Genomic DNA, 57,671 nt, shown 5'->3' with positions numbered 1-57,671 from the left:
AAGTCCCAGGGGAAAATTGGAAAAAAGGGCTAACACTGATCCCTGATCCCTTTGCTTTCGTAAGTGTAATTCACTAAATGGATACCATAATTTAAAGTGCGCCCATTTTTAGTTACGGTTCTTGGAGAATAGAAATCATAAATCCATTGCCCATAAGCAAACGCCCTACCCCATGAGCTAAACCACCATAATTTATGGTTGCCTTCATTTTTATCTTTAACTTTAGTGCTGATTTCAAAACCTTGCGTATAAGCACTCATATAAGGAGCGCTAGATTGGTAACGCCCCCCTTTAGCCACAAAAATATCTTTATAGCGGTATTCCAAAAAAGCGTTATTCATCAAGTAATTACGGCGTATTTTATTGGCTTTAGCGTTCCCACACGCTATGGAGTCAATCATCTTGCCATCAGGTCCGAGTGTGCACTCATGAATACTAGTGCCATCAATTAAGGCTGTTCTGCCCCCCAAATAACCATCCCAATAACCGATATAGTTATAAATGACTGAACCGCCTTGATTGAACTTCGTGCTATCATAAGCGACCCCACCCACCGTGCCACCGACTTTCCCCTCTAAAGTATGCCCTTGATTTTTAAGCCCTTTGGATAAAAAATCCGCATAGATATTGCCCTGCCCCACAGCGGTCACAAAAGTCTCTGTAGGATAGATCCCCCTAACAATATCAATCTTATTGTTATTAAAACCAACTTTAGAAAACGACTCCGCTAGAACATCAATTTTATAACTAAACGCTTGCAAAGAAGCGCTTAAAACGAACACTCCACAAAAAACCCTCTTCTTTAAAGGCGTGCTATTTTTCATCTTTCATTCCTTTTCAATACTCAACAATATTTTTAAGACTATATGATTTTTAACTGATCCAAAAGACAAAGAACGCTTAAGTTATTTTTCACTTTTAATAATTCAATTATTCTAGAACGATAACAAAAATCTTTTAGTTTTACCATAAAAGTGAGAGAAATTAAATCAAAATTTAATCAAAGTGGGATTTTTGTGCCGTTTTATAACAAAACTCATTTTCTTAACACACAAGCTCTCTTGTATTTTATTTAAAAAATGCTTTTAACATTTTTTAAATAAATAAAATAACCTTAAAGAGCTTGCCTAAAGCAAGCGATAACTCCTTAAAGCGGTCTTCTTGGGTTAGGGGGTTTCTTAAGGGGTTAAGGGGGGCATTATCGCAAAATATCTACCTATCCCCTTAAGAGAATGAGTTTTACTATAAAATTAAATCTAAAACTATAAAAAATTTAGCATTCACACTTATGTAAAAATAGAGTCAAAATTGAAGTTTTTAGGTTTGTTGTTACTTAATCTACCAATAAAAACTCCAACACCGCCATGCGCATTGCCACGCCATTTTTGACTTGCTCTAAGACTTTAGATCGCCTATCTTCTAACATAGTGCTTTCTATATCAATATCCCTATGCACCGGACCTGGATGCAGGATAACCACTTCTTTATTTTTAGCGTGATCATATAAGCGTTTTTGAGTGATACAATAGGCGTTAGCATAATCTTTCAAGCTCGCAAAAATAGGCGTATTGTGGCGTTCGGTTTGGGTTCTCAAGCTCATTAAGATATCTGCAAACTCTATCGCTTCTCCAATGTGGTGCGTCGTTTTTATTAAAGGAGTGCTAGGGAGCATGGAGCTTGGAGCGCATAGCATTATCTCAAGCCCTAGTCTTTGGAGCAATTTGATATTGCTATTAGCCACTCTTGAATTTTTCACATCGCCTATGAAAGCGATTTTTTTCCCTTTCAAATTTTCTAAACTACCAAAATGTTGATAAAGAGTGAGTAAATCCAATAACGCTTGGGTAGGATGAGCGCTTGTACCACTCCCTGCATTGATTAAGGGGCATTGTGAAAATTCTACCAATTTAAAAGGTGCGCTTGAAAAGGCATGGCGCATAATAATAGCATCAGGTTGCATAGCATGGATATTTTTAAAAGTGTCTATTAAAGTTTCACCCTTTGAAGTGGAGCTTGTTTGCATGTTTAATTTCACCATTTTTGCCCCCAACCTCAAGCTTGCGATTTCAAAGCTAGACACCGTTCTAGTGGAATTTTCAAAAAATAAAGCCACGATGATTTTATTATGTATTTTTTCTTTTACCTCTAAAGAAACCGCGTTAAAATCGTTCGCATAAACGCTCGCTTTTTTTAATAAAAGCTTGATTTCATCCATGCTCAAATCGCTAGTTTGGAGCAAGTGTCGGCATTGTTTTGGCATAAAACCCCCTTTTGGTTATAATATGGCTTTTATTTTAGCTAAAAATGGCATGGGTTTTAGCAAGGAATGGGCTTGAAAAATCTCTCAATACTTCTAGTATTTTTATTTTTTTGTTTGGGGTGTGTGAGCAATTTTAATGAAAACACTTACACGCCGGATCTCATTTTAGAAAAAAAGATCCAAGCCAGTAGGAAAGGCGAAATCACTCAAAATAATGTCCCTATCATCACGGCTATCGCCACGCATTTAAACGATGTGGATAGCGGTGCTCATTATAACCATGAGTATTTTTTAGTGGAGATTTTTACACAAAATAACGACTGGATAGATGATGGCTATATCTCTTATGAGCTTTTTGGCACAAAACCTACAGGATCAGAACCTTTATGGGTGCGAGAAATCACAAGAGATGAATTTGATGGCATTTTAGAAACCACGAACAAGTGGAGCCGAGCCTTTTTACTCGCTTTTGACAAATTAGATTATTTAGCGGTGCAAGAAGCTAAATTGCAGCTTGACGCTTATAGTTTAGGCACGATTATTTTTAATTTCGCTTATCAAGTCCCCTTACCTCAATTTTAATGCGCCTAGATTACGCCTTATTTGATCAGCATTTAGTGAGTAGCAGAGAAAAAGCGAAAGTGCTGATTTTAAAAAACCAGGTTTTAGTTAATAAAATAGTGATCTCTAAACCCTCTTTTATGGTTAAAGAGAATGATAAAATTGAATTAGTTGCTACAAACTTATTCATTAGCAGGGCTGGGGAAAAATTAGGGGCTTTTTTAGAAAACTACTTGATAGATTTTAAAGAAAAGGTTGTTTTAGATGTGGGAGCGAGCAAGGGGGGTTTTAGCGAAATGGCTCTTTTAAAAGGGGCTAAAAAGGTGCTTTGCGTGGATGTGGGGAAAATGCAATTAGATGAGAATTTGAAAAAAGACAAACGCGTAGAATGTTATGAAGAATGCGATATTAGAGCATTTAAAACGACAGAAAAAATAGATTTAGTGCTTTGCGATGTGAGCTTTATTTCCTTATATTGTATTTTAGAAGCGATTTTGCCTTTAAGTCATGAATTTTTGGTGCTTTTCAAACCGCAATTTGAAGTGGGCAGGAAGATAAAACGCAATAAAAAGGGGGTGGTGGTGGATAAAGAAGCGATTTTAAACGCTTTAGAAAACTTTAAAAACCATTTAAAAACAAAGGATTTTCAAATCTTAAAGATCCAAGAAAGTTTAGTGAAAGGGAAAAATGGGAATGTTGAATTTTTTATCCATTTCAAGCGAGCCTAAAATTAAAAGCTTAGCGATCGGCAAATTTGATGGCTTGCATTTAGGCCATCAGGCTCTTTTTAAAGAATTAAAAGATCCTAAAGCGCTTTTAGTCATAGAAAAAGAACATTACACTAAAGGCTATTTAACCCCCCTAAAATACCGTGCTAAACTCGTGAATATGCCTTTATTTTTTGTGTATTTAGAAGAGATTTCACGCTTAAACGCCCTAGATTTTTTAGAGCTTTTAAAAAAGAAATTCCCCAATTTAGAACGCTTGGTGGTGGGCTATGATTTCAAATTTGGATACCAGCGGCAAAATAACGCTTTATTTTTAAAAGAGCATTTTAAAGAAAGTATTATTGTGCCTGAAGTGAAAGTCCAAAATATTAGCGTGCATTCTAAAACCATAAGATTAGCCCTAGATCATGGCGATTTGTCTTTAGCCAACAAGCTTTTAGGCAGACCTTATGAAGTGTGTGGGGAAGTCATTAAGGGGCAAGGTTTGGGACATAAAGAATTAGCACCCACTTTAAATTTAAAAACCAAAGATTTTATCCTCCCTAGCTTTGGGGTGTATGCAAGTTTAGTGAAAATAAAAGATCAAACCTATCAAAGAAGCGTGAGTTTTATAGGGAATCGTTTAAGCACGGATCAAAACTTCGCCATAGAATGCCATGTCCTTGATACGATCATAGAAAACCCACCCAAAGAACTCGCTTTGCGTTTGGTTGAAAAAATACGAGACAACATGCATTTTAATTCCTTAAAAGAGCTTAAAAATCAGATCCAGCAAGACATCTCAATAGCCAAAGAGATTTTGAGATAATTTGTGTTAAAATGGTTTTTAAAAACCTTAAAAATGGAAAAATTTGATGCAATTAGATAACGCTGATTTAGAACGATTAAAAAGCATGGCTAACACGCTTCGTTTTTTATGTGCGGACATGATAGATAAAGCCAATAGTGGGCATCCGGGCGTGTGCTTGGGGTTGGCTGATGTGATGGTGGTTTTAAGCTTGCATCTCAATCTCAACCCTACTAACCCTAAATGGCTCAATAGGGACAGGTTGGTTTTTAGCGGAGGGCATGCGAGCGCACTAGCTTATAGCTTGTTGCATTTGTGGGGCTTTGATTTGACTTTAGAAGATTTAAAGCATTTCAGGCAATTATACTCTAAAACCCCAGGACACCCCGAATTACACCACACCGAAGGCATTGAAATCACGACAGGTCCCTTGGGGCAAGGTTTTGCTAACGCTGTGGGCTTTAGCATGGCGAGTCAATACGCTCAAAACCTTTTGGATAAAGAAACGATCTCTCATAAAGTCTATTGTTTGTGTGGCGATGGGGATTTGCAAGAAGGCATTAGTTATGAGAGTGCTTCTTTAGCCGGACACTTTCGCCTTGATAATCTCATTGTGATTTATGACAGCAATCAAATCAGTATTGAAGGTGCTATTAATATTAGTTTTAGTGAACAGGTTAAAACACGCTTTTTAGCGCAAAATTGGGAAGTGCTAGAATGCGATGGACATAACTATCAAGCCATTAATGACGCTTTAGAAAAAGCCAAAAAATCCACCAAACCCACGCTTTTAATCGCTCACACGATTATTGGTAAGGGGGCTATTGGATTAGAAGGGAGTGAAAAAACGCATGGTTCGCCTTTGAATAAAGAAGTGTTAAAACAATCTAAAGAAAACGCCCGCATTAATCCTAATGAAAGCTTTGTGATTAGCCCAAAAAACAAAATGCATTTTGAAGAAGTGAAAGTTAGGGGTATCAGTTTAGAAGCCTTATGGGAAAAATCCTTAAACCCTAAAATAAAAGAAAAAATCCATGCGTTAAAGAATTTTGACTTTAATACCATCAATTACCCTACCTTTAAAAAAGGCGAATCTCTAGCCACTAGAGTGAGTAATGGCATGATTTTAAACGCTATCGCTAAAGAATGCGAAGGCTTTTTGGGGGGGAGTGCGGATTTAGCCCCATCTAATAATACGCATTTAAAACATTCTAGCGATTTCCCTTTAGGGCAAAACTTGCATTTTGGGATTAGAGAGCATGCCATGGGGGCTATCACTAACGCTTTAGCGGCGTATGGCTTGTTTTTGCCTTTTTGCGCGACCTTTTTTGTGTTTAGCGATTATTTAATGCCAAGCATGCGTTTGAGTGCTTTAATGCGATTAAAAGCCCTTTTCATTTTTACGCATGACAGCATTGGTGTGGGCGAAGACGGGGCGACACACCAACCCATAGAGCAATTGAGCCATTTGCGTGCTTTGCCTAATTTCTATGCTTTCAGGCCTAGCGACGCTTTTGAAAATACCGCTTGCATGCAAGTGGCGTTAAGCTTGAATGCCCCTAGTGCTTTTATTTTATCGCGCCAGAATTTGCCCATTCTAGATGAAGTCTCTAAAGAGCAAGTTTTAAAAGGGGCGTATGTTAAACACCACTCTAAAGATCCCATTATCACGCTAGTTGCAAGTGGGAGTGAGGTCTCTTTAGCTTTAGAGAGCGCTAAAGTTTTAGAGCGAGAAAATATCCCCACTCAAGTCATCAGTGTGCCATGCTTTGATTTGTTAATAGGGCAAGATGAAAGCTATCTTAAAGCACTCTTTAAGGGTAAAATCTTAGTCATTGAAGCGAGTCGTGCGATAGAGTGGTATCGTTTTGCGGATAAAATCATTTGCATGGATTCTTTTGGGAGTTCAGCAAAGGGCGATAAACTCTTTGAAAAATTTGGCTTTAGCGTTGAAAATATTACCGCTCAAGCGAAAAGGTTACTTAACGCATGAATTTAGAAAAACTTTTTTTAGAAAACCCCCCCCTATTTGTTTTTAGCTCCACTAGGCGTTTAAGAAATTTCTATTTAGAGCAAGGCGAAGGGTTTTTGCCTAGTGCGATGAGCATGGGGAGTTTTTTTGAACAGGCTTTTTATATCCCTAATAAAAAGAAAATCCCTAAAAGCGTGCGCGAAATTTTAATGATAGACACCATTAAAACTATCGCCAAAGAAAAAGGCTCGATCCTAGAAGGGCTTTTGCTTTTTGAAAACAGCTTTTTAGGGTATTTGGAAAGCACTTCTTTTTTATTTGATTTGTTTGATGAATTAAGTTCTGCTTGCATCAAACTCAATGAACTTTCTTCTAAAGACATTTACTTGGATTATGAAAAGCATTTAGAAATATTAGAAATGATTTATGATCGCTATATTAAAAAACTAGAAAAACTAGGCTTTTATGACAAGATCATGCAAGAAAAACCCACCATTTTAAAAGAATTTTTTAGCCATTTTTCCTCCATTGAATGGCATTTAGACGGCTTTATAAGTGTTTTTGAAAGGCAATGTTTACTAGAAGTCGCCGAGTTAGTGCCTATCACTTTACACCTGTCTTGCGATAAATACAACCAAAAATTCTCAGAATTTTTAAATCTAAAATTAGAGACAGATTGCGATTATTCCATTGATTTTAAAACCCAAAAGATCCTTTCTCAAACCCCTAATAATCAAAAAATAGAGCCAAAGCTTTATGTAAACTCTAGTTATTTAAAACAAAGTGCTTTAATTTTACAAACCATAGAAGAATATTTACAAAAAGATAACGATCCTAATAAAATGGCGATCATCACGCCTAATGCGGATTTTTTGCCCTTTTTAAAGCTTTTAGACAAAAACAATAATTTGAATTTCGCTATGGGCTTAGGGGCTAAAAATTGTTCCTATTATACAGAGCTTGTAAAAATCTTAGAAGATTTAGAAAACAATGATTTGAATTTGAGTGCTTCTGCTCTATTAGATTTAGAAAATCTTACGCTCTCGCTTTTAGAAGAACAAAACTCTAAAGATAAAGCATCATTAAAAGAAGTGCATTCTCAAATCATGCACCAGTATCATCTTTTAAAAGACACGCTTAAAAACTATAGTTTTAAGGATTTATTGTATTTGTATTTACAAGAATTTGAAGCTAACTTCCGATTGGATGATTCTAGTGGGGGTAAAATACGAGTCATGGACACTTTAGAGACAAGGGGCATGCAATTTGATAAAATTGTCATTGCAGATTTTAATGAATCTTGTGTGCCTAATCTCAAAGATTGCGATTTGTTTTTAAACTCTGCTTTAAGAAAATCGCTCAACCTCCCTACTTTATTGGATAAGAAAAATTTACAGAAACATTATTACTACCAGCTCTTTAAAAACTCTAAAGAAATGGTGCTTTCTTGCATAGAGAGCGAAACTTCAAAAGTCTCTAACATGCTTTTGGAATTGGATTTAAATCTAGAGCCTATCAAAGACGCTTACACGCTTTTTGCAACAAGCCCATTAAAAGACTATCAAGAAGAAGACATCAAAGCCACTATCCCTAAAGGTTTTTGCTTTAGCGCTAGCTCATTAAACACCTTTTTAGCTTGTAAGCGCCGTTTTTACTACCACTACATCAAGTGCTTTAAAGAAAGCTCTAAAGATGAAAGTAGTAGCACGGTGGGTAGCTTGCTCCATGAGTTATTGAAAGAAGCTTATGAAAAAAATAAATCCCCCAATCTTCTAAAAGAAAGGCTCATTCAGCTCTTAGAAACAAGAGAAAATACCACCCCTAAGGAGCGTTTAGACACTCTCGTAGCGATTGAAAAAATCCAAGCTTTTTATAGAAAAGAGCAACAACGCTTTAATGAAAAAATCACCATTCTTGATCTTGAAAGAAGCTTTGAAGAGCCTATTGAAGGCATTGTTTTTAAAGGGCGCATCGATCGCATTGATAAAACCGCTGACAATGAGACTATTCTACTAGATTACAAATTCAAAAGCGATTTGAAATTAGACAACATGAGCAAAAGAAAAAATTTAACCCCCACAGAAATCGCTAAAGAAAGCACAGATTATCAAATGGCTATCTATGTGTATGCCCTTAAAAATCTAGGCTATGAAGAACCTATAAAAGCCTTTTTTTATGATTTGAAAAAGGGCGAGTTAGTGGAAGAAGACGAGCTTATTTTACAGGCTAAAATGGACTATTTAGTGCACTCTCTTATCCCAGAACTCAAGGAAAAAATTGATTTTGAAAAAACTTCAGAGATTAAAAATTGTGAATATTGCTCCTTTAAAGATATGTGTAATCGTAATTTATGAAATCTAAAAAACTTTATTTAGCTTTAATCATAGGGGTTTTGTTAGTGTTTTTGACCCTATCTTCATGGTTAGGTAATAGCGGATTAGTGGGGTGTTTTGGGGTGTGGTTTGCCACGCTGAATAAAAAATATTTTGGGCATCTTTCATTCATTAATTTACCTTATTTAGCGTGGGTTTTATTCCTTTTATACAAGACTAAAAACCCTTTTACAGAAACCGTCTTAGAAAAAACTTTAGGGCATCTGCTTGGCATTTTATCTCTGCTTTTTTTACAATCTAGCCTTTTTGATCAAGGGGAGATCGGCAACAGCGTGCGTTTGTTTTTACGCCCTTTTATAGGGGATTTTGGGCTTTATGCTCTTATAATGCTTATGCTAGTTATCTCTTATTTGATTTTATTCAAACTACCCCCTAAAAGCGTTTTTTATCCTTATATGAATAAAACACAAAACCTTTTAAAAGATATTTATAAGCAATGCTTACAGGCTTTTAACCTTGATTTTACCCCCAAAAAAGAGGATTTTGAAAACGCCTCGCCAGACCTTCAAAAAAAAGAAACCCAAAACCCTAAAGAAAATCCCAAAGAAAGCCTTATGAATGAAACCTTAAACCACAAAACCCCCAACGAAGAATCTTTTTTAGCGATCCCCACCCCCTATAACACGACTTCAAACGCTCTAGAGCCGCAAGAAGGCTTGGTTCAAATCTCCCCACACCCCCCTACTCATTACACCATTTACCCTAAAAAAAACCGATTTGATGATTTGTCTAACCCCACTAACCCCCCTTTAAAAGAAACCAAACAAAAATTTCAAAAAAGAGAATCCGCACCCCAAAAAGAAACTTTTGCACCTACCACGCCTACCATACCCACACATGCACCCATAATAAAAAATGACAACCAAGCAGAAACCCCTAACCAAAAAACCTCCACTAACCCAACAGAAAAAGACAATCCACAAGAAAACCCCCCAAAAGAAAACATAGAAAAAAATAGAGAAGAAAACATAAAAGAAAAAGAGCCAGAAAATACTCCAAATTCTAACTTAACCCCCACAAGCGCTAAAAAACCCATTATGGTTAAAGAATTGAGCGAAAATAAAGAGATATTAGATGGATTAGATTATGGCGAAGTAGAAAAACCCAACAATTATGAGCTACCCACCACGCAATTATTGAATGCGGTTTGTTTGAAGGACACTTCTTTAGATGAAAACGAGGTTGATCAAAAAATCCAGGATCTATTGAGCAAGCTGCGCACCTTTAAAATTGATGGCGATATTATCCGCACTTATTCAGGCCCTATTGTAACCACCTTTGAATTCCGCCCAGCCCCTAATGTTAAGGTGAGCCGTATTTTAGGCTTGAGCGATGATTTAGCGATGACTTTATGCGCTGAATCCATTCGCATTCAAGCCCCTATTAAAGGTAAGGATGTCGTTGGTATTGAGATCCCTAATAGCCAAAGCCAAATTATTTATTTAAGAGAAATTTTAGAAAGCGAGTTGTTTCAAAAATCTAGCTCGCCCCTGACTCTAGCTTTAGGCAAAGACATTGTGGGTAACCCTTTCATCACGGATTTAAAAAAACTCCCCCACTTACTCATCGCTGGCACTACAGGAAGCGGTAAGAGCGTGGGCGTGAACGCGATGATTTTATCCTTACTTTATAAAAACCCCCCTGATCAACTCAAATTAGTGATGATAGATCCCAAAATGGTAGAATTTAGCATTTATGCTGACATACCTCATTTACTCACGCCCATTATCACTGACCCTAAAAAAGCTATAGGGGCTTTACAAAGCGTGACTAAAGAAATGGAGCGGCGATACTCTTTAATGAGTGAATACAAGGTTAAAACCATTGATTCTTATAACGAGCAAGCTAAAAATAATGGCATTGAAGCGTTCCCCTATTTGATTGTAGTGATTGATGAATTAGCGGATTTGATGATGACAGGGGGCAAAGAAGCGGAGTTTCCTATCGCTAGAATCGCTCAAATGGGGCGAGCGAGCGGCTTGCATCTCATTGTAGCGACCCAACGCCCAAGCGTGGATGTTGTAACCGGTTTGATTAAAACCAACTTGCCTTCAAGGGTGAGTTTTAGGGTAGGCACTAAAATTGATTCTAAAGTGATTTTAGACACCGATGGGGCACAAAGTTTGTTAGGAAGGGGTGATATGCTCTTTACCCCCCCAGGTGCAAATGGGTTAGTGCGCTTGCATGCCCCTTTCGCGACTGAAGATGAAATCAAAAAAATCGTGGATTTTATTAAAGCCCAAAAAGAAGTAGAATACGATAAAGATTTTCTTTTAGAAGAATCACGCATGCCTTTAGACACATCTAGTTATCAAGGCGATGACATACTAGAAAGGGCTAAAGCGGTGATTTTAGAAAAAAAGATCACTTCTACAAGTTTTTTACAACGCCAATTAAAAATCGGCTACAACCAAGCCGCAACCATTACTGATGAATTAGAAGCTCAAGGCTTTCTATCCCCAAGAAATGCCAAAGGCAACAGAGAGATTTTACAAAACTAACGCCATAAAGCCCCTAACTTTAGCTATAAGAATAGTTAGCAAAACGCCCTTAGGCGTTAAAATGTCAATATAAAAACAACCATACCCATTATATTCAAATGGCAATTGGTGCTGTGATTGAGTATTTAGAGAAAAGCGATTTTATTAAAAAGTCAATTTTGTGTGTTTTGAAAATGAAAATTTTGAAATTTATAGGAAAATATCAAAAGAGTGGGATCTACAAAAAGGAAAATTTTAATGAAAAGATTGACTTTAGCCATCTTTTTAACGCTGACGCTTTCGGTATTTGCAAAAGAAGTGAAATTGGTGTTTTTGGCAACATCAGACATTCACGGCCGGCTTTTTTCGTATGATTATGCCGTTGGGGAACAAAAACCCAATAACGGCCTTACGAGAATTACGACTTTAATCAAAAAGCAAAGAGCTGAAAATAAAAATGTGATTTTGATTGATATTGGGGATTTGTTACAGGGTAATAGTGCAGAGTTGTTTAATCATGAGCCAATTCACCCATTAGTTAGAGCCGAAAATGATTTGAAATTTGATGTTCGTGTGCTTGGCAATCACGAGTTTAATTTTAGCAAAAGTTTTTTGGAAAAGAATATTAAGGGGTTTAATGGCGATGTCGTGAATGCGAATATTATTAAAACTGCGGACAATAAGCCGTTTGTGAAGCCTTATGCGATTAAAAAAATTGATGGCGTGAGGGTAGCGATTGTGGGGTATTTAGTACCGCATGTTCCAACTTGGGAGGCATCTACGCCTGAACATTTTGCAGGATTAAAGTTTTTGAGCGCTGAAGAAGCATTAAAAAAGACTTTGAAAGAGTTAAACGGGAAGCATGACATTTTGATTGGTGCTTTTCATTTAGGACGAGAAGATGAAAAAGGTGGTGATGGGATACCTGATTTAGCGAAAAAATTCCCGCAATTTGACATTATTTTTGCAGGACACGAACATGCGGTTTATAACACAAAAATTGGAAAAGTGCATACAATTGAGCCTGGAGCATATGGGGTTTATCTTGCAAAAGGGGTTGTTGTATTTGACACAAAAACAAAGAAAAAAATGGTAACGACTGAAAATTTGCCCACAAAAGATGTGCCAGAAGATGAAGAGTTGGCGAAAAAATATGAATATGTGGATAAAAAATCAAAAGAATATGCACAAGAAGTTGTCGGAGAAGTGACAAAAACCTTTATTGAAAGACCTGACTTTATTACAGGAGAAGCGAAAATCACTACAATGCCAACCGCCACATTACAAGAAACACCTATTATAACATTGATTAACAAAGTGCAAAAATATTACGCAAAAGCAGATGTTTCAGCAGCAGCCTTATTCAATTTTGGTTCCAATTTGAAAAAAGGACCTTTCAAAAGGAAAGATGTTGCATTCATTTACAAATTCACCAACACGCTCATTGGAGTGAATATGATGGGTGAAAATCTATTAAAATACATGGAATGGTCATATAGATTTTACAATCAGTTGCAGCCAGGAGATTTGACAATCAGTTTTGACGAAAATATTCGTGGCTATAATTTTGATATGTTTTCTGGCGTGAAATACCAAGTTGATGTTACAAAACCCACTGGACAAAGGATTATCAATCCCACCATTAACGGGAAACCAATTGATCCAAAAGCAACATACAAATTAGCGATCAATAATTACCGATTCGGAACATTGTCGGCATTACAATTGATTACAGACGCTGATAGGTATTATGATTCTTATGATGAGTTGCAAGACGGTGGGCAAATACGAGATTTGATTATCAAGTTCATCACTGAAGAAAAAGGTGGGAAAGTAACACCTGAATTGGAGCATAACTGGGAAATCATAAACTACAATTTCAAGAATCCGTTGTTGAAAAAATTGGCAGAAAAATTAAAAGATGGGAGCATAAAAATCCCTACTTCAAAAGATGGGAGGACTTTGAATGTCAAATCCATTAAGGAAAGTGAAGTTGAATAAGGAAATGAGAGAGTTTTTAAGCTCTCTATTTTGTCATTAAAGAAAATTGGTTTTGTAAGTAGAATGGTATTGAAGCGAACTTTTAATGATTTTCTTAATGACATAAATACCATAATCCTTTTATCTATTCGTTAAATGTTGTTGGTAGTTTTGATAACATCCTAGTAAAATGGTCTAAAAATTTCACATTCTAAGGATAACTATGAATCCTCAACAAGCCACCAAAAAACCTTTAAAATCTCTTCTAGCCGCTAGTTCAGGTAATTTAGTAGAATGGTATGATTTTTATGCTTATGCGTTCCTTGCTCCTTATTTTGCTAAGGACTTTACCCATACTAATGACCCTACTTTAGCGCTAATCTCGGCTTTTTTGGTTTTCATGCTAGGGTTTTTCATGCGCCCTTTGGGGAGTTTGTTTTTTGGTAAATTGGGGGATAAAAAGGGGCGTAAAACCTCTATGGTGTATTCTATTATCCTTATGGCACTAGGCTCTTTTATGTTGGCATTGCTCCCCACTAAAGAAGTCGTAGGGGAATGGGCGTTCTTATTTTTATTATTAGCTAGGCTTTTACAAGGCTTTAGCGTGGGAGGTGAATATGGCGTGGTCGCCACTTACCTCTCTGAATTAGGTAAGAATGGCAAAAAAGGTTTTTATGGCTCTTTTCAATATGTAACTCTAGTTGGAGGGCAACTCTTAGCTATTTTTTCACTTTTTATTGTTGAAAACATTTATACGCATGAGCAAATCAGTGCATTTGCTTGGCGTTATTTATTCGCTTTAGGGGGTATATTAGCCTTACTCTCGCTCTTTTTAAGAAACATCATGGAAGAGACTATGGGTAGTGAAACAACTCCCCAAAAAGAAACCCAAAGGGGCAGTTTAAAGGAATTACTCAACCATAAAAAAGCCTTAATGATAGTCTTTGGGATCACTATGGGAGGGAGTTTGTGTTTTTATACTTTTACGGTGTATTTAAAAATCTTTTTAACCAATAGCTCGTCATTTAGCCCTAAAGAAAGCAGTTTTATCATGCTTTTAGCGCTCACTTATTTTATCTTTTTACAGCCTTTATGCGGAATGCTTGCAGATAGAATCAAACGCCAAAAAATGTTGATGATTTTTGCTATCACAGGGCTTATTGTAACTCCCCTTGTCTTTTATGGTATCAAACACGCCACTAGCGTGTATGAAGCCCTATTTTATGAAATGCTTGCATTGAGTACGATGAGCTTTTATACTTGTATTGCTGGGGTTATTAAGGCGGAATTATTCCCTGAACATGTGCGAGCGCTTGGCGTGGGTCTAGCTTATGCGATTGCGAATGCGCTTTTTGGGGGGAGTGCTAGTTATGTAGCGTTAGAATTCAAACAACATGGTTTTGAAGTAGGGTTTGTGGGCTATGTCATGTTTAGTCTCATTATATACATGATTATGGTAATGCTATTCCCTAAAAAAACCTATTTGGAATAAATTGGTTCTTATTTAATTTTTGCTATAATTTTTCCTTTTAAAAGGATTATTGCATGCAAAATGGGTATTATGCGGCCGCAGGAGCTATGGCTACACAATTTAACCGCTTGGATTTAGTCTCTAATAATTTAGCTAACCTAAATACCAATGGCTTTAAAAGAGACGATACAATTACAAGCGATTTTTTAAGACTTTACCAACAATACCAAGAGCAACTGCCCCTAAAAGATCAAACCAAAGCGAGTGCGAAATATTTAAACCGCAATCTCAATCGTGTGCCTATTTTGTCAGAAATCTATACCGATAAAAGCCTTGGTGCATTTGAAGAAACGCATAACCCCTTAGATTTTGCTCTAACAAGCCCTAATCTCTATTTTGCGATACAAACTAATGAGGGCATCGCCTACACTAGAGATGGGCATTTTAGTATTGATAAAGACGGCTTTTTGGTTACCCTTAATGGCTTTAAGGTGCTTTCACGCTCTGGCTTGAATGAGCAAGGAGGGATCATGCTCATGCCTAATACTGAAATTGAAGTTGATCAAAATGGTGGAATCACTTTTAGTGATAATGAAGCCCAAATTCAAGCAGGCGCGTTAGCTTTAGTGAGTTTTAGCGAGCCTAAAAACCTTAAAAAAATAGGGCAAAACCTTTATACTTATCAAGGCGAAGGCATCCATCAAGTCTCTGATTCTAATGCATTAAGGCAATACATGCTAGAGAAAAGCAATGTCAATGCGGTGCGTGAGATGAGCGCGTTGATTGAAATCAACCGCTTTTTGGACATGTATTCTAAAGTGCTAAAAACCCATCAAGACGACATGAACGCTGAAGCGATCAACAAACTCGCCACAAAAGCTTAAGTTTTTGATGTGGCGAGTTTAAAATTTATATGGGAGTGTATTTTGCAATCTTTCCACAAAATGCAACTCTCATCACTCGCATGTTTTTTGCTCCTTTTGAATAAAATAATTCTCATACAAACGCAATAGTGCAATAAAAAACGCCGTAATGGTAGGCCCTACAATAATCCCCCAAAAACCGAATTGTGAAATCCCAGCAATCATAGAAAAGAAAATCAGCATTTCATTGATTTTAAGGGTGGTTTTAAAGATTCTTTTTTTGACAACGACAATTAAAAATGGCTTAAGCACGCTATCAATCAGCCCACCAATCAATAAAATAGAATACAAAACAATAAAAATAGCCCCATTCACATGCCCATGGTAAAGCTCATAAATAGCGATAGGGATCCAAATCAAAGCCCCTCCAACAGCCGGCACTAAAGACGCTAACCCATACAAAATCCCTAAAAACCAACCGTCATGCCCAAACCATACAATCATCACCCCAAACGCTACACCCTCTAAAATAACCGTAATTAAAGAAGTTAAAAGCACGATGCGTAAAATCCCAGCCACTTCTTCAAAAATCTTTTTACTTTGATGGATTTGAAGAGGCAAGACCCCTAAAAAATAATGATAAAACCTCTCCCCATAATAAAAAAAGAAAAACAATAGCCCTAAAATCAACAAAGCGTCTGTAATGAGTTTCAAGCCGTATTTTCCCACATAGCTGCTTATTTTCAACAAATAACCTGTGATTGAAGTGGCGTTAAAATTTTCTAAAAACTTGCTAACCCCATCATGGATGGCAGGAAAATGCGATAAATTTTCGGTGATCATCTCTTTGAGCCATTTGATTAAGGCTGAAAGTTTTTCAAAATTGATTTCAAAAATGATATTAGAACTTTTATAAATAATAAAATACAACGGCACGATCAAAACGCTCGCTAAAACTAGAACGCATAAAAGCGAACTGAACACATTAAAAAAGTGCTTATCCAAAAAGACTTTTACTTGGAAAAGCCCCACGCACAAAAGCCCAGCAATCAGCACATCCATTAAAAAATCTTGATACAAATAGAGCATCCAATAAAAACCAATCAAAAAAAGAATCCAAAAGAAATACTGAGCTTTCATGAAAATTATCCCCATTAAACTAAACCAAAAGTTATAAAATGTTAGCTAAAAAACGCTCTTTTTAAGGATAAAATTTCTTATAATTTATAATTAAAATCAAAAAGGCTTGCAATCAATGGTATTTTACAAATATTCAGGGAGCGGAAATGATTTTTTAATCACGCAAAGCTTCAAAAAAAGGGATTTTTCCAATTTAGCCAGACAGGTGTGCCATAGGCATGAGGGTTTTGGTGCTGATGGGCTTGTGGTCGTCTTACCGAGTAAGGATTATGACTATGAATGGGATTTTTACAATTCAGACGGCTCTCAAGCTAGCATGTGTGGGAATGCGAGCCGTTGCGTGGGGCTGTTTGCTTACCAACACCATATAGCCCCTAAAAACCATGTTTTTTTAGCCGGACAAAGAAAAATTTCTATCTGCATAGAAGAGCCAAATATCATAGAGAGCAATCTCGGTAGCGGCGACATCTTAGAGATAATTTCCACTTCAGGGGGGAAAAAATCTTTTTCAAACGACAGCGTTTTGGCAAGTATCCCTACTTTCTACCTCATAGATACAGGGGTGCCGCATTTAGTGGGATTTGTCAAAAAAAAAGAGTCATTAAATTCTCTCAATATATTGGAATTAAGGGCTTTAAGGCATGCGTCTGACGCTAATGTTAATATCGCCTTTATAGAAAATAAAAAGACGATTTTTTTACAAACTTATGAAAGAGGGGTTGAAGATTTTACCCTAGCTTGCGGGACAGGCATGGCGGCAACTTTTTTTGCTGCAAACGCCTTTTATAACACGCCTAGAAATGCCACCCTTATTCCTAAAAGCAACGAGCATTTAGAGCTTTCTTTAAGGGATAATGAAATTTTTTATAAAGGTGCGGTGCGTTATATTGGCATGAGTGTTTTGTTATAAAAGCAAAGTTTATTGTGTTGGCATGAGTGTTTTAGGGCATGGGTGTTTTTGATCATTATTGTTTTATGATTGTGTTGCAATTAAACATAATGTGCTATCATTTACGAGCTGTTTTTAGCAATACAAAAAATATCTTAAAGGAATAAAACCATGCAATCGTTAAAATCATTACTTGAAACGATTACAAAACTCCAGAATCTAGGTGGCTATTTGATGCATATAGCTATTTTCATTATTTTTATTTGGATCGGAGGGCTTAAGTTTGTGCCCTATGAAGCCGAAGGGATCGCCCCTTTTGTAGCCAACTCCCCCTTCTTTTCTTTCATGTATCAATTTGAAAAGCCCGCATACAAGCAACACAAAATGTCCGAATCCCAGTCCATGCAAGAAGATTTGCAAGATAACCCTAAAATCATTGAAAACAAAGAATGGCATAAGGAAAACCACACTTATTTAGTGGCTGAAGCTTTAGGGATTACGATTATGATCTTAGGTATTTTGGTGCTTTTAGGGCTTTGGATGCCTTTAATGGGCGTGATTGGAGGCTTGCTTGTAGCTGGAATGACTATCACTACCCTATCTTTTTTATTCACAACGCCAGAAGTCTTTGTCAATCAGCATTTCCCATGGTTATCTGGGGCAGGAAGGTTAGTGGTTAAAGATTTGGCGTTATTTGCTGGAGGCTTGTTTGTGGCTGGATTTGATGCGAGACGCTACTTAGAGGGGAAAGGGTTTTGCTTGATGAATCGCTCATCAGTAGGCATTAAAACTAAATGCTCTAGTGGGTGTTGCTCTTAAAGGTCAATGCCTAAAGTAGGCTTTAAGCCTACTTTAAGAATCGCTTGAGTTGGTGCCTTTTTTGTAAATAATCGTCTTTAAAATATGGCGTTTTACAAAAGAATTCACGCTCTCTACCTCTTCATCAGCCAAACGCTTTAAAACATCATGTTCTTCTTTAGAGAGATAAAAAGTCACTGAAAAGTTGCGTTTCAACTCGTCTGTGGCGACACGCTTACGACCTGGTCTCATGTTTTTATTTTCTGATTCCATTGGTTTCCTTTTTCTAATGATATAGTGTTGTGGGAGTTATTCTAACATGAAATAAACAATATTTTATAATAATAAAAAAAGAATATGTTTTCACATGCGCTAAAATAACCCATTTTCTAAAAACATGCGCTAAAATAACCCATTCTCTAAAAAATAAACCTTTTGATTGAAAACGATATATGGTATGAGGTAACAAGTGGCAAACACCTTTTTAAAACATGCTTTTTTAGTCGGTTCGCTAGTGGCTAATTCTCACGCTTTTGATTGGAATATTTTTAAATACAATCTGGGTTTTAACATGTTTATCATGGATCATGAAGGTTCAACGCCCTATTGGATCAACACTAACACCAACCTTAAAAGCCGTTTGACCCCAGAGTTTGGGATCCAATTTCACACCAAAAAAATAGAGCAAAGCCTGATTGTGGGGGCGTATTTCTTTCAAAATTTCCATAATTACAATACCAATTTTCCCTACGCTTGGGGGCCTACGATGTATTACAAGGCTAGAGGGGATCGTTTCACCTTTTATGGCGGGATTTTCCCTAGAAAAAACCTTTTAGGAAGCTATGGTTTGAATGTTTTCGCCCCTTATTATTGGTTTATAGATCCGAACGCTAGAGGGTTTTTATTGCAATTTCAAAACCATTATTCACCCCTAAAACCCTATTATGGGCATGCGGAATTCATGCTGGATTGGTTTGGGGGGAATTGTTACAACACTTGCAAATTCGGGAGAAACCCTTATGGGAATGCAATGGACAGATTTCAAATGAACGGCTCTGTTGGTTATAACTTTTTTAAGGATTTCTTGATTTTGGGAGGGAATTTTGTCTTGTTTCATAATGAAGACAAATACCTTTTAAATGGCGCTGACGGCATGCATTTTAATGAAAAAAAAGCCATTGATAACAGTGCGATTTATTTGTTAGATCGCCTTTATTACAACGCTTACATAGGGACAAGCCTTTTAGACATCGCCCCTTTTATGGAAAAACTCAACGCCAGATTTGGCATGGTTTCTGAAGCGAGCCGATTGAGAAATAGAGAAAAAGATGTGCCCTTTATCAATAGCGTTGGGGGGCAATTTGATATAGAGCTCCAATACAAAGGCTTTGGTATCCACAATTTATTTTATTTTGCAAAAACCCCTGAAATGCCTTTTTACAACCAATACCAGTATGTGAGTATGTATTGCACGCCCTCTTATTGCCCCACGCCCATTTATCGTGGCGTGCCCTTTTTTCAAGCGAACATGTATAATCGTTTTGATTTGTATTATAATTGGAAAAACGACTTCGCGTCCGTTCGGGTCAACTTCGTGTTAAATTCTATGCATGAGGGTTTTAAAAGCCATTCGCCTTGGATGGAATCTTACCAAGTGTATATGACGGTTGCCTTTGATCCTTACAACCTTATCAATAAAATCGCTAGAAAAAAATAAAAATTCTTGACAATAAGTTAATCCCTTTTATATAATATCGTCTCATTTGTAGCCATTGCTTGAGCAATGATTTTAAGCTATAGAAAAGAGGTGATAACCGTATGCCAGGGATTAAGGTTAGAGAAGGCGATGCGTTTGATGAAGCTTACAGAAGATTCAAAAAGCAAACTGATCGTAATCTAGTGGTGACAGAATGCCGTGCAAGAAGATTCTTTGAGTCTAAAACTGAAAAGCACAAAAAGCAAAAAATCAGCGCTAAAAAGAAGATTTTAAAGCGTCTTTATATGTTAAGGCGTTATGAATCAAGACTATAAAAGGCTTTGAGAAAAATTTAATTAAGGACAATCATGCGTTTTACAGGGAAAAATGTTCTCATTACGGGAGCTTCTAAAGGCATTGGGGCCGAGATTGCAAGAACGCTCGCTTCTATGGGGTTAAAAGTTTGGATCAACTATCGCAGTAATGCAGAAGTGGCTGACGCTTTGAAAAATGAACTTGAAGAAAAAGGTCATAGGGTAGCTGTTATCAAATTTGATGCGGTTTCTGAAAACGATTTTGTTGAAGCGATACAAACCATTGTCCAAAGCGATGGAGGTTTGTCTTACTTGGTGAATAATGCTGGTGTGGTGTGCGATAAATTAGCGATCAAAATGAAAACAGAAGATTTTCACCATGTCATAGACAACAATCTCACTTCAGCTTTTATAGGTTGTAGGGAAGCTTTAAAGGTGATGAGCAAAAGCCGTTTTGGGAGCGTGGTCAATATCGCTTCTATCATTGGTGAGAGAGGCAATATGGGGCAGACAAACTATTCAGCGAGTAAGGGGGGGATGATTGCGATGAGCAAGTCCTTTGCTTATGAGGGAGCTTTAAGGAATATCCGTTTTAACTCTGTAACGCCCGGTTTTATAGAAACCGACATGAACGCTAATTTGAAAGACGAACTCAAAGCGGATTATGTTAAAAATATTCCTTTAAACAGGCTAGGGGCTACTAAGGAAGTGGCAGAAGCGGTAGCGTTTCTTTTGAGTGATCACTCTAGTTATATCACCGGAGAGACTCTCAAGGTTAATGGCGGACTTTATATGTAGCCCTAATATTTTTAACCATAATAGTTTGTAAGTAGCAAAAATCATGCTACCATTATGAGGTTATTCTAAAACAAAGAGGTTAGTCAAATGGGGATTATTTATTTAATATTGTTTCTCATCATAATTTATTTGTTGTATAGAATTTTAGATGTTTTGGAGCAAAAATAAACGCTCCAATAATTCAATTTAATTTTTACAAAACAAGGGAGTTTTGATTATGGCTTTATTTGAAGATATTCAAGCAGTTATTACTGAGCAGTTGAATGTGGATGCGGCGCAAGTTACACTAGAAGCGGAATTTGTGAAGGATTTGGGTGCGGACTCTTTAGATGTCGTGGAATTAATCATGGCGTTAGAAGAAAAGTTTGGCATTGAAATTCCTGATGAGCAAGCGGAAAAAATCGTCAATGTGGGCGATGTGGTGAAGTATATTGAGGATAATAAACTAGCCTAATCTTTTTGACTTGGAGCGTTTGTCTCCAAGTTTTACTTAAAAATTTAGTTTTAGCTAAAATCTAGTTTTATTGAATTAAAGTTTTTGAAATGAGGAGCTATTGGTGCGTCGGATTGTAGTAACTGGAATGGGGATGATCAATTCGCTAGGTTTAAATAAAGAAGATTCTTTTTTGGCGATCGCTAAGGGGGAATGCGGTATCAAAAACATAGAAAGTTTTGATGCGAGTGCGTTTCCTGTGCGTATTGCTGGAGAAATCACTGACTTTGACCCTACAGAGGTGATGAATCCCAAAGATGTTAAAAAGGCAGGTCGTTTCATTCAATTAGCCTTGAAAGCTGCAAGAGAGGCGATGAAAGATAGTGGGATTTTAGACGCTCAAAATAGATGCCCTGAAGAATTGGCTAATCGCATGGGCGTAAGCTCTGGCTCTGGAATTGGCGGATTGGGGAATATTGAAGCGAATTCCATTTTTTGTTTTGAAAAAGGTCCTAGAAAAGTCAATCCCTTTTTTATCACTTCTGCGTTAGTGAATATGATCGGAGGTTTCACTTCTATTGAGTTTGGCGTTAAAGGGCCTAATCTCTCTGTCGTAACGGCTTGTGCAGCTGGCACTCATGCGATTATTGAAGCGGTTAAAACCATTTTACTTGGTGGGGCTGATAAAATGCTAGTCGTGGGAGCAGAATCCACCATTTGTCCTGTAGGCATTGGTGGGTTTGCAAGCATTAAAGCCCTTTCTACAAGAAATGATGAGCCTAAAAAAGCTTCAAGACCTTTTGATAAAGATCGCAATGGTTTTGTGATGGGGGAAGGTGCTGGGGCTTTAGTGCTTGAAGAATATGAAAGCGCAAAAAAAAGGGGGGCGAAAATTTATGCAGAATTTGCCGGATATGGTGAGAGTGGCGATGCTAACCATATCACAGCCCCAGCCCCTGAGGGCGAAGGGGCTTTTAGAGCCATGAAAATGGCTTTAGAAATGGCGAAAGTGGAGATAGGCTATGTGAATGCCCATGGGACTAGCACGCATTATAACGATTGGTATGAAAGCATCGCTCTCAAAAATGTGTTTGGCTCTAAAGAAAAAGTTCCTCCTGTTAGCTCCACTAAAGGGCAGATTGGGCATTGTTTAGGGGCTGCGGGTGCTTTAGAAGCCGTTATTTCCATTATGGCGATGAATCAAGGGATCTTACCTCCCACCATCAATCAAGAAACGCCTGACCCAGAATGCGATCTAGATTATATCCCTAATACGGCTAGAGAAAAGCAAGTGAATGCGGTGATGAGCAACTCATTTGGTTTTGGTGGCACTAATGGTGTTGTGATTTTCAAAAAAGTCTAGTTTTACAAAGTCTAGGATTTTGAATGGCCATTTATTTAGATTTTGAAAATCATATTAAAGAGATTCAAAATGAAATTGAATTAGCCCTCATTAGAGGCGATGAGGACGCTAAAGAAATCTTAGAAAAAAGATTGGATAAGGAAGTTAAAACCATTTACTCCAATCTCACTGATTTTCAAAAACTCCAGTTAGCAAGACACCCTGATAGACCCTACGCTATGGATTACATTGATTTGATCTTAAAAGATAAGTATGAAGTCTTTGGGGATAGACATTACAATGATGATAAAGCGATCGTGTGTTTTATAGGGAAAATTGATAATATCCCAGTTGTGGTGATCGGAGAAGAAAAAGGCAGAGGGACTAAAAACAAACTTTTAAGAAATTTTGGCATGCCCAATCCTTGCGGCTATCGTAAAGCTTTGAAAATGGCAAAGTTTGCTGAAAAGTTTAATTTGCCTATCTTAATGCTTGTAGATACGGCTGGAGCGTATCCAGGAATTGGTGCAGAAGAAAGAGGCCAAAGCGAAGCGATCGCTAAAAATCTCCAAGAGTTTGCTTCCTTAAAAGTCCCTACTATTTCTATTATTATCGGTGAAGGGGGTAGTGGTGGCGCGTTAGCGATTGCGGTTGCAGACAAGTTGGCGATGATGGAATATTCCATTTTTAGCGTTATATCCCCAGAAGGTTGTGCGGCGATCCTTTGGGATGATCCTAGCAAGACTGAAGTGGCTATTAAAGCGATGAAAATCACGCCTAGAGACTTAAAAGAAGCAGGGCTTATTGATGATATTATCCTAGAGCCTAGCAAGGGGGCTCATAGAAACAAAATCTCAGCGGCTAATACAATCAAAGAGTATTTTTTAGACACTCTAAGGACTATCCAACAAGACCCTCATTTCCTTGACAACCGCTATAAAAAATTGATGTCGCTTGGTTCGTTTGTGGAAAGCATGCCACACTAAAAAAAGGGATTTTAAATACAAGGGTCAAAATAACTTAAGCTCTAAAAAAGAGCTTTAAGTTACTATAAACATAGTTTTAAGTGAATGTGTGGTTCGTTTAAGAATTTCTCAAAGTAAAATTCTAGAGAAATAATTCAAGGTTTTCAATGGATATTTAGTTTTTCTAAATAACAAATACCACTCATAAACCAACCATCAATAAAATCATCAAACAGATTAGTATTTTAATGGTTAAAGAATATGAAAAGATGCCGCATTAAATGGCGGAATAGAAAATGAAAGCTACATTAGAGTCAAAAAAATAAGAAGCAAAAGAGGGTGAAAAGTCAATTCAAAAATGCCAGTATCTTGGCATGCTAAAAGAAACTACAAAGGCATCTTTCAAGTGGTGGGTAATGGCTCTCTTGCTAAAAGAAGAATTAAAAAGTATGGGTTAGATATAAGGGAAACTTGTATCAAGTTTTATTGAAACTGATACGAGAAAATCCGCTTATTTATCTTGAACTTAAGGATTATTTGAAACGCTAAAGCGATTTTAGATTTTGTTTTTTTGACTGGAATTTTAATCAAATCTTAGTTGGGATAAAAGTCGCCCTTAATCGTAAATTCGGTGCTTGTTCCTAAATCTCTAACATTGGAGTCTAAAGTTACTTGTCTTATCACACATTGATACCCTGCGTCGTCTTTTAAAGTGCATTCGCCTAAAATAGGGTTTTGTATTGTAGCGTTAAGCCATATTTCATGCGATGGGCTTGTTTTAAGGATTGGGACTTTAATTACCGCTGGCACAAAAATATTGAGCTTATTATGGTTTGAGTGACCGCTAGTAACCTATTCACACTATCGCTCTCTAATTCCACGCTCATCTGTTCCTCACCTAAATCAGCTAGCGTTATGTCATCAAATGCGGAGTTGTTAAATACGGCGGTGTTAAATACATGCACAAGTATTGACATTTCGCTGTTTTGGTTAATATAAGCCATGTGTTATCCTTTAAAAAATTTAAATGGCTGAAATTATACCATACTCTACTTAAAAACCAACGAATACAAATCACTAATGATATTTTATGCGATAGCTAACAGCACACACCCCAAACGCTCAAAGCGTTTAGGATTCATGCCCAAAAGGTTTGAAGTGTCAATAACAAGCGGTGCAATTAAGCCTTATTGCTTATTTTCGCCATGATCATCGTCATGGTGGTCATGATCTTTATCGTCATGATCTTTGTCATGCCCCTTATCATGCCCTTTGCCATGTTTATCATGAGAGCCGTGCTTGTGCATTTTCCCATGCTTGCATGATCTCAACCCAAAATCATCATCCATGTCTTCCATGTTGCCTTTTTTAAGGGCTTCTTGAATGGCTTTTTGATGGGCTTCAAAGTCCGCCACGGTCATGCTATCCGTGTTTTTAATTGCATACTCATGCAATTGTTTGTGGAACGCCATTTTCTTGTCTTTAGGCATTTTTCCCATGCGCATTTTCAATTCTTTAGTATAATCCACAATATCCTGCGGAGCGACAATCCCAGCCATTTTAGCCAAATCTTCATCGCTTGTTTTGCTGAAATCTTTTGCGTTTAAACTCATAAACAACAACGCCCCAATAGAAAGTATTTTCAACGCTTTTTTCATGTTCTATCCTTTTTAATCAACTGGTTATCTCACTTAGGAGAGCAATGTTCTTCTTTCTTCTTAACAGCCCTACACCAAACTTTTCTCGTATCGCCACTGCAAACGCTCACATTAAGCCCTTTTGCCTTGATCTCTTCAGCGCTCAAGCCCTTGGTTTTTTCTTCCAATTCCTTACGCACCTCTTCGCGCATTTTTTTGAAATCCTCTTCACTCATTTTGGAAAGATTTTTCCTAGCGATCCGGCTGAAATTCGCGCGGAATTTCTTGGCTTCTTCAGCATTTAAAGCTTTAAGGCGTTTGGACACTTCCATGCGATAATCAATCGCCTCACTAGAAGGCAGAGTGCCTGCCAACTTCAAAAGCTCCTCGTTTTTGAGTGACGAAAAGTCTCTAGCCCCTAGAATTTGCAAGCCAAGTGCAACCATTAGGCAAAAAGCCAAACTCTTTCTCATTACCGATCCCTTATTGTCAAATTTTTGCTACACAACGACAGCAAATTCCATGATTTTAGCGCATTAATTTTAATCCATTATTAAACTGCTGAAAATATCAAAATAGGGTTTTTTAACTTCAACTTTTATGGTAAAACTCATTTCCTTAAGGGGATAGGGGGATATTTTGCGATAACACCCCCCTTAATCCCCTTAATATCCACCTAACCAAAGAAGACCGCTTTAAGGAGTTATCACTTGTTTGACGCAAGCTCTTTACTATTTATCTTAAAAAAATGCTTTTTAGCATTTTTTAGATTTTATGTTTAGCGTATAAAGGTCATTTTAAACCCTAAAATTTTAAAATATCGTTTTAAAATCATTTGGGGCTTATTTTTAATAAAAGGACTGGCATAAAATGTTTATGATTTTTGCAGAAGGCTTTATTTTGGCTATTTCTTTGTGCGCAGCGGTGGGAGCGCAATCCTTGTTTATTGTGGAAAGAGGGATGGCTAGAAATTATGTGTTTTTGATTTGCGTCTTGTGTTTTATGTGCGATATTGTATTGATGAGCATGGGCGTGTTTGGCGTGGGGGCTTATTTCGCTAAAAACCTTTATTTGAGCCTGTCTTTAAATCTATTTGGGGCACTTTTTACTGGGTTTTATGCTTTTTTAGCGTTCAAAACCCTTTTTCAAACCTTTAAAAAAAAGCAAGTCCAAACCCCTAAAAAACTATCCTTAAAAAAGACTTTATTATTCACTTTAGGCGTTACTTTACTCAACCCACAAGTGTATTTGGAAATGGTGTTTCTCATTGGTGCAAGTGCTTTGCCTTTTAATTTAGTGCAAAAATTTGTCTTTCTAGCTGGCACTTTATCAGCGGCTCTCTCTTGGCTTTTATTGTTATGCACTTTGTCATTACGTTATGGCTCTAAACTTTTAAACAACCAAAAAATCTTTATGGGCGTGAATCTCTTCGTAACCGCCATTATGGGGACGCTTAGCGTCACTTTATTTAGGGATTTTTTAGTGCTATTGGGTAAAATTTAAAACAAAAACGCATAGCTGACAAAAACTTCTTTATTCCTAAAAACGCTGAAGTTTTGTCGGATGGTTTGCTCTTGCCACACATTGCTAGAGCCAAAGTTTTTCCAACTTTGAGCGCTCAAACTATAATAAGGGATTTTTAACCCCACATTAAAGCGGTTGTGCTTGCCTATATACAAAGAACCCCCAAAATTCACAAAAAACCCCCCACCTGCGGCAAAAAATTTATCCTCTTGCTTGGTGTTTTGGTTTTGATAATTAGGGCTCCACAACACGGCGTATTCCACCCCACCCCCACCAAACACGCCTATTTTAAAAAACAGCATTTTTTCTGTTTTTAAGGCGAGTTTTAAAAGAGTGTCTATGGGGAGATTAACAAACACATTCACATTCAAGCCAAACGACATGAAATGCCCGTTATTGAAAAGGAAGTCTTGGGGGCTTGGGGTTTTTTGCAAGACTAAAGGGCTTTGAGTGTTTGAAGTAGGATCGTAAGTTTTAATGGTGCTTGGGTCATAATTCGCTTGAGATAAAAGGGTATCCCCCCCCACTTTTTGACCTAATTGAGCCTTAGCGTATTCTATATCTCCCCACACCCTTAAGCCTAAAATACGGTATTTATCAATGGCTATCTCATCGCCTATTTGACCAGTATAAGACAAGTTTTGATAAGACATTTTTTGATAGGACAAATTCTTAGAAAAGTCTTCGCCCCCTTCATAATGGGCTTCTATTTTCTCGCCATAACACACGCCATTAGGGCAAGTAGGGTTGTCTTTATAGGCTTGTTGCCACATGCTCGTGCGTGTATCAGCCCCTGTGCCTAGCCTAAAACCCAAATAGATATGATTTTTAGTTTTAAAAAAAGGCGTTTTTTCACTAGCACTACCCCACAAAACCCCCAAACTGGCTAAAAAAATAACCGCCCTCAAACGCTTTTTTGATTCAATTCTACCCATAATGGCACTTCACCTTGCAACATTTCTTGATTAAAAAATTCCTCTATGCTCTCTCGCATGCTCTTTATTTCTGTAAGGGTATTGACGCAATTACGAAACGCACTCGCTTGCATTTCGCCCTTAGCGTAAGCATGCAAGTTTTTCCTAAACATGACAACCCCCCTATCCCCATAAAACTCCACCATTTTATCAAAATGTTCTAAAACCAAGTCTTTTTTTACAACCGCCGGTAATTCTGTGGTGTTATTCCTAATTTGCCAAAATATCCATGGGGCTCTTAAGGCTGCTCGCCCTATCATTAGCCCATCAGCTTGCGTGATTTGCAAGACTTCAAAGGCTTTTTTCACGCTGTCAATTTCGCCATTGGCTATCACAGGCTTTTTTAAAATCTCTTTCATTAAGGCGATGCTTTCATAATCTATTTTATCTTTTTGGTATTTATCGCTTCGTGTCCTTCCATGCACCACCACATAATCAATTGGAGCGTCATTGAGTGCATGAGCGATTTCTTTGGGGATTTTCTTTTCAAAACCCAAACGCACTTTCACGCTTGTGATGGGTTTGTTGGTGTTTTCTCTAATCACTTTTAAGAGTTTCACCAAGTGGTTTAAATCCTTTAACAATCCGCTACCATTACCATGATTAGCCACTTTGGGGGCAGGACAACCACAATTAAAATCAATCCCACTCACATGCTCTAAAGCGTTGATTTTTTCAACCGCTTCTTTGACTACGCTTTCTTTAGAGCCTGAAATTTGCACCATGAAATGATCTTCTAAAGTGGATTTTTCTAACATTTTAGAAGTTTTATCAAACGCATACACTAGCGAATGCGAGCTCACCATTTCGCTTGTGGTCACATCCACGCCAAATTTTTTCACCACGCTTCTAAAAGGCAAATCCGTATAGCCTGCTAGAGGGGCTAGAAAAAGCCATTTTTTATTCTTAAAGTCCATACGCTCTCAATTAAAATTTTTTGCTGTATTTTGACACAATCAAGGTTAAAAAGCGCTTTAAAAACTAACCCAATCAATACTTACTTTTAACCCACTCTATCAAAAACTCTAAAGAATTGTTTTTAGGGTTTGTAATGACTAGATCTAAGCATGCGTTTAAAATTTCGCCTATTTTTTGGTGCTGGTAGTTTTTAAGTGCACCGCCTTTAAGGACTAGGTGTTCTTTTTTAAAAGGCTCATTAGCGTTAAAGATTTCTTTTAACAAGCCTTTGATTTTTAAGGCGTGTTTGGGGTTTTCTAACGCATAAAAATCTAAAGCCAAATTAAAAGGCTCTAAATCATAGTTTTTTAATAAAAATTTTAATTCTGTTTTATTGTGGATATTCAAAAAAGCTTGGTGGCATTCTTTAGCTTTAGCGAATAAAATGATCATTTTTTTAGGGTAGCGTAAATTTTCTAAACTTTTTTGATGCGTAAAAAACCCTAATAATCTTAATTCTAAATTAAAGGGGGCGTTTTTTAAAAACTCTACATTTTCTAAACGCTCTTGAATAACCAACTCTAAAATTTCTTGATACTCTTTAATGACTCCATAGGCGTTTTTCCCCATAAGAAGCTTATTCAATTCGCTTTGCAAGCGTTCTTTGGAAAGGTGTTTTAACAAATCCTTGCATGCAAAAACCGCTCTTTTGGTGTTTGTTTCTATCTTAAACCCTAAAGTCGCACCAAATCGTAACGCCCTTAAAATCCTTAAAGCGTCTTCAAAAAACCTTAATCGCACTTTGCCCACGCATTCAATCATGCGATTTTCAATCGCATTTTGCCCTTTAAAAGGATCAATTAAGCCTTTTGTAGGGCTATAAGCGATGGCGTTCATGCTAAAATCGCGCCGTTTTAAATCGTCTGTTAAATGAGCGCTAAAAACCAATTCTTTAGGTCTTCTGTGCTTAATATGCCCCTTTTCAACCCTAAAAGTTGTGATTTCATAGCTTTTATTGTTTTTAAGGGCTGTGATCGTGCCATGTTTGATACCGGTTTCTAGCACCCTAAAATGGTGTTTTAAAAGAAGTTCTTTACTTTCACTCACTAAAGCGTTTGAAGTCAAGTCATAATCTTTAGGGGCAAAGCCCATTAAACAATCGCGCACGCACCCTCCCACCAAGTAAAGCTCATAATGGGATTTTTCATAAAGATCAAACAATTCTTTTAATTCTTCTTCTAACTCAAACACGCTTTTTGCTCTTCAATTTCTTTGTGTTATTATATCTTTTTAGAATTTTAAGGGGTTTTGATGGGACAAGAAATTTGTGTGATTAGTTTTAGTGGCGGACAAGATAGCACCACCTTGGCCATATGGGCGGCAAAGCGTTTTAAAAAAGTCTATTTAGTAGGGTTTGATTACGCGCAAAAACACTCTGTGGAATTAGAATGCGCTCAAAAAATCGCTTCTCTTTTAAAACTCCCCTATGAAATCATTCAACTAGATTTTTTAGAAAATATCACCCACTCTGCACTTTTTAAAAACTCTAACGATTTAATAGGGCATTCACATGTGCAAAACAAAGATTTACCCAATTCTTTTGTGCCTAATCGTAACGCAATTTTTATCACCCTTTTGCATTCTTATGCACAAAAACTAGGGGCTAATAACATCGCTTTAGGGGTTTCACAAGCGGATTTTAGCGGCTATCCGGATTGTAAAGAAGATTTTATTAAAAGCATTGAACATGCATTAAATTTAGGCTCAAACACTACTATTAAGATTGTAACCCCTTTAATGTTTTTAAGTAAAGCACAAGAATTTCAAATGGCTAAAGATTTAGGGGCTTTGGATTTAATCATCAAAGAAACGCACACCTGCTATCAAGGGGAGCGAAAGATTTTGCATGCTTATGGTTATGGCTGTGGGGAATGCCTAGCATGCCAATTAAGAAAAAAAGGCTATGAAGAGTTTCAAGCTAGGTTTTGACATACTCCCCATAGCTAAAGCTAGGGGATTCTAGCTAAAGCAGAGGATACTTTTGAATTAGATTGACCCATAATGATATTACTGAATAACAAATTGACCAAATATAACAAAAAGATTATAATCTTCAATATTGTTTTCATAATCTTCAAAATTAACAAGGAGTAAGTCATGAAATTATCATACCGCAATTAACTCAGAACTTGCACTCTATTAGAGTGTAGAGTGCAATTATTTAAAATTTATTATTTTATTTAAATCAATATTCATTCATAAAAGGTTATTTATGCAATATTATCAAACTAGTTTTACTGCATGTGTTGGTCAAACTTTTTCTAAACATAAAAAAGAAAATTTGTTTGGAGTTATCTCTGGAGATAATCCAAACACAGTGCAACTATCGACGAGATTATTTTGCAAATATCGTATTCCATTTCTAAATATTGGCTATTTAAATGATATATCTCTTATAGGTCCTTTTTATATCCCATCATTATCTTGTTGTCCTTTTTGTCATAATCGTTTTGCTCTAGACAATAAAAAAGATGGTAATGAAAATCTAGATATATATCTCATAAATGAGCGTATGCAAGCACCATCAACTTTCTTAAATAATTCCATCGCTTCTAGCTTGGCAATTTCAGATATTATACAATTTATGTCTAGTGATTTTAACTCTATAAAATCGTTGAATTGCCGATTTGGAATTGACAATAAAACTTTCAAAACACACACCTTATTATCTAGCATAGATTATAAATGTGCTTTTTGCTCTAATCACAATCAATAAGTAGAGCTTCTCAATATGAATAAAACACTAAAAATAAATATACTATCTTATTATTTAGCAACAATATTGCTTGTTATTGCCCAATCTTTACCTCATGCCATTTTAACACCCTTATTACTCAATAAAGGGCTATCATTAAGTCAAATTATGATTATACAAGCCACCTACAGTTTGTGTGTTCTGATCTCTGAATATCCAAGCGGTGTATTAGCAGATTTAATGAATAGAAAGATACTTTTTATCGTTTCAAAATTGATTTTAGTATGTAGTTTTTTTTGTATCTTATGGTTAGATAGTTTTATCAGCATGATTCTAGCATGGGGTATTTATGGATTATCAAACGCACTAGAATCGGGCACTATTGATGCTACTCTCATTACCAATATTAAAGAGCAAAAAGAAGATTTATCAACATTTATTGCAAAAAGCCACCAAATCAGTTTTATAGGGTTAATAGTTGGAAGTTGCTTGGGTTCGTTTTTATATTTAAAATATGGCGTTTCTATGTATTACATATCAGTATTGCTCACATTACTATGCATCTCGGTTATTATTTTGTTTTTTAAAGATGATTCTTCTCACAAACTAGAAAAAAACAAACAATTTCAAATATTAAAGCAACATGTAAAAGAAAGTTTTAGAGAATTAAGAGACAAACCTCTACTTAAAAATCTGATCCTACTCAGCCTAATCTTACAAATATTCTTTCAAAGCCATTTTCAATTATGGCAAGCCTATTTACTAAACAAACAAATCACAGAAAACTACCTATTTATCTTTTATATTTCATTTCAAGTTATAGGAATCCTTATCCATCTCTGTAACGCCAAATTATATAATAGATATATAACTACTATCATGATTTTTTTAATTGGACTTGCTAGTGTGCTGTTGTTGAGTACGAATATATTACTATTTGTTAGTTCCTATATGCTCAGTGTTGCTTTGTTTACATACATAGACTTTATTGTCAATTATCAATTTTCTCTTTATGTTAGTAAAGAAAAAATCTCATCCCTTACTTCTTTAAAGTCTAGTTATTCACGAGTAATTTCTGTTCTTATTTTAGGTATAACAAGTTTAGAGTTGCTCATATTTTCTCCAACTATAGTTATCACTATACATTTTATGATTACACTTATTTTAACATGCGTATTTTTGCATAAAACAAAACTTTAACACACTTAATCCCACCACTTATCAATTGTGGGGCGTGATAGCCCTAATTCTCTATGACAAGCGATTTTTTTGCCTTGTAGGTTTTGAATACGCCATTCTTTTGACATACTCCCCATAGCTAAAGCTAGGGGATTCTAGCTAAAGCAGAGGATACTTGTTTGCTGACAAGCAAACACAGATTAGCGAAGCGTTAGCGAAGCACAGACAAAAGTGCATCGCAGTTTGAAAGCGTAGGCGTTAGCTGAAGCTGTTTTTGTGCAAGCAAAATCAAACAAGATAGCGCAAACCGATGTCGCTAGCTTAAAAAACCACTAAAAACTAAACTCCAAAATTATGTGACGCGTCATGCGCGTTGTTTTAACTTACCGCCTAACGCCATAAAGCCCCTAGCTTTAGCCATGGGGATAGTTGGCGAAACGCCTTTAGGCGTTAAAATGTTAATATGAAATAGCCGTATCAGCGTTAAGTTAATATGACAGGCAAAAATGATTTAATGTTATGACTATATTGTATTCCTTATTTTTTATGGATAATATTAAGTATGAGTAACGCTGTTTGATACAAAAGCAATCATAATGTTGTTTATTCTTGCAAATACCATATCGTGTGGTGTCCTAAATACAGACGCAAGGTGTTAGTGGGAGCTGTGGGAATAAGATTGAAAGAAATTATTCAAGAAGTGGCTAAAGGATTAAGAGTGGGAATCATAGAAATGCAAACAGATAAAGACCATATCCACATTTTAGCGGGCATTGATCCAAGTTTTGGAGTGATGGAATTCATTAAAACCGCTAAAGGTCGCAGCAGTAAGATATTAAGACAAGAATCCACCCACTTAAGAACAAAACTATCCGCTTTATGGACTCATTCTTGTTTCACAACAGCGGGAGGTGTGCCTTTGAATGGTGTTAAACAATACATTGAAAACCAACAAAATAGCAACCGCCCTAAGCAAAAAGAAAAATGGAAAAACCATGTTGATAGCCTACAAACAAAAGCTCTACACTAACAATAAGAATAGGCGTATAGACACACTATTAAGGCGTTATGGCGTGCTGTATAATCATTGCATTGCACAAACGCTATTATAGACTTTTTAAAAAGCATTTAAAGCTCTACGATTTGCAAAAACACACCACCAAATTAAAAAAGACCCATCGTTATGCTTTTTGAAAAACGCTAGGCTCACAAACCTTGCAAGACTTAACTGAAAGGGCAGATAAGGCGTATAAAAAATTCTTTAAGAAACAAGCCAAATTGCCACGATTTAAAAAAGTAGCCAAAAAGATTTAAAAAAACAGGCAGAACAGATGAGGAAAGAAAAGACTATTGCAAACATTGCGGCTTGGAATTGGATAGGGATTTAAATGCAGTTATCAATATTCATAGGGTTGGGGCACCAACTCTTATTGGTGGAGAATCTATAAGACCTACTTGGTAGGCAGGGTTTGTTGATTCCAAGCATCCTTTGCTTTAGCTAGAATCCCCTGGCTTTAGCTATGGGGAGTATGTCAAATTTTTAAACAGCATGCTGTTTTTTAATGTTTTACTCGCATGCACGTGCATGAGAGATTGGGGGTTGGAATAGCCTAAATAACGGAGTTGTATGGTTTCTCATTTTTGGGTGAAAATGAACAAAGGGGTAGTTCTTACGAAGTGATAAGGGTAGTTCTTGAATTTCCTATGTGCGACAAAATTTGGAGTAATTAGCTTGATTTTGTTAAGTTAATGGGTTGGAGAATAGAGAGAGCGACACCTCGTTATGAGGTATCAATGTGAAAGTATTTGTCGTATTAGTGCTAGTATTAGTAATTTTCACACAATTGCTATATTAGGCTTATTCGTGATCTAATCCCTTGTTTATGGGGGTTAGATCCTTATAAGCATACTAGTACGATCACACTTATTATACACCAAAAGATAAGGAGTATAGAGTGGAATTTGAACAGATTAGAAAACAAGAATTGGAATTACGAAAATTATTAGAAGAATTGGATACGCTCCCACAAACCCCACAAATTAAACTACAAAAACAAAAGATACAAACTTACATAGACAAGATAACTCCAAGTATTTTGAGCGGTTTTAATCAAAAATTCAAAGAAATTACAGAAAAATTACCACATGAGTTTGAAAAAGAAACCGAACCCACACTAGTGAAACCACCCCTAACTAAAGCGCCCTAATGGACACTAACACGAAAGACTTTGTTCTTTAAAGTCTGCATGGATATTTCCTACCCCAAAAAGACTTAACCCTTTGCTTAAAATATTATTCGCAGCGTTGATGTCTCTGTGTTCTCTATACCCGCATTCTAAACACCAATATTGCCTATGGTTCAATTTAAGCTTGTGGTTGATATTCCCACAACAATGGCAAGTCTTACTCGTATATTGTGGGGGAACTTTTACTAACAATTTGCCATTATGCTGTTGTTTGTAGTCTAAAAAAGAGATGATTTGATAGAATGAAGCGTTTAAGATAGATCTATTAAGTGCGTTCTTTTGTTTAACATTTTTGAGTTTAGCTCTTTTAGTCATGTTTTTTACTTGCAAGTCTTCAACTACTATCAATTCAAATTGCTTTGAAAGTTCGCTTGTGATTTTATGGTATCTGTCTGTTTTTTGATGACTAGACTTGTCAAAGGCTTGGTTTAATTTCTTTTGGGTTTTGTAAAAATTACCTCCTAATTTGGTTTTGTTTTGTTTAGACTTTAACGCCCTACGGCTTTGTTTTCTTTGTAATCTTTTACATTCTCTAGAGTATTTTTTTAAAGAATACAATTTGGAATAAGTAGAGATAAGTCGTTTAGTATCCAACTCTTCATCTATTTCTATCCCTAGTAATTCTTTCATGTCTATTTGGTATCGCTTAAAATCCGTTAGTTTTTTGTGATTATTCACACCACAAGAACAAGCTATATCAAGGATATTCAAATCTAGTCCCACACAATCTTTAGGGTTTTTGATGGGAGTAATGTCTTGTTTGTATTCCACGCTAAAGCTAACAAAATATTTTCTATGGTTGCAAGAGATCACAATTTGTTTGACTTTAGAATTGTGAGGGAAGTTTCTATGCATGCACATCATTAAAGGGCATTTTCATTAAAGTGAATATCTTAAAGCGTTCATCATCGCTCTCCTTAATAGAGAAACCTTGATTGTTCCACGAAAAAGATTGTTTAGCGAATTTAGAATTCTTGAATTTAGGAAAGCCTCTGTTTTTAACTTTAAAAGCATCCTTTAAAGCCCTTTCAACATTCATGCGTGATTGTTGGGCTACTACACTACTAAAGCTTAAACCCCTAGCGTTCAAGTGGTGTTTAATCGCTTTGTCTAACTCGCTTGATTTTTCCCACTTTCTTTCTTTGGGAGGTAAATCTTTGTTTTTCTCGTATTGCTCTTGTTGTAAATTCAAGCCAATATTATAAGCTTGATTATAGACAAAAAAAGAGTGTTGCAATTTATCTTGTTGTTCTTTAGTAGGATACAAGCGGAATTTAAAACCCTTATTGACTTTTATAAAAGTATTTTAACCTCTTTTAGTTAAAATAGGTCTATGAAAAAAATTGATGATATGAGACACGGAAGACATTGTGTTTTTTAATGCATGTGCATTTGGTGTTTGTTACTAAATACCGGCGTAAAGCGTTCAACAAGGAAGTGATAGATTTTTTAGGATCGGTGTTTGCTAAAGTGTGTAAGGACTTTGAGAGCGAATTGGTAGAATTTGATGGGGAGAGCGATCATGTGCATTTGCTTATCAACTACCCTCCAAAAGTGAGCGTGAGTAAGTTAGTTAATTCTTTAAAAGGTGTTAGCAGTCGTTTAACTAGACAACACCATTTTAAAAGCGTTGAGACTAGTTTGTGGGGGAAGCATTTATGGTCGCCTAGTTATTTCGCTAGGAGTTGTGGGGGTGCACCTTTAGAGATGATTAAGCAATACATACAAGAGCAAGAAACAACCGTATTAAATTGGCTAACTTTGATTTTTAGCAGAATGCACTAAAAAGCGAATGGATCCAGGTAAAACGATACTCAAATAGCCTAACGGCTAAGCACTTACATCTCCGCCCTAAAGGACGGAGTTTTTTGTGCTAGTGGGATAAACCTAACAGACTTCTAAAACCTTTCATCGCTGAAAATGAAAAACATTTGAAGAATTGGTTTAAGAAATATTACCGCTGAAAAAATATTCATTCTTTTTTTTGCGATTTTCATATCAAAAAGCTTGAAGTGAAATCAGAAATTTTTTAAAATCCCCTAAAATAGGGGTTTATAAGCTTGTTAAAAACCTAACCCTTAAAATCAAAATTAGAAATAGCTAGAATTTTTGTCTATCATATTAACTTAACGCTGATACGACTATTTCATATTAACATTTTAACGCCTAAAGGCGTTTCGCCAACCATCACCATAGCTAAAGCTAGGGGCTTTATGGCGTTAGGCGTAAAAAACCTCATTTTTTAAGACAAACAATCAAAGAGCGATAAAAAGCGTGTTTTAACGCCCTTTAAAGGTATATGTATAGTTAAGATAAACGCTCACCACTCTTTTATAATCCAATTTATCCCCATAATTATCGCTATAGTAATTGACTTTGAAGGCTGGCACTTTAACCCCTAACTCAACGCTAGAACCCCCAAGATATGTTTCATTACCATTCTCATCAAAACTGTATTTATCAATATTTAAACGAACGCCAAATTTCCCTGACAATTGAAAAATCGTGTGGCTACTTGGAAACAGCGCAAGAATGTTAGGTGCAAGACTGTTATTTGAAAACCAAGTGCTACCCCCTATATCTATGCCGATCACAAGTCCTGAAGATTTTCTAAATATGTGCCTTGATGCTCTTTTTAATGTATTAGCGTCTAGCGTTCTGCCGGATTTTTGGGATGCTCGCTTATCATAGTCGATCCAATTGATAAGCAAATCCGTATTGAAACCATAGGGTAAAAAAGCTATTAAACCGCTACCAGAATCAGAAAGCATAGAACTAAAAATAGGCAACATCTAGGGTGAAACAGCTATTAAACTGACGATAGGAGCAAAACTAAGACTACTAAGTTGGTAACCGAAAAAAAGAGAGTGCCTAAACCCTATAACCTTTTTTTACCCAAAAAATATTTATACCCAAAACTGAGCTCATTGACAAGACCACCCGTTCCACCTTTTCCTTTGAATTGGCTAGCGATTTTTTTTGAATCTTTCACTTTGTTTAAGGTATTTTGTGCATCTATTACATCTTTTGCGAGTTGTTTGTAGATGTAGGAGGGGTAATTGTTTGCGATATTGATCGCTTGATTTAAGGCGTTTTGTGCTAAAGTTCTTTTGCCAATACTCCCCCATTGTTGGATATAGCTTTCTTCTAGAAAGTTTAAACCCAAATAGAATCCATTCCTTTCAGCGTGGAGTTCAGCGTGGAGCCAAAACGAGAGAGAGTAAAAGGGCTTTTTCATGGTTTTTCTTTAATTTAAGATTTTGCACTAACTATATAGTTGTGTGTATTCTACTACAAAAATAAGATTTTAGTTATTGAATTTAATGAAACAAAATAACCTAAAAACCACCGCTTAATCAACATTAAATTAAAAACATGTTAACCTTTAATTATTTTAATTAGGAAAACCCATGCATAAAAACTTTTCTTACAAACATTTTTTATCCAACAAACTCACTCATTTTTCTAAAACCATTCTTTTTTTAAACACCGGCTTTTTAGCCTATCTGTTATGCGCTTGTGGGGCGAATGTGCCTATAGAAGAAGTGATAGTCAAAGACCCTAAAGAAACCAAAGCTCAAGAAGTCGCTAGAGAAGAAAAGGCGATCCAGCAAGAAAACGCCATCATTGATGCACACACCACGCCTTTAATCAATCGTTTCAGCAATTATAACGCCTATGGCTCTTTAAACGGCTTTTACAATTCCATAGACAACCTCAATTCACCCATGCAAAACGGGATGTATGGAGGCTATTACATGCCCTATTACTACATGCCCTATTACATGCCCTATGGCCTTATGCCTTATGGGTATGGCATGACGCCTGGATATTTCCCTTACGCTTTTTATTGATGCATTCATGGGTGGCTTGATATTTTCTTATCATTACACTTAATACGTTAAGATAGCCTACCTATATTAAAAGGAAATCTTATGCATATGATTAAAATTTTATCCTTTATTCTCTTTGTCATGGGTCATAACGCATTTGCAACGAATTTAGAAACCGATACCAAAAACGATAAAAAGGATAGCAAAAAGCTTTATGATTTCACTAAAAAAAGCGCTTTAGAGAGGGTGGATTTAGAAAAAAGCCCTAACCTTAAAAGCCGTAAAAAAAGCAATCGAAAGTTTTACAAACAACTCCCTAAAAATAGAGTTGCAGAGGGGGTGAGCGTGCCGATTGTTGATTTCAATAAAACCCTGTCTTTTGGGCCTTATTTTGAAAGGACTAAAAGCAAAAAAACCCAACACATGGATGGCGGAGTGATGATGCACATCCGTTTTTAAGCCCCCTATTCATAGTCCAAAAACTCATGCACTTTAAGGGTTAGGGTTTTGGGGAAATATTGCACAAACAAATCCAAAAATACTTTTTCGCCAAAGAAATCCCCAGCAATAATCACTTCTTGGACGCTGAAATTTTGTGCATTATCCCAAATGAAATTCCCTAAAAACTCCGCTAAAGAATCCAAAATCCCCAAACTCAAAATTTCATTCTCCACGCCTGCGAGCCTAAAACTCATCGCACTGTGCATGATTTTTGAAAAATTTAAAGCCATTTTCCAAGAATCGTCTTTAAGGATTTTATAATCAATTCTAGGGCCTTTAGGGCGTAAGCATTCTTTCGCCAAAGAAATAACGCTATGTGCATGAAAATCCTCGCTATACCCTAAAACAAACCCCAAAATTTGAAAAAAATCCAATAAATTCGTGCCCCCTAGCTGATGTTTGGAAAGCTCTAAAAAATGCGCATAAAAATTAGGGAATTTAGCCTCGTAGTTTTGTAGCATTCTAGAGGCTTTTTCATCTTGTTTGAGAAGATTAAACATTTCATTGAAATCAAACCTAGTGTTTAAAAGCGTTTTTAAAGAGCCATTAGCATGCAATAATAGCCTTGTAGGGTGTTTGAAACTAATATACACAATAATGGAATGCGGCGTTGTGCTTAAAAACTCTAGCTCATCTTTAAAAGAAATGGGAGCAAGATTGTTTTCTAGCACGAATTTTTTAGTGGGCACAATCAAGCGGTTAGGGGTTTTAAAAAGCGTTTCATAACTTAAAAGCGCTTCACAAGAATTGTTTTCACAAAAATTGTTTTTATGTGCAAAAACAAATTCTATACCCTCATCTTGTAAAATATGGCACAATAAATTTAATATAGGTTCATAGGGCAATTGGGCTATAATTTCATCATTTTTAAAAGTATCCTTAAACACGCTTTTTAAATGGGCTTTGATAGAGGGTTTTTCCAAACTGGCCAAGTATTTAGCGTCTTCTAAAAGCAATTTAGTGTAGGTTAAAACGCTAGAAAGAGCGCTAAAAATAACGCTTTGAGAAGGCTTGTTTAAAGAAAGGGATAACACCCCCCTAGAAGTGTGGATAGTTATAAAATCTTGTGTTTTAAGCATCTCTTTTAATTGCGTTAAGCAATCTATAAGCTCTTTAGGGCTATGGATTGTATTCCCCTTAAAAGCCGTATTTGTAACAAAACCTAAAGTATTGGCATACAAAGATGTGTTTTTATCCAAAAAATCTTGATGCTCTTTAGCGTTCATAAAAAGGGATTTTGAAAGGCTTGTTGTTTGGAAAAGATCTTCGTCTAAAGGCTCTGTGTTTTCGCTTAAAGACAAAAAACTAAAATCTAAAGAAAAGGGTAAAACAACGCTGAGTTTTTGCGCGAATTCTAAAGTGGTTTCAGCACTCGCTTGGAGGTAAAAAGAAGTTATCTTATCCTTATAAACGCTATAAAAACCCGCTTGTAAATTGAGTGCCATTTGCTCTAAAAGGGGCGTAAAAATCAAGTTTGTTTTTTCATCAACGCATTTAAAAAGAAAAACAAACACCAATTCAAAAACCCTTGTAGGAAAGTTCAGCGATACAATCTAATGCAATATTATTTGTGCGTTGCATACCCACTCCCCATGCTTTTAGTTGGGTTTCTATGGCTTGTAGGGCTGTTTCTAAAGCGTTTAAAATCTCTTGTGAAAGCTTGAAAGTGGTCTCGCTCCCTATCACAAAAGGCACAAGCCCCACAATAAAAGTCTCAGGCAAATCCCCTAAAAACTCCGTAAGCCTTAAAGTGTGCAGCATTTCCACTTCATGCGCACTCCCAGCCCATGTGATTTCTTTAGGGGCGTCATTAAATTCAAAAGCATACACCGATCCTATTTCAACGCCTTTAGCGCTCACGCAATCTAAAATCAAAACCTTTTCATACGAAGTGATTAAAGGAATGAGTTGCTGAGCCATAGTCCCCCCATCTACAATATCCACGCTAGGAAAAAAAGAAAAATTCCTTTTGAGATAATGGGCTAAATGCACTCCAATCCCTTCATCGCCAAAAAGGATATTGCCAATGCCTAGAATTAAGATTTTTTGACTCATTCTTTGGTATAACCATAGCCATTAATCATAGAATCCGCCCCTGAACTATCATACCTAATAGAATGGAAAAACACCATATAAACATGCACAGGGATAAATAAAACAAACCCCCAAGTCGCTAAATGGTGGATAAAACGCACATTCGCTAACCCCCCACAAAGCACCTCAAACCACTTAAAAGCACTCTCTAAAAATGCCCCAAGCCCAGCGTGATAGACATTATAATAAAGCACCACCCCACTCAAACTCATCAACACCACCAAAATAGTTAGGGTAAAATAAGCCACGAGTTGGATAGGGTTATACGCTCCTTTAGTGTGGGGTTTGCCACTAATAAGAAAATACGCTTTCATTTGTTCTACCCACGCTTTTAAACTCAAAAGTTGGCTAAAACTCCTGCGCTCATTAACGCTTTCTTTAGTGAAAAAAAGATAAGTTCTAAAGAATAACGCGCTAATGAGTAAAAACCCAAACATGACATGAAAAGAGCGGATATAAGCTTGCAAAAAATACATTTCTTTATAAAAGCTGGATCCAGGTTGTAAAAAAGGGTAGGCGATGTAAAGCCCTGTAATAATTAAAATAAAAATACTCAAAGCCCTAACCCAATGGAAAAAGCGCACAAAACCTGAATACTCTTTGTGTAAAACGACCTTTTTATCCATGCGTATCCCTTTTTAGAATTTAGCAAAATTAGGCTCTACTTTAAACTCGTTTAAAGACTGCCCTTTAAAATCCATTACATGCACTGAGCATGCGATGCATGGGTCAAAAGAATGGATGGTTCTAATGATTTCTAAAGGTTGGGTTAAATCAGCGATTCTAGTGCCAATCAAACTCATTTCATAAGCCCCCCTTTGACCTTGAGAGTCCCTAGGCCCCGCATTCCAAGTAGAAGGCACGACCGCTTGATAATTTTCTACTACGCCGTTTTTAATACGTACCCAATGGCTTAGCATGCCCCTTGGCACTTGACCAATATAGCGCCCTTTATATTCTTGATTTTTATCAATTTCATAAGGAGTGCAAGTGCTTTGATCGCTTTTTAGATTTTCCACTAACGCATCAAACGCTAAAAGACCATTATCAGCAATCGTTTTAGCTTCAATACACCTTGCTGCCGTTCGCCCAAGCGTTGAAAACAACGCCTCTAAAGGCAATTTAGTGTCTTTTAAAAACTTAGTAGCCACTTCAGTAATATAGGGGTTTTTAGCCGCTAAACCCACCACTACCGCGCTTAAAGGGCCTACTTCCATAGGCATATTATCGTATCTGGGCGATTTGATCCAAGAATATTTATTTTTAGTGTCAAGCACTTTAGTAGGGATCATTTTATTTTCAATCCCCACGCTCTCGCCATCTTTAAAACCGGTATAATGCGGATTAGTTTGCCCATCATAAGGGTGGAGTTGCACTTCTTTAGTGTCTTCATATTGATACCAAGAATGCGTAACCTCTTCTTTAATCAAGCTTTCATTAATAGGGTGTAATTTAGAAATATCCCCATCAAGCACCACCCCACTACTCAAAAGGTATTTATCCCTCCCAAGCAACACTTCTTCATAAGCGATAAAATTCTTTAAGCCACAGCCTTTAATGACCGATTGTTCATTAGCAAACATTTCGCCTGCCATCACCAAATCAGGGTAGTAAGCATGGTTAATGAAATGGGCCACCACTTCAAACTTGCTCTTCCACTCCGCCAATCTCGTAGGATCTAGTATATCCATCACGCTCGTAACACCCCCTACCGTTAAGCTTTGTGGGTGGGGTTGTTTAGCCCCAAAAATAGCGGTCATTTTCGCCGCTTCTCTTTGGATTTCTAAAAGCTTGAGATAGTGGCTTAAGACGATTAAATTTTGCTCTGGACTTAAACGATAAGTCTTATGCCCATAATAGCCATTACTAAAAGGCCCTAAAGATCCGCCTTTAGCAAAATCATTCAAGCGTTTTTGAACCGCTTTTAATTCGCCAGCACCGGTATTAATAGGATAAGGGCTGTATTTAAAAGCAAGTTTTGAAGCTTCAATAGGGTCTGCTTTTAAAGCGCTCAAAATATCGCACCAATCAAGCCCATGCAAAGTATAAAAATGCACCACATGATCGTGAAAAAGCAACGCCATGTTCATCAAAGATCGTACCAACTGCGCGTTCAATGGAGGGGTAATCCCCAGAGCGTTTTCTACTGCAGTAACACCGGCTTTATAATGCGAATAAGTGCACACTCCACAAATCCTTTGAGCGATAAAGCCCGCATCTCGTGGGTCTCTGCCCTTAATGATCGTCTCTAGCCCCCTAAAAAGCGTAGAGGAAGAAAACGCATCAGTAATCACATTATTATCATCTACGATAACCTCAATCCTTAAATGCCCCTCAATCCTAGTGATAGGATCAACTACTATTTTTTTTGACATCTTAATCCCTTATTGCTCTTTATTTTTGATCGCTTTAGAAAGAAGTGCATGTGCAGCAATGCCAATAGCGGCTGCACTGAGTAGAGTCGTGCCTACTTTATCCGCCACTTTATCAGCCCCCAAGCCATCAAAAGCGGTTTTAATGGAGCGGTTCGCTAAAGGCTCTTCAAAAGGGCTCATCGTATCCCAAAAATTAGGCTCAGAACACCCTATACACCCATGCCCTGCGCCTATGGGCCAAGAGGTGTGTGAATTGAAGCGGAGTTTGGAGCAATTATTGAAAGTGTAAGGCCCTTTACAGCCCATTTTATACAAGCAAAACCCTTTTTTAGCGTTTTCATCGCCAAAATGTTCTACAAATTCGCCCGCATCAAAATGCCCTCTCCTTTCACACAAATCATGAATCCTATTCCCATAAGCCCAAGAGGGGCGGTTATACGCATCTAGTTTAGGGAGAGCTCCAAACATCAAGTAATAAAGCACATTGCCTACAATATTTTTTTCACTGGGCGGACAACCGGGCACATTGATCACAGGTTTATCAATGATTTTGTGTAAGGGTTGTGCGTTAGAAGGGTTAGGGTAAGCCGCTTGCACGCCCCCAAAACTTGAGCAAGTGCCTATGGCAAAAATAGCGGCTGCGTATTTGGCAGCCCTTCTGCATTCTTCAGCCCCTGTTTCAGCGTTTGGGCCTTGAGTGAGAAAGTATTCAGTGCCTTGTGGGATACCGCCTTCTACCATTAAAATGTAATTATTTTTATGCTTTTCTATGGCGTCATGCAAGCTTTTTTCAGCTTGAAAACCGCTCCCTACCATGATAGTCTCATGGTATTCTAGGTTGATATAATCAAAAATGATGCTATCAATAGTGGGATCTGCACTCCTTAACAAGCTCTCGCTACAGCCGGTGCATTCTGCCATGTGCAACCAAATCACAGGCAATCTGTTCGCCACTTCCACCGCCTTTAAAGTCAAGGGAGCGAAACTGACCGGCAAAGCTAGAGTCACGCTCATCATGCCCGCCCACTTCAATAAATCACGCCTAGAAATGCCCACACCCTTAAACTCATCTTGCAAGTTTTTATGCTCGTTATGAGCGTTAAACGATCTGACTATCTCAAGGCGTTCTTCAATCTTTTGATAGGTCTTTTTTTCATCGTAGAACATCGCCATTCCTTCATAAAAATTTGCATTATCTTAACACAATAAAAATAGAATGGCTTTAGTATTGGTTTATTTTGGATAGAATACCCCCTATTATTAAAAATTTTATTAAAAAAGAAACAAAATGAAAAAAATACTCATCATTAATGGAGCCAAAGCGTTTGGGCATTCTAATGGGAAACTCAATGAAACCTTGACCCACCATGCAAAAAAGACTCTAGAATCTTTAGGGATAGAAGTGGATACAACGATCGTGGATCAAGGCTATGAAACCCATCAAGAAGTGGAAAAAATCCTTCACGCTGATGCGGCTATTTGGCAAATGCCCGGCTGGTGGATGGGAGAGCCTTGGATTGTGAAAAAATACATTGATGAGGTTTTTACTTCAGGGCGTGGGAAGCTTTATGCTAGCGATGGCAGAGATTCGCAAGATCCTACCAAAAACTATGGGAAAGGAGGCTTGATGCAAGGCAAAAAATACATGTTAAGTTTGACCTGGAATGCCCCTATTGAAGCCTTTAATGACCCTAATGAATTTTTTGAAGGAATAGGCGTGGATGGCTTGTATTTGCATTTGCATAAGGCGTTCCAATTTTTAGGACTTTCAGCATTGCCCACTTTTATTTGTAATGATGTGATGAAAAACCCCCAAGTAGAGCAATATCTTAGCTCTCTCACTACGCACTTGCATCAAGTTTTTGGCAAATAGTCTTAAAATAAGGATTTTTAAATCCTTGTTGCAACGCTATTTTAAAATGGTATGATTGATTAAAAATTATGGGAGTTTAGTTTGCGTGTTTTTATCATTTCTTTAAATAAAAAAGTGTGCGATACATTTGGTTTAGTTTTTAGAGACACAACAACCTTGCTCAATAATATCAATGCCACCCACCATAGAGCCGAAATTTTTGATGCGATTTATTCTAAGGCTTTTGAAGGCGGATTGCACCCCCTGGTTAAAAAGCACTTGCACCCCTATTTCATCACACAAAGCATCAAAGACATGGGGATTGCAATCAATCCTATCAGCGAGATTTCTAAGTTTTATTACGCTTTAAAATACCATGCGAAGTTTATGAATTTTGGAGAACTTGGGTGTTATGCGAGCCATTATTCTTTATGGGAAAAATGCATAGACTTGAATGAGCCAATTTGTATTTTAGAAGATGATATAACTTTGAAAGAAAATTTTAAAGAGGGCTTGGATTTTTTAGAAAAACACATCCAAGAATTAGGCTATGTTCGTTTGATGCATTTATTATATGACCCCAATATCAAAAGTGAGCCATTAGATCATAACAACCCAGAGATACAAGAGCATATAGGGATCATTAAGGCTTATAGTGAAGGGGTGGGGACACAAGGCTATGTGATCACGCCCAAAATTGCCAAAGTTTTTTTAAAATACAGCCGGAGATGGATTGTTCCTGTGGATACGATAATGGACGCCACTTTTATCCATGGCGTCAAAAACCTGGTGTTACAATCTTTTGTGATCGCTGAAGAGGAGCAAATTTCTACGATAGAGCGGAGGGGTATAGAAGAACCCTACAGCCCCAAAATCACCTTGATGAGAGAGCTCCATTTTAAACATTTGGAATGGTGGCGGTTTGTGTGAGCTCGTTTGACTATTTATGATTTTTAAAATAAATCTTTGAGACAAACAAATCCGATAAGATTTTTGAAAACAAACACCAAAACCTACAATTTAACGATTTTAACCCCACTACCGCCTAAATTGATAGGAGCGTCGCTAAAGCTTACCACTTTAGGGTGGTTTTTTAAAAATTCTTTCACAAACTTTTCTAAAATCCCGCTCCCTTTGCCATGACAAACAAGCACTTCTTCAAAGCCTCCTAAAAGCGCGTTGTTTAAAAAGGCGTCCAGTGAATCCAAAGCTTCTTCGCTGCGTTGTCCCCTTAAATCAAGGTGCAAACTCGCTTCTTTAGGTTTAGGAATGATTGTTTTAGGGGGTTTGAATTTGTTTTTAGGGGGTTTTTGGATTTTTTTCAACAAACTCCCATGCACTTTTAAGCGCATGCCAAACTCGGTTTCTATCAAATAATAGCCCTTATCTAAAATCTGTGCGATCAGCACGCTTTCATTTTTATAGCGTGCTTTTTCGTTAGCTTGAAAGCTTGTTGTGATTTGTGGGGTTTCATGACTACTTTTATGTTTGTTTAAAATCTCGCTCGCTTTATGAATTTCTTTATGCATAGAGCTTGTATCTTTTGAAGCGACTTCGCTTTTTAGCACATTCAAGGCTTGTTGGTAGGATTTTTCCAATTCCAATTTTTTATTGTGAAAGATTTCTTTTTGTTTTTCTATTTCTAAAAGCCAAGCGTTTTTTAAACCTTCTTGCTCTTTTAAAGCGTTCTCTAAATGTTCATTTTTTTGTTTCAATTCCCTTTCTAGCGTGCTTGAATTTTCAATCAAAACATTCAATTTTTCCTTATCTTCGCCATAAAATGCCTTCGCTTTTTCAATCAAAAAACGCGGCACGCCATAACGCAGAGCGGTTTCAAACGCATAACTTTTGCCAACAACCCCTTTTAAAAAAGTGTAAGTGGGCCGTTCTTTTTCTTCATCATAAAGAGCAGCTAGTAATTCCACTTCTTGATTTTCTGCCATTAACACGCTCAGGCGTTTGTGGTGGGTGGTGATAATGATTTGATTGTTTTGTTCAAGCAATTTTTCCAACAAAGTTTTATACAAACTGCTCGCTTCATCAGCATCAGTCCCTAACTCAATTTCATCAACGCCTAAAAGCATGTTTTCTTTGGATAAAAGAGCGCTGAATTGCTTCATTCTGCCTGCAAAAGTAGAGATATTGTTTGCACTATTTTGAGGGTCGTTGATAATAGCGTGGATTTCTTTAAAATAAGGAATAACCGAATGATGAGCATTGATTTTCATAGGAATGAGGTATTTGCTTAAAAAAGCCGCACTTAAAAGCGATTTTAAGAGCATGGTTTTCCCACCAGCATTCACGCCAGTAACAGCGAGCATTGATTTTTCAAACTTCAAATTTAAGGGCTTTGGATCTTTTAAAATGGGGTGCGAAAAGTTTTCTAAAACCATTTTCTTTTGCGTAAAACTTGGCATGACAAATTCTAAATTGTAGGCTTTAGCGAAATTGAGCCGGGCTTGCAAGCTGTCTAAAAAATCAAATTCTTTGAAAAGGAATCTTAAAAATAAAAGGTGTTTTTGCAAGCTATGACTTAAAGTTTGACACATTTCAATAATACAGCAATCTATTTCATTATCAATTTGTGAGATTTTTTGCGCGATTTTTTGCGCGCTTTCAGGCAAAAGATAAAAATAACCATTAGCGCTCCTTTCTAGAACAACGCCCTTAATCGCTCTAGAAAACCCGCTTTTTAACAAAAGGCATTCATAACCATGCTTAAGATGGCTTTGGGTATCCACTAAATAAGGGGCAAGCTCTTTAGAATGCGCGTAATTGTGAATGATTTTAGCACTCTCTTTTTTAAGGCGGTTCAAACTCTCATTTAAAGCGTCTAGGGTGGCGTTAGCCCCTTGTTTGATTTTCCCTTCATCATCAAATAAATGGATTAAATCATTAAAAAATAAAGGCAAAACAATAGCATTAAGGCGTTCATAAAATTTTAAATGCGTAAAATTTTTAAAAGTGTTTTGTAAAATGACAATGTAGTGCAATCGTTTGACAATCTCGTCAATTTCATCTAAATGGAGTGTTCCTAATTTGGTGAGTTTGATAAGAATAAGATCGCTCTCTTTCACGCTTTTAGGGGTGGGCAAACCGATCGCATCCACTTCATTCAAATAAGTGAAAGCCTGTTTGAGATCGTTTTCTAAAGCAATAATACCCCCTTCTTTTGCAAAAAAGGTTTTAAAAAGAGCGATAAACTCTTTTAAATCTAGGCTTTCTTCTAAGGGTTTTGGTATAGTGTGATTCATCATTAGGGTTGGATTAAGGGATCTTTTTGAAGCGTTTGACAAGAATCTAAATCCACAAGAACATCTTTCATGGGGGTTTGTTTTTTACCCAAAAAACTCAAAGTCCCGCTCACTAAATTAAAGGTTTTATTATCCACTTTAATATCCTTACACAATAAGGTTTCCCCCCTTAAAAACGCTCTTTGCAAAGCGATTTCTTGTTGGTTTTGTTGGTTTTGCTTGTAAGTATAAACGCTTATGCTTGCCCCTATAATCCCTACAATTAAAAAAGCTAATATTTTTTGCTTAAGACTCATTAGACCAAAATCCCTTAAAACTAAAAACAATAAAATCAGCGTTAAAAATAAAACAATCGCTACGCCCATTACATTTCGCCCCTTAATTGGTAGGTAATATCCCCCGCTCCAAAGCCAATCACAAACCCTTTTTCAATCGTTTCTACTACCTTATCATTGACTAACAGCTCTAAAAAATCCCCTTTTTTACGCACCCTATCTATAAAGGTGGGGTTATAATGCTTAAAATGGGCTTTCAAATCAATATCTCTTTTAACTTCACATGCACTATAAATGGGTAAAATGATCAGCCTGTCGCAATGCTCTGAAAAACATTTTTTAAACTCTTCTAAATTATCCATTAAGCGGGAATATTTGTGTGCTTGCCAGATCACAATAATTTTTTCTTGCGTGTTTAATAAATTAGCATAAATCCTAGCGCTCTTTAAAGTAGCACTAATTTCGGTGGGGTGGTGGGCGTAATCATCAATAAGAATGAGTGCGTTTTTTTGCAAAATATCAAAGCGTTTTTTAATGCCTTTGAAATTTAAAAGGTTGTTTCTAATTTCTTCTAAATTTAATTCATCTAAAGCGCTTAAAATCGCCAAACTCGCATTCGTGGCGTTATGTTCGCCTAACCCCCACACTAAAAAAGTCCCCAAGTCTTTCAATTCAAATGAAGTGTAAGGCTCGCCCTCTTTTAAAATGTATTGGATATTTTGAATGTCTTTTTTTTCTAAGATAATGGCGTCTTTAGAATAATTTTTTAAAAAAGGATCTTCTTTATAGATCACTCTTTTTTGTGCATGGTCTAAAAAATATTCATAAGCGAAGAAGAATCGCTCTAAATCGTGGTCATAATGCTCCAAATGTTCTGGCTCTGTATTAGGCACAATCGCGCAATAAGGGTTAGAAAATAAAAAACTTGAATCGCTTTCATCTGCTTCAAAAACCAAGCTAACATTCGCGCTCTCTCGCACATTGGAATCAAACTCTTTAGAATGCGCCCCAATAATCGCCCCAAAAGTGGGGCAAATCGCGCTCAACATCGCGCTAATACTGCTTTTTCCATGAGCCCCGCACACGCTAAAAACCCGCTTGTCTTTAAGGATAGAATACAAGGCGTCTTTACGAGATAAAATAGGGATTTCTAATTCTTTAGCCCTTTGTATTTCTATATTGTCTTCTTTAATAATGGCTGAATGGATGATCACATCTTGATTTTTAATCGCCTTTGGGTCATGTGGGATATTAACTTCTACGCCTAAGGCTTTTAAATACTTAACGCTAGGGCTTATGGCAATATCAGATCCGCTGATTTTAGCCCCTTGAGCTTTAAGGTATTTGGCTAAGCCTGAAATACCAATCCCCCCTATGCCAATGAAATGGATCTTACAATCTTGCAAATTTTTTAGTAAAACTTTTGGGGTTTCAAGCATGATTTTCTCGGTAAGTTTCTATGATTTCTAAAGGTTTTTCTAAAAGAGGGGTGTCATAGACAAGGGCTAAACGCGCATAGTCAGTGCCGATGTTGTTACGCCCTAAATACAAAGCCGGTAAAGTGGTAATGCCTTCGTTTTCAAAAAGTTTTTTTGCAAAATTTTCGCCATTTTTAACAGGTAGATACACATAAAAACTATAAGGATAAATGAGCGTGTCTTTAAAGATTTTTCGTGCTAGTTTGAGATTATTCGCATAAATATTACGGAAAAATGCCGCATGCTCTTCATCTAGCCAAGCGATTTCGCTCGCCTTTTGAATCGCATTAGCGCTCGTATAGCCTAAATAAGTGCGAAAGGCTTTGTATTTTTCTAAAATACGGCTATCCCCAGCGATAAAACCACTCCTAAGCCCTGGAGCACTAGAGCGTTTGGAGAGCGAATGGATCACCAAAACATTTTTAAAATCTTTATTATTAATAAGCATGCAAGCTTCTAAAAGCGAAGGAGCCGGTGCATCTTCATAAATTTCACTATAACATTCATCGTTAATTAAAATAAAATCATATTTTAAAGCGAGTCTGACCCAAGCATGCAATTCTTCTAAAGAAAGGGTTCTTCCTGTGGGGTTATTAGGGGAATTTAAGATCACTAAATCCACTTCTTGCAACTCTTTTTCATTCAAGATTGGAGTGAAATCATTTTCTTTTACTAAAGGCATTAAAAGGCTTTTAGCTCTAGCAAATTGAGCCGCCCCTTCATAGATTTGATAAAAGGGGTTAGGATAAGCGATAGTGGGGTTTTGGTAATCAAATAAAACAAAACTGGGGAAATTAAACAACACTTCTCTAGAGCCTAGCGTGGAGATAAGCTCGTTTTCTTTCAATTCTATCTTAAAACGGCGTTTAAAAAAATCCCTTTGAGCCGCCCTTAAACTCTCTTCAAACGTGCTTTTAGGGTAGATATTAAGCGAATTAGCGTGTTGTTTAAGGGCGTCCTGAATGAATTTAGGCGTTTCAAATCGTGGCTCACCGATGCTTAAATCTAACCCCTTTTTTTTAGGGGTAATTTCTTTAAACAAGGCTCTTAATCGTTCAAAAGGATAAGGCTCAAAGGTCATAGGGCTACCTTAATCTTAAAATGGAATAGTTAATCTTACCTAAAATTTAAGCGTTTCGTTTATTGCTGAAAGAACTAAAAAGAGTATAAGAGAGTATAAAAGAGTATAATAGCGAAAGAATTTAACTTATTAAAGAGGTTTGATGCTAGAAAATAGAGTTAAGACCAAGCAAATTTTTATCGGTGGCGTGGCTATAGGGGGTGGTGCCCCCATAAGCACTCAAAGCATGACCTTTAGTAAAACCGCTGATATTCAAAGCACTAAAAATCAAATTGACAGATTGAAACTCGCCGGGGCTGATTTAGTGAGGGTGGCGGTGAGTAATGAAAAGGACGCTCTAGCCTTAAAAGAATTGAAAAAGGTGTCTCCTTTGCCTTTAATCGCTGATATTCATTTCCATTATAAATTCGCTCTAATCGCTGCTCAGAGCGTTGATGCAATCAGGATCAATCCTGGAAACATCGGCTCTAAAGACAAAATTAAAGCGGTGGTTGATGCTTGTAAGGAAAAAAACATTCCTATAAGAATTGGCGTGAATGCTGGGAGTTTAGAAAAGCAATTTGATCAAAAATACGGACCAACCGTTAAAGGCATGGTAGAAAGCGCTTTGTATAACGCTAAACTTTTAGAAGATTTGGATTTTACCAATTTTAAGATTTCTTTAAAAGCGAGCGATGTGATCCGCACCATAGAAGCTTATAGAATGTTACGCCCCCTTGTAATCTATCCTTTCCATTTGGGGGTTACTGAAGCGGGTAATCTTTTTAGCTCCAGTATCAAATCCGCCATGGCTTTAGGGGGGCTTTTAATGGAGGGTATTGGAGACACGATGCGCATCTCTATCACAGGGGAATTAGAAAATGAAATCAAAGTAGCTAGAGCGATTTTACGCTATAGCGGGCGTTTGAAAGAGGGGATTAATTTGATTTCTTGCCCCACTTGTGGGCGCATTGAAGCGAATTTAGTGGATATGGCGGGCAAGGTAGAAAAACGCTTAAGCCACATTAAAACCCCTTTAGACATTAGCGTGATGGGCTGTGTGGTGAATGCTTTAGGTGAAGCCAAACATGCCGACATGGCGATCGCTTTTGGGAATCGCAGTGGTTTGATTATCAAAGAAGGTAAAGTCATTCACAAATTGGCCGAAAAGGATTTGTTTGAAACTTTTGTAACAGAAGTGGAAAATTTAGCTAAAGAAAGAGAAAAAACTTTAAATTAAAGGACAGGATGATGAATAAATTTAAAAATTTTGTGAGCAACTACCAGCAATCTGATTGCTATAAAGAGCCTTTAGGATTTGGTATTGCTAGAGTGGATATTGCCCCTATTTCCAAAAAGATTTTATGCACCACTTACCCTATTTTGAATTGGAAAAATGAAAATCTAGGCTCTTATGCGGTGTTTTGCAATGCGTTTTCTGAAGAAAAAATCCTTAAAAGGAGTGCAAGCGAATGCGTCATTGAGATCGATGAAGATTTTGTGTTAAAAGCGTTGGATTTTTACACGCCCTTTTTGAATGAAGCCTATTCCAATAAAATGGTTCATAAAAATATCCAAGTGGTTTTAGAGCTTTTAAAGGCGTTAGAAGAAAATCGCTTGAAAAATAGTCATGGGGAGTCTCTCTATCGCTTGGTGATCTTGTATGAAGACAAGCCTTGCGAGAGCGTGGAAAGCGTGTATATGAAACTTTTAGCACTCTCTTTAGGTAAAGCCCCTTTGAGGAGTTTGAATCTAGAAGGCATTTTTAACCAGCTTTCTAATGTGGCTTGGAGTGGTAACAAGCCTTATGAATTAGAATGGCTTAGAATGAACGAAGTGGCTTTAAAAATGCGAGGTAATTTCCCTAGTATTGATTTTATAGACAAATTCCCACGCTATTTAATGCAAGTGATCCCTGAATTTGATAATATCCGCTTATTAGATAGCTCAAAAACGCGCTTTGGGGCGTATTTAGGAACCGGTGGTTACACTCAAATGCCTGGGGCTAGTTATGTGAATTTTAATGCAGGGGCGATGGGAGTGTGCATGAATGAGGGGCGTATCTCTTCATCAGTCGTGGTTGGAGCAGGCACTGATATTGGTGGGGGAGCGAGTATTTTAGGTGTTTTAAGCGGGGGGAACAACAACCCTATTAGCATCGGGAAAAATTGTTTGCTAGGGGCTAATAGCGTTACCGGTATTAGTTTGGGCGATGGCTGTATTGTGGATGCAGGCGTTACGATACTAGCCGGGAGCGTGATAGAAATTGAAGAAAATGAGTTTAAAAAGCTTTTAGAGGTGAATAGTAATTTAGAAAAACATGCTAATAATCTTTATAAGGGCAAAGAGCTTTCAGGGAAAAATGGCGTACATTTTCGCTCAAATAGCCAAAATGGCAAGTTGATTGCTTTTAGGAGCGTGAAAAAAATTGAGTTGAATCAAAACTTGCACTAAGGATTAAAAGAATGCTCAAAAAAAGTTTGTTATTGCTTGTTTTTTTAGTCTTACGGATTGGTGGTGCTGAAGAAAACAATCAAGCCCCTGGATTAAACCCCGCTAACGCTAAAGGCATGCCAAACCCTAACACGCAAATCAACCCTAAAGAAGACAACTCCAATTTATTGGACAAATTGGGTTCGCCTGAAAACGCTGAAACCAAGCTTTCTGCTGGTATTGATTTGGCTAAAAAGGGCGATTATGAAGGGGCTTTTAAGCTCTTTTCTCAATCATGCGATAACGGCAATGCGGCTGGGTGTTTTGCAGTGGGGGCGATGTATGCTAATGGAGTGGGTGTTCAAACCAACAGATTGAAAGCCGCCCGCTATTATGAAATGGGTTGCAGTGGAGGCGATGCGACCGCTTGCGCGAATCTGGCTCAAATGTATGAAAACAAGAAAAACGCTGATGCAAACGATAAAGAAAACGCTCTGCAATTGTATGCGGTGGCTTGTCAAGGGGGGGATATGATTGCATGCAATAATTTGGGGTGGATGTTTGCAAATGGGAGTGGGGTCCCAAAAGATTATTACAAAGCGATGGGTTATTATAAATTTTCATGCGAAAATGGGAATGACATGGGGTGCTATAATCTGGGCTTGATGTCTAATGTGAATAATATTTATGGTATTGATAAAGCCCAACTTAGTCAAGTGGATTTGAATTATTTGGCTTGCAATGCGGGGGATATGATGGGGTGCGCGAATTTAGGCTGGATTTATGCGAATGGGGATTTAGGGGCTCCGTTGAATAACCACTATGCAGCGAAATATTTCCAAATGGCATGCGATGGGGGGATTTTGGGGAGCTGTAATAATTTAGGCGTGCTGTATCAAAAGGGTTTGGGCGTGCCTCAAGATGATCAAAGGGCGTTAGATTTATTCTCTTACGCGTGCGATAATGGTTTTGAATCAAGCTGTCGTAATTATGGGAACTTCAAAGAGTATTTATTGCGCATGAATCCTAATTATGGGCGTTTGTTCATGCCGCATAATTCTTATGATACACCATAGAAATTAAAAAATGCTTTTAGCATTTTTAAGATAAATATTAAATAGCTTGACGCCGGTCAAGTGATAATCTCTTAAATCCACCCACAAATTGCGGTTTTTTTCAAAATTTAAGCTTTCTTTTTTTTTGATTTAATACTCAATGTAATTTTAATTTCACTCAAAAGGAAAAGCTATGAAAGCAACACAAAGCACCATTAACGACTTTTTTGCCCTAACAAGCACGATATTTTCTATCCCTGTATACCAACGGAACTACACTTGGGAGGAAAAAAATTGTGAAAAATTACTGCAAGATATTATCAATATCTCTCAAAATAAGAAAACGCATTTCATGGGTTCTATCACTTATATTTTGCATTGGATTGATGATGAAAAGAGCTTAAGGCAGTTGCAAGAATTTGTCATTATTGATGGGCAGCAAAGGATTGCCACCATCATGCTTTTGCTCAAAGCCATAGAGACACAAACAACAGATGAAGCACTAAAACGAGAGATTAGCGGGTTACTCAATCTTACAGGATCACAAAAGCTCCGCCTCAAACCCATTAAAAGGGACAAAGAAGCCTTTGAGCTTGTCATGCAAAATCGATCGCATGAAATACAAGGTCTATCACATGTTAGAAATAATTATAAATTTTTCACCAAAGAGCTTGACAAGTATGTAAGCAAAGGGTATCGCATAGAAGAGATTTATGGAGCGTTTTTGCGGCTTAAAATCGTAGCCATAGGTTTAGAGATAGGCGAAGATGATCCGCAAGTGGTGTTTGAAAGCATTAACGCCACAGGCGTGCAATTAAAAGGGCTGGATCTCATCCGCAACTACCTGATGATGGGAGAAAATTCCACTAGACAGCAGCATCTTTATGACACTTATTGGATGCCCTTAGAGGAGTGGCTTGGCGAAAAGGATTTGAATGATTTTATCAAAACCTATCTGAGAATCTATTTAGAGGATAGATTTAAAGAGGAAGAGCGCGAAGTGTATTACGCGCTAAAAGCCCACCACAAAGACAATTTCCCTAATGACATACAAGCCCTTATGATCGATATGCATGAGTATGGCAGAATCTATCAAATCTTTTTAGAAAGAGATCATCATTTTTTAGATCGTGGAGACGCTACGCCACAGCAATTGGCGAAATTACGCCTATGCATTAAAGATCTTATGAAAATCAAATTTGGCGTAGCAAAGCCCTTTATCTTGCGTTGCACCAAAGACTTTGAAAAAGGCAAGCTGGATTATGAAAACTTCTATGAAATTTTGCAAATCCTTATCAGCTACTATGTGTGCCAAAGCGTGTGCGGAGAGCCTACCGCTGCACGTACTAGAGTTCTTTATTCCTTATACAGACAGCTAGAAGAAAATATTTCAGCTGATGCGTTGAAGCGGTATTTTGGCAAAAAAAACGGCGTTCCCTGATGATGATCAAATTAAAGCGGCATTTCTTGTGCGTAATGCCTATTCAACAAGGAATGTGTGCAAATTTATCTTGCTTGAGATAGAAAAGCTAAGCAACGCCGAACCACCAAGAGAAGAAAATCTAGAAGTGGAGCATTTCTACCCACAAACCTCCACCCAAGAATGGCGCGATAGGGTGGGAGACTATTTCACTTTTGAACAAGATTATCTTAATAATTTTGGGAATTTAACCTTATCAGGATCAGGGCAAAATCAAAAGCTTGGCAACAAATCTTACGAGGCAAAAATAGAGCTTATGGAGCAATACAGCTCCTTGCATTTAAACGACTATTTCATCAATAACACCCATTCTTGGGGGATAGATGAAGTGAAAGCCAGGAGCGAATATCTAGCGGATCAATTTTGCAAAGTGGAGTTATTTAAGGATTTGCCTAAAGAATACCGCACAAGAGAGCTTAACAAAACCCTTGATGATGACTTAACTTCCCACAAATTTTCAAGCGTTAAGCTCCCCAATGGCCAAAAGCAAATAGCAAGAAGCGCTAAGGAATTAGCTAGCGTTGTCATAAACTACTTGCTAGAAAATGCCAGAGAAGCCTTTGAAAGCTATACGGACGATGAGTCTCAAAAATACATTTATTGGGATAAAGCAAAAGCTGAAGCAAGAGATAGAGATGGCACTCTTGTCGTACCTTTTGAAAAAGTTGGATTCTATTTTGTATGCAATGCGAGTTTTCAAAGTGTAGGCAGTAATCTTAAGAATCTTATCATAGGTTGCGAGCTGGATCCTAGAGAGTTTATTGTAGGGTAGGTAGCGCCTAATTTTGGCTTAATGGCTATGCCTTAATGCTATGGTTTAAGCCAAAAGCGTAGGACACTAAGCATGGAGCTTTGAATGTCGTGCAAAGCCAATCGTCCACTATTGCAAAACGCCTATT

The 57,671-nt window shown here is 37.1% G+C and carries 45 protein-coding genes and 10 pseudogenes (1 of these 55 cut by a window edge); 34 read left to right on the top strand and 21 right to left on the bottom strand.

Annotated features, from left to right (window positions below):
- Together DYI00_RS02390 and pyrB are read right to left on the bottom strand one after the other, a co-directional pair.
- A pseudogene (locus DYI00_RS02390) lies at positions 1–824 on the bottom strand (outer membrane family protein) (it extends 617 nt beyond the left edge of the window).
- 509 nt (positions 825–1,333) lie between these two features.
- Positions 1,334–2,260, bottom strand: coding sequence for an aspartate carbamoyltransferase (pyrB, locus tag DYI00_RS02385; RefSeq protein ID WP_011577700.1), 927 nt, complete (start codon positions 2,258–2,260; stop codon positions 1,334–1,336).
- 66 nt (positions 2,261–2,326) lie between these two features.
- Between pyrB and DYI00_RS02380 the strand changes: the two genes are divergently transcribed.
- The 9 genes from DYI00_RS02380 (at position 2,327) to DYI00_RS02340 (ending at position 15,516) form a co-directional block, all read left to right on the top strand.
- Positions 2,327–2,842, top strand: a complete 516-nt coding sequence (locus DYI00_RS02380) for a hypothetical protein (RefSeq protein ID WP_011577699.1) — start codon at positions 2,327–2,329, stop codon at positions 2,840–2,842.
- A complete protein-coding gene (gene tlyA / locus DYI00_RS02375; protein WP_011577698.1) occupies positions 2,842–3,549 on the top strand; it encodes a 23S rRNA (cytidine-2'-O)-methyltransferase TlyA in 708 nt (235 codons plus the stop codon). The genes DYI00_RS02380 and tlyA overlap by 1 nt, the downstream gene beginning before the upstream one ends.
- Positions 3,515–4,357: a bifunctional riboflavin kinase/FAD synthetase gene (locus DYI00_RS02370; protein WP_041600193.1), complete on the top strand. Its 843-nt coding sequence runs from the start codon at positions 3,515–3,517 to the stop codon at positions 4,355–4,357. Before tlyA ends, DYI00_RS02370 begins: the two co-directional genes overlap by 35 nt.
- 46 nt (positions 4,358–4,403) lie before the next feature.
- Positions 4,404–6,329: a transketolase gene (gene tkt / locus DYI00_RS02365; protein WP_011577696.1), complete on the top strand. Its 1,926-nt coding sequence runs from the start codon at positions 4,404–4,406 to the stop codon at positions 6,327–6,329.
- Positions 6,326–8,662, top strand: coding sequence for an ATP-dependent deoxyribonuclease AddB (gene addB / locus DYI00_RS02360; protein ID WP_011577695.1), 2,337 nt, complete (start codon positions 6,326–6,328; stop codon positions 8,660–8,662). Before tkt ends, addB begins: the two co-directional genes overlap by 4 nt.
- On the top strand, positions 8,659–11,202 hold the full coding sequence (locus DYI00_RS02355; protein ID WP_011577694.1) for a DNA translocase FtsK: 2,544 nt from the start codon (positions 8,659–8,661) through the stop codon (positions 11,200–11,202). Before addB ends, DYI00_RS02355 begins: the two co-directional genes overlap by 4 nt.
- A gap of 237 nt (positions 11,203–11,439) precedes the next feature.
- The gene (locus tag DYI00_RS02350) at positions 11,440–13,182 is read left to right on the top strand and encodes a bifunctional metallophosphatase/5'-nucleotidase (protein ID WP_011577693.1); all 1,743 of its coding nucleotides are present in this window, start codon (positions 11,440–11,442) and stop codon (positions 13,180–13,182) included.
- A gap of 202 nt (positions 13,183–13,384) precedes the next feature.
- Complete coding sequence (locus DYI00_RS02345; protein ID WP_011577692.1) at positions 13,385–14,653, top strand: MFS transporter; 1,269 nt, start codon at positions 13,385–13,387, stop codon at positions 14,651–14,653.
- A gap of 53 nt (positions 14,654–14,706) precedes the next feature.
- Entirely contained in the window at positions 14,707–15,516 is an 810-nt protein-coding gene (locus DYI00_RS02340; protein ID WP_011577691.1) for a flagellar hook-basal body protein, read from the top strand.
- 72 nt (positions 15,517–15,588) lie between these two features.
- Here DYI00_RS02340 and DYI00_RS02335 read toward each other — a convergent pair whose 3' ends face one another.
- Positions 15,589–16,635 (bottom strand): AI-2E family transporter, encoded by a 1,047-nt coding sequence (locus DYI00_RS02335; protein WP_011577690.1) that lies wholly within the window; start codon positions 16,633–16,635, stop codon positions 15,589–15,591.
- A 115-nt stretch (positions 16,636–16,750) separates the two neighbouring features.
- On the opposite strand from DYI00_RS02335, the gene dapF reads away from it, so the two are divergent.
- Together dapF and DYI00_RS02325 are read left to right on the top strand one after the other, a co-directional pair.
- Entirely contained in the window at positions 16,751–17,545 is a 795-nt protein-coding gene (dapF, locus tag DYI00_RS02330) for a diaminopimelate epimerase (RefSeq protein WP_011577689.1), read from the top strand.
- A 150-nt stretch (positions 17,546–17,695) separates the two neighbouring features.
- Entirely contained in the window at positions 17,696–18,343 is a 648-nt protein-coding gene (locus tag DYI00_RS02325) for a YkgB family protein (RefSeq protein WP_011577688.1), read from the top strand.
- Positions 18,344–18,376: 33 nt separating this feature from the next.
- Here DYI00_RS02325 and DYI00_RS02320 read toward each other — a convergent pair whose 3' ends face one another.
- Positions 18,377–18,595, bottom strand: a complete 219-nt coding sequence (locus DYI00_RS02320) for a ribbon-helix-helix domain-containing protein (protein ID WP_011577687.1) — start codon at positions 18,593–18,595, stop codon at positions 18,377–18,379.
- A 298-nt stretch (positions 18,596–18,893) separates the two neighbouring features.
- On the opposite strand from DYI00_RS02320, the gene DYI00_RS02315 reads away from it, so the two are divergent.
- From DYI00_RS02315 to accA, 6 genes are all read left to right on the top strand, one after another.
- On the top strand, positions 18,894–20,039 hold the full coding sequence (locus tag DYI00_RS02315) for a hypothetical protein (protein WP_225236266.1): 1,146 nt from the start codon (positions 18,894–18,896) through the stop codon (positions 20,037–20,039).
- A gap of 101 nt (positions 20,040–20,140) precedes the next feature.
- A complete protein-coding gene (gene rpsU / locus DYI00_RS02310) occupies positions 20,141–20,353 on the top strand; it encodes a 30S ribosomal protein S21 (protein ID WP_011577685.1) in 213 nt (70 codons plus the stop codon).
- Positions 20,354–20,386: 33 nt separating this feature from the next.
- Complete coding sequence (fabG, locus tag DYI00_RS02305; protein ID WP_011577684.1) at positions 20,387–21,130, top strand: 3-oxoacyl-ACP reductase FabG; 744 nt, start codon at positions 20,387–20,389, stop codon at positions 21,128–21,130.
- Between the two features lie 217 nt (positions 21,131–21,347).
- Positions 21,348–21,584, top strand: coding sequence for an acyl carrier protein (acpP, locus tag DYI00_RS02300; RefSeq protein WP_011577683.1), 237 nt, complete (start codon positions 21,348–21,350; stop codon positions 21,582–21,584).
- Between the two features lie 103 nt (positions 21,585–21,687).
- On the top strand, positions 21,688–22,926 hold the full coding sequence (locus DYI00_RS02295) for a beta-ketoacyl-ACP synthase II (protein WP_011577682.1): 1,239 nt from the start codon (positions 21,688–21,690) through the stop codon (positions 22,924–22,926).
- Positions 22,927–22,949: 23 nt separating this feature from the next.
- Entirely contained in the window at positions 22,950–23,891 is a 942-nt protein-coding gene (accA, locus tag DYI00_RS02290; RefSeq protein WP_011577681.1) for an acetyl-CoA carboxylase carboxyl transferase subunit alpha, read from the top strand.
- A 573-nt stretch (positions 23,892–24,464) separates the two neighbouring features.
- Here accA and DYI00_RS02285 read toward each other — a convergent pair.
- The 3 genes and pseudogenes from DYI00_RS02285 to DYI00_RS02270 form a co-directional block, all read right to left on the bottom strand.
- A pseudogene (locus DYI00_RS02285) lies at positions 24,465–24,874 on the bottom strand (hypothetical protein).
- Positions 24,875–25,057: 183 nt separating this feature from the next.
- A complete protein-coding gene (locus tag DYI00_RS02275; RefSeq protein ID WP_011577679.1) occupies positions 25,058–25,528 on the bottom strand; it encodes a sialic acid-binding protein in 471 nt (156 codons plus the stop codon).
- 29 nt (positions 25,529–25,557) lie between these two features.
- The gene (locus tag DYI00_RS02270) at positions 25,558–25,980 is read right to left on the bottom strand and encodes a DUF1104 domain-containing protein (RefSeq protein ID WP_011577678.1); all 423 of its coding nucleotides are present in this window, start codon (positions 25,978–25,980) and stop codon (positions 25,558–25,560) included.
- Between the two features lie 397 nt (positions 25,981–26,377).
- Between DYI00_RS02270 and DYI00_RS02265 the strand changes: the two genes are divergently transcribed.
- The gene (locus DYI00_RS02265; protein ID WP_011577677.1) at positions 26,378–27,010 is read left to right on the top strand and encodes a LysE family transporter; all 633 of its coding nucleotides are present in this window, start codon (positions 26,378–26,380) and stop codon (positions 27,008–27,010) included.
- Here the strand turns inward: DYI00_RS02265 and DYI00_RS02260 are convergent.
- The 3 genes from DYI00_RS02260 to DYI00_RS02250 all read right to left on the bottom strand — a co-directional run bounded on the left by DYI00_RS02260 (position 27,007) and on the right by DYI00_RS02250 (position 30,153).
- Positions 27,007–27,966, bottom strand: a complete 960-nt coding sequence (locus DYI00_RS02260) for an outer membrane beta-barrel protein (RefSeq protein ID WP_041600192.1) — start codon at positions 27,964–27,966, stop codon at positions 27,007–27,009. The genes DYI00_RS02265 and DYI00_RS02260 overlap by 4 nt on opposite strands.
- Positions 27,936–28,922, bottom strand: coding sequence for a tRNA dihydrouridine synthase (locus DYI00_RS02255; RefSeq protein ID WP_011577675.1), 987 nt, complete (start codon positions 28,920–28,922; stop codon positions 27,936–27,938). The genes DYI00_RS02260 and DYI00_RS02255 overlap by 31 nt, the downstream gene beginning before the upstream one ends.
- Positions 28,923–28,995: 73 nt before the next feature.
- A complete protein-coding gene (locus DYI00_RS02250; protein ID WP_011577674.1) occupies positions 28,996–30,153 on the bottom strand; it encodes a CCA tRNA nucleotidyltransferase in 1,158 nt (385 codons plus the stop codon).
- Between the two features lie 60 nt (positions 30,154–30,213).
- Between DYI00_RS02250 and queC the strand changes: the two genes are divergently transcribed.
- The 7 genes and pseudogenes from queC to DYI00_RS02215 form a co-directional block, all read left to right on the top strand.
- Positions 30,214–30,891: a 7-cyano-7-deazaguanine synthase QueC gene (gene queC, locus DYI00_RS02245; protein ID WP_011577673.1), complete on the top strand. Its 678-nt coding sequence runs from the start codon at positions 30,214–30,216 to the stop codon at positions 30,889–30,891.
- 322 nt (positions 30,892–31,213) lie between these two features.
- Positions 31,214–31,678, top strand: a pseudogene (locus DYI00_RS02240) (ThiF family adenylyltransferase); the annotation flags it as partial.
- A 15-nt stretch (positions 31,679–31,693) separates the two neighbouring features.
- The gene (locus DYI00_RS02235; RefSeq protein WP_011577671.1) at positions 31,694–32,857 is read left to right on the top strand and encodes an MFS transporter; all 1,164 of its coding nucleotides are present in this window, start codon (positions 31,694–31,696) and stop codon (positions 32,855–32,857) included.
- A gap of 601 nt (positions 32,858–33,458) precedes the next feature.
- Positions 33,459–33,866 carry an IS200/IS605 family transposase gene (gene tnpA, locus DYI00_RS02230; protein WP_225236265.1) on the top strand — a complete coding sequence of 136 codons (408 nt, stop codon included), beginning with the start codon at positions 33,459–33,461 and terminating at the stop codon, positions 33,864–33,866.
- Positions 33,832–34,138, top strand: a pseudogene (locus tag DYI00_RS08710) (RNA-guided endonuclease TnpB family protein); the annotation flags it as partial. The gene tnpA (DYI00_RS02230) and the pseudogene DYI00_RS08710, both read left to right, overlap by 35 nt.
- 40 nt (positions 34,139–34,178) lie before the next feature.
- Positions 34,179–34,298 (top strand): annotated as a pseudogene (locus tag DYI00_RS08330) (hypothetical protein); the annotation flags it as partial.
- 493 nt (positions 34,299–34,791) lie between these two features.
- Positions 34,792–35,031: pseudogene (locus DYI00_RS02215) on the top strand (replication initiation protein); the annotation flags it as partial.
- A gap of 18 nt (positions 35,032–35,049) precedes the next feature.
- Here the strand turns inward: DYI00_RS02215 and DYI00_RS02210 are convergent.
- Positions 35,050–36,379: pseudogene (locus tag DYI00_RS02210) on the bottom strand (RNA-guided endonuclease InsQ/TnpB family protein).
- A gap of 36 nt (positions 36,380–36,415) precedes the next feature.
- Between DYI00_RS02210 and tnpA (DYI00_RS02205) the strand changes: the two are divergent.
- Positions 36,416–36,867, top strand: a pseudogene (gene tnpA, locus DYI00_RS02205) (IS200/IS605 family transposase).
- Positions 36,868–37,361: 494 nt separating this feature from the next.
- Here tnpA (DYI00_RS02205) and DYI00_RS02200 read toward each other — a convergent pair.
- Positions 37,362–38,320, bottom strand: a pseudogene (locus DYI00_RS02200) (outer membrane protein).
- Between the two features lie 172 nt (positions 38,321–38,492).
- Between DYI00_RS02200 and DYI00_RS02195 the strand changes: the two are divergent.
- Together DYI00_RS02195 and DYI00_RS02190 are read left to right on the top strand one after the other, a co-directional pair.
- Positions 38,493–38,936 (top strand): hypothetical protein, encoded by a 444-nt coding sequence (locus DYI00_RS02195; protein WP_011577660.1) that lies wholly within the window; start codon positions 38,493–38,495, stop codon positions 38,934–38,936.
- A gap of 81 nt (positions 38,937–39,017) precedes the next feature.
- Entirely contained in the window at positions 39,018–39,374 is a 357-nt protein-coding gene (locus tag DYI00_RS02190) for a hypothetical protein (protein WP_011577659.1), read from the top strand.
- Between the two features lie 5 nt (positions 39,375–39,379).
- Here DYI00_RS02190 and DYI00_RS02185 read toward each other — a convergent pair whose 3' ends face one another.
- From DYI00_RS02185 to DYI00_RS02165, 5 genes are read right to left on the bottom strand one after another with little or no spacing between them, the layout of a single operon-like run.
- On the bottom strand, positions 39,380–40,933 hold the full coding sequence (locus tag DYI00_RS02185) for a hypothetical protein (RefSeq protein ID WP_041600191.1): 1,554 nt from the start codon (positions 40,931–40,933) through the stop codon (positions 39,380–39,382).
- A gap of 1 nt (position 40,934) precedes the next feature.
- The gene (hydD, locus tag DYI00_RS02180; RefSeq protein WP_011577657.1) at positions 40,935–41,471 is read right to left on the bottom strand and encodes a hydrogenase biosynthesis protein HydD; all 537 of its coding nucleotides are present in this window, start codon (positions 41,469–41,471) and stop codon (positions 40,935–40,937) included.
- Positions 41,468–42,136 (bottom strand): Ni/Fe-hydrogenase, b-type cytochrome subunit, encoded by a 669-nt coding sequence (gene cybH, locus DYI00_RS02175; RefSeq protein WP_011577656.1) that lies wholly within the window; start codon positions 42,134–42,136, stop codon positions 41,468–41,470. Before cybH ends, hydD begins: the two co-directional genes overlap by 4 nt.
- Positions 42,137–42,148: 12 nt before the next feature.
- A complete protein-coding gene (locus DYI00_RS02170) occupies positions 42,149–43,885 on the bottom strand; it encodes a nickel-dependent hydrogenase large subunit (protein ID WP_011577655.1) in 1,737 nt (578 codons plus the stop codon).
- Between the two features lie 9 nt (positions 43,886–43,894).
- Positions 43,895–45,052, bottom strand: a complete 1,158-nt coding sequence (locus tag DYI00_RS02165; RefSeq protein ID WP_011577654.1) for a hydrogenase 1 small subunit — start codon at positions 45,050–45,052, stop codon at positions 43,895–43,897.
- 121 nt (positions 45,053–45,173) lie between these two features.
- Here DYI00_RS02165 and mdaB point away from each other — a divergent pair, with 121 nt between their 5' ends.
- Together mdaB and DYI00_RS02155 are read left to right on the top strand one after the other, a co-directional pair.
- Entirely contained in the window at positions 45,174–45,758 is a 585-nt protein-coding gene (gene mdaB, locus DYI00_RS02160; RefSeq protein WP_011577653.1) for an NADPH:quinone oxidoreductase MdaB, read from the top strand.
- A gap of 81 nt (positions 45,759–45,839) precedes the next feature.
- The gene (locus DYI00_RS02155) at positions 45,840–46,667 is read left to right on the top strand and encodes a glycosyltransferase family 25 protein (protein ID WP_011577652.1); all 828 of its coding nucleotides are present in this window, start codon (positions 45,840–45,842) and stop codon (positions 46,665–46,667) included.
- Positions 46,668–46,750: 83 nt separating this feature from the next.
- Here the strand turns inward: DYI00_RS02155 and DYI00_RS02150 are convergent, their stop codons facing one another.
- Genes DYI00_RS02150 through DYI00_RS02135 form a run of 4 tightly spaced genes read right to left on the bottom strand, consistent with a single transcriptional unit; the run spans position 46,751 to position 51,825 of the window.
- Positions 46,751–48,994 carry an endonuclease MutS2 gene (locus DYI00_RS02150; protein WP_011577651.1) on the bottom strand — a complete coding sequence of 748 codons (2,244 nt, stop codon included), beginning with the start codon at positions 48,992–48,994 and terminating at the stop codon, positions 46,751–46,753.
- A complete protein-coding gene (locus DYI00_RS02145) occupies positions 48,994–49,356 on the bottom strand; it encodes a hypothetical protein (protein WP_011577650.1) in 363 nt (120 codons plus the stop codon). The genes DYI00_RS02150 and DYI00_RS02145 overlap by 1 nt, the downstream gene beginning before the upstream one ends.
- Positions 49,356–50,705 carry a UDP-N-acetylmuramate--L-alanine ligase gene (gene murC / locus DYI00_RS02140; RefSeq protein ID WP_104709220.1) on the bottom strand — a complete coding sequence of 450 codons (1,350 nt, stop codon included), beginning with the start codon at positions 50,703–50,705 and terminating at the stop codon, positions 49,356–49,358. The genes DYI00_RS02145 and murC overlap by 1 nt, the downstream gene beginning before the upstream one ends.
- Positions 50,698–51,825 (bottom strand): succinyldiaminopimelate transaminase, encoded by a 1,128-nt coding sequence (locus DYI00_RS02135; RefSeq protein WP_011577648.1) that lies wholly within the window; start codon positions 51,823–51,825, stop codon positions 50,698–50,700. Before DYI00_RS02135 ends, murC begins: the two co-directional genes overlap by 8 nt.
- 142 nt (positions 51,826–51,967) lie before the next feature.
- On the opposite strand from DYI00_RS02135, the gene ispG reads away from it, so the two are divergent.
- The 4 genes and pseudogenes from ispG to DYI00_RS02115 all read left to right on the top strand — a co-directional run bounded on the left by ispG (position 51,968) and on the right by DYI00_RS02115 (position 57,544).
- Positions 51,968–53,044 (top strand): flavodoxin-dependent (E)-4-hydroxy-3-methylbut-2-enyl-diphosphate synthase, encoded by a 1,077-nt coding sequence (gene ispG, locus DYI00_RS02130; RefSeq protein ID WP_011577647.1) that lies wholly within the window; start codon positions 51,968–51,970, stop codon positions 53,042–53,044.
- An 8-nt stretch (positions 53,045–53,052) separates the two neighbouring features.
- Entirely contained in the window at positions 53,053–54,258 is a 1,206-nt protein-coding gene (locus tag DYI00_RS02125) for a 2,3,4,5-tetrahydropyridine-2,6-carboxylate N-succinyltransferase (protein WP_011577646.1), read from the top strand.
- Between the two features lie 11 nt (positions 54,259–54,269).
- Complete coding sequence (locus tag DYI00_RS02120; protein ID WP_011577645.1) at positions 54,270–55,313, top strand: tetratricopeptide repeat protein; 1,044 nt, start codon at positions 54,270–54,272, stop codon at positions 55,311–55,313.
- Positions 55,314–55,485: 172 nt separating this feature from the next.
- A pseudogene (locus DYI00_RS02115) lies at positions 55,486–57,544 on the top strand (DUF262 domain-containing protein).
- Positions 57,545–57,671 lie beyond the last annotated feature (127 nt).

The sequence above is a fragment of the Helicobacter acinonychis genome (assembly GCF_900461455.1).
GTDB lineage: Bacteria > Campylobacterota > Campylobacteria > Campylobacterales > Helicobacteraceae > Helicobacter > Helicobacter acinonychis.
This window is presented reverse-complemented; position numbering and strand designations above follow the sequence as displayed.

Excerpts from the sequence above, each read along its gene's own strand:
- pyrB (WP_011577700.1), bottom strand. The coding sequence starts at position 2,260 with ATGCCAAAACAATGCCGACACTTGCTCCAAACTAGCGATTTGAGCATG.
- DYI00_RS02380 (WP_011577699.1), top strand. The coding sequence starts at position 2,327 with ATGGGCTTGAAAAATCTCTCAATACTTCTAGTATTTTTATTTTTTTGT.
- tlyA (WP_011577698.1), top strand. The coding sequence starts at position 2,842 with ATGCGCCTAGATTACGCCTTATTTGATCAGCATTTAGTGAGTAGCAGA.
- DYI00_RS02370 (WP_041600193.1), top strand. The coding sequence starts at position 3,515 with ATGTTGAATTTTTTATCCATTTCAAGCGAGCCTAAAATTAAAAGCTTA.
- tkt (WP_011577696.1), top strand. The coding sequence starts at position 4,404 with ATGCAATTAGATAACGCTGATTTAGAACGATTAAAAAGCATGGCTAAC.
- addB (WP_011577695.1), top strand. The coding sequence starts at position 6,326 with ATGAATTTAGAAAAACTTTTTTTAGAAAACCCCCCCCTATTTGTTTTT.
- DYI00_RS02355 (WP_011577694.1), top strand. The coding sequence starts at position 8,659 with ATGAAATCTAAAAAACTTTATTTAGCTTTAATCATAGGGGTTTTGTTA.
- DYI00_RS02350 (WP_011577693.1), top strand. The coding sequence starts at position 11,440 with ATGAAAAGATTGACTTTAGCCATCTTTTTAACGCTGACGCTTTCGGTA.
- DYI00_RS02345 (WP_011577692.1), top strand. The coding sequence starts at position 13,385 with ATGAATCCTCAACAAGCCACCAAAAAACCTTTAAAATCTCTTCTAGCC.
- DYI00_RS02340 (WP_011577691.1), top strand. The coding sequence starts at position 14,707 with ATGCAAAATGGGTATTATGCGGCCGCAGGAGCTATGGCTACACAATTT.
- DYI00_RS02335 (WP_011577690.1), bottom strand. The coding sequence starts at position 16,635 with ATGAAAGCTCAGTATTTCTTTTGGATTCTTTTTTTGATTGGTTTTTAT.
- dapF (WP_011577689.1), top strand. The coding sequence starts at position 16,751 with ATGGTATTTTACAAATATTCAGGGAGCGGAAATGATTTTTTAATCACG.
- DYI00_RS02325 (WP_011577688.1), top strand. The coding sequence starts at position 17,696 with ATGCAATCGTTAAAATCATTACTTGAAACGATTACAAAACTCCAGAAT.
- DYI00_RS02320 (WP_011577687.1), bottom strand. The coding sequence starts at position 18,595 with ATGGAATCAGAAAATAAAAACATGAGACCAGGTCGTAAGCGTGTCGCC.
- DYI00_RS02315 (WP_225236266.1), top strand. The coding sequence starts at position 18,894 with ATGTTTATCATGGATCATGAAGGTTCAACGCCCTATTGGATCAACACT.
- rpsU (WP_011577685.1), top strand. The coding sequence starts at position 20,141 with ATGCCAGGGATTAAGGTTAGAGAAGGCGATGCGTTTGATGAAGCTTAC.
- fabG (WP_011577684.1), top strand. The coding sequence starts at position 20,387 with ATGCGTTTTACAGGGAAAAATGTTCTCATTACGGGAGCTTCTAAAGGC.
- acpP (WP_011577683.1), top strand. The coding sequence starts at position 21,348 with ATGGCTTTATTTGAAGATATTCAAGCAGTTATTACTGAGCAGTTGAAT.
- accA (WP_011577681.1), top strand. The coding sequence starts at position 22,950 with ATGGCCATTTATTTAGATTTTGAAAATCATATTAAAGAGATTCAAAAT.
- DYI00_RS02275 (WP_011577679.1), bottom strand. The coding sequence starts at position 25,528 with ATGAAAAAAGCGTTGAAAATACTTTCTATTGGGGCGTTGTTGTTTATG.
- DYI00_RS02270 (WP_011577678.1), bottom strand. The coding sequence starts at position 25,980 with ATGAGAAAGAGTTTGGCTTTTTGCCTAATGGTTGCACTTGGCTTGCAA.
- DYI00_RS02265 (WP_011577677.1), top strand. The coding sequence starts at position 26,378 with ATGTTTATGATTTTTGCAGAAGGCTTTATTTTGGCTATTTCTTTGTGC.
- DYI00_RS02260 (WP_041600192.1), bottom strand. The coding sequence starts at position 27,966 with ATGGGTAGAATTGAATCAAAAAAGCGTTTGAGGGCGGTTATTTTTTTA.
- DYI00_RS02255 (WP_011577675.1), bottom strand. The coding sequence starts at position 28,922 with ATGGACTTTAAGAATAAAAAATGGCTTTTTCTAGCCCCTCTAGCAGGC.
- queC (WP_011577673.1), top strand. The coding sequence starts at position 30,214 with ATGGGACAAGAAATTTGTGTGATTAGTTTTAGTGGCGGACAAGATAGC.
- DYI00_RS02235 (WP_011577671.1), top strand. The coding sequence starts at position 31,694 with ATGAATAAAACACTAAAAATAAATATACTATCTTATTATTTAGCAACA.
- DYI00_RS02195 (WP_011577660.1), top strand. The coding sequence starts at position 38,493 with ATGCATAAAAACTTTTCTTACAAACATTTTTTATCCAACAAACTCACT.
- DYI00_RS02190 (WP_011577659.1), top strand. The coding sequence starts at position 39,018 with ATGCATATGATTAAAATTTTATCCTTTATTCTCTTTGTCATGGGTCAT.
- hydD (WP_011577657.1), bottom strand. The coding sequence starts at position 41,471 with ATGAGTCAAAAAATCTTAATTCTAGGCATTGGCAATATCCTTTTTGGC.
- cybH (WP_011577656.1), bottom strand. The coding sequence starts at position 42,136 with ATGGATAAAAAGGTCGTTTTACACAAAGAGTATTCAGGTTTTGTGCGC.
- DYI00_RS02170 (WP_011577655.1), bottom strand. The coding sequence starts at position 43,885 with ATGTCAAAAAAAATAGTAGTTGATCCTATCACTAGGATTGAGGGGCAT.
- DYI00_RS02165 (WP_011577654.1), bottom strand. The coding sequence starts at position 45,052 with ATGTTCTACGATGAAAAAAAGACCTATCAAAAGATTGAAGAACGCCTT.
- mdaB (WP_011577653.1), top strand. The coding sequence starts at position 45,174 with ATGAAAAAAATACTCATCATTAATGGAGCCAAAGCGTTTGGGCATTCT.
- DYI00_RS02150 (WP_011577651.1), bottom strand. The coding sequence starts at position 48,994 with ATGATGAATCACACTATACCAAAACCCTTAGAAGAAAGCCTAGATTTA.
- DYI00_RS02145 (WP_011577650.1), bottom strand. The coding sequence starts at position 49,356 with ATGGGCGTAGCGATTGTTTTATTTTTAACGCTGATTTTATTGTTTTTA.
- murC (WP_104709220.1), bottom strand. The coding sequence starts at position 50,705 with ATGCTTGAAACCCCAAAAGTTTTACTAAAAAATTTGCAAGATTGTAAG.
- DYI00_RS02135 (WP_011577648.1), bottom strand. The coding sequence starts at position 51,825 with ATGACCTTTGAGCCTTATCCTTTTGAACGATTAAGAGCCTTGTTTAAA.
- ispG (WP_011577647.1), top strand. The coding sequence starts at position 51,968 with ATGCTAGAAAATAGAGTTAAGACCAAGCAAATTTTTATCGGTGGCGTG.
- DYI00_RS02125 (WP_011577646.1), top strand. The coding sequence starts at position 53,053 with ATGATGAATAAATTTAAAAATTTTGTGAGCAACTACCAGCAATCTGAT.
- DYI00_RS02120 (WP_011577645.1), top strand. The coding sequence starts at position 54,270 with ATGCTCAAAAAAAGTTTGTTATTGCTTGTTTTTTTAGTCTTACGGATT.